Annotated in this window: 52 protein-coding genes (2 of these 52 only partly in view); 31 read left to right on the forward strand and 21 right to left on the reverse strand. The window is 72.2% G+C overall.

What is annotated here, in order from left to right:
* A protein-coding gene (gene trpA / locus ACA089_RS02150) for a tryptophan synthase subunit alpha (protein WP_372012954.1) crosses the window boundary here: on the forward strand, positions 1-317 show its 3' portion. 487 nt of this gene lie to the left of the window's left edge; the window shows 317 of its 804 coding nt (coding positions 488-804); its start codon lies off the left edge, out of view; its stop codon occupies positions 315-317.
* Between the two features lie 44 nt (positions 318-361).
* On the opposite strand, the gene ACA089_RS02155 is transcribed toward trpA, so the two are convergent.
* The 3 genes from ACA089_RS02155 to ACA089_RS02165 all read right to left on the reverse strand — a co-directional run bounded on the left by ACA089_RS02155 (position 362) and on the right by ACA089_RS02165 (position 3,751).
* Complete coding sequence (locus tag ACA089_RS02155; RefSeq protein WP_372012956.1) at positions 362-874, reverse strand: methylated-DNA--[protein]-cysteine S-methyltransferase; 513 nt, start codon at positions 872-874, stop codon at positions 362-364.
* Complete coding sequence (locus ACA089_RS02160; protein ID WP_372012958.1) at positions 874-2,397, reverse strand: AlkA N-terminal domain-containing protein; 1,524 nt, start codon at positions 2,395-2,397, stop codon at positions 874-876. Before ACA089_RS02160 ends, ACA089_RS02155 begins: the two co-directional genes overlap by 1 nt.
* An 88-nt stretch (positions 2,398-2,485) precedes the next feature.
* Positions 2,486-3,751, reverse strand: coding sequence for an alkaline phosphatase family protein (locus ACA089_RS02165; RefSeq protein WP_372012960.1), 1,266 nt, complete (start codon positions 3,749-3,751; stop codon positions 2,486-2,488).
* A gap of 128 nt (positions 3,752-3,879) precedes the next feature.
* Here ACA089_RS02165 and ACA089_RS02170 point away from each other — a divergent pair, with 128 nt between their 5' ends.
* The 4 genes from ACA089_RS02170 (at position 3,880) to ACA089_RS02185 (ending at position 7,258) form a co-directional block, all read left to right on the forward strand.
* Positions 3,880-4,431, forward strand: a complete 552-nt coding sequence (locus ACA089_RS02170) for a DUF4440 domain-containing protein (protein ID WP_372012962.1) — start codon at positions 3,880-3,882, stop codon at positions 4,429-4,431.
* A 64-nt stretch (positions 4,432-4,495) separates the two neighbouring features.
* A complete protein-coding gene (locus ACA089_RS02175; RefSeq protein WP_372012964.1) occupies positions 4,496-4,975 on the forward strand; it encodes a hypothetical protein in 480 nt (159 codons plus the stop codon).
* Between the two features lie 98 nt (positions 4,976-5,073).
* A complete protein-coding gene (gene hutU, locus ACA089_RS02180; protein ID WP_372012965.1) occupies positions 5,074-6,747 on the forward strand; it encodes a urocanate hydratase in 1,674 nt (557 codons plus the stop codon).
* A gap of 91 nt (positions 6,748-6,838) precedes the next feature.
* A complete protein-coding gene (locus ACA089_RS02185; protein WP_372012967.1) occupies positions 6,839-7,258 on the forward strand; it encodes an EF-hand domain-containing protein in 420 nt (139 codons plus the stop codon).
* An 8-nt stretch (positions 7,259-7,266) separates the two neighbouring features.
* On the opposite strand, the gene ACA089_RS02190 is transcribed toward ACA089_RS02185, so the two are convergent.
* Together ACA089_RS02190 and ACA089_RS02195 are read right to left on the reverse strand one after the other, a co-directional pair.
* A complete protein-coding gene (locus tag ACA089_RS02190) occupies positions 7,267-8,841 on the reverse strand; it encodes an EAL domain-containing protein (RefSeq protein ID WP_372012969.1) in 1,575 nt (524 codons plus the stop codon).
* A 69-nt stretch (positions 8,842-8,910) separates the two neighbouring features.
* On the reverse strand, positions 8,911-9,315 hold the full coding sequence (locus tag ACA089_RS02195) for a GFA family protein (RefSeq protein WP_372012971.1): 405 nt from the start codon (positions 9,313-9,315) through the stop codon (positions 8,911-8,913).
* Between the two features lie 125 nt (positions 9,316-9,440).
* On the opposite strand from ACA089_RS02195, the gene ACA089_RS02200 reads away from it, so the two are divergent.
* Positions 9,441-10,166: a hypothetical protein gene (locus tag ACA089_RS02200; protein WP_372012973.1), complete on the forward strand. Its 726-nt coding sequence runs from the start codon at positions 9,441-9,443 to the stop codon at positions 10,164-10,166.
* A 55-nt stretch (positions 10,167-10,221) separates the two neighbouring features.
* Here the strand turns inward: ACA089_RS02200 and ACA089_RS02205 are convergent, their stop codons facing one another.
* Positions 10,222-10,581, reverse strand: coding sequence for a DUF1428 domain-containing protein (locus ACA089_RS02205; RefSeq protein WP_372012974.1), 360 nt, complete (start codon positions 10,579-10,581; stop codon positions 10,222-10,224).
* Positions 10,582-10,765: 184 nt separating this feature from the next.
* Between ACA089_RS02205 and ACA089_RS02210 the strand changes: the two genes are divergently transcribed.
* Positions 10,766-11,158, forward strand: a complete 393-nt coding sequence (locus ACA089_RS02210; RefSeq protein WP_372012976.1) for a SpoIIAA family protein — start codon at positions 10,766-10,768, stop codon at positions 11,156-11,158.
* Here the strand turns inward: ACA089_RS02210 and ACA089_RS02215 are convergent.
* Positions 11,151-13,034 (reverse strand): FUSC family protein, encoded by a 1,884-nt coding sequence (locus ACA089_RS02215; RefSeq protein ID WP_372012977.1) that lies wholly within the window; start codon positions 13,032-13,034, stop codon positions 11,151-11,153. The two genes, ACA089_RS02210 and ACA089_RS02215, sit on opposite strands and share 8 nt — an antisense overlap.
* A 66-nt stretch (positions 13,035-13,100) precedes the next feature.
* On the opposite strand from ACA089_RS02215, the gene ACA089_RS02220 reads away from it, so the two are divergent.
* The 9 genes from ACA089_RS02220 (at position 13,101) to ACA089_RS02260 (ending at position 20,665) form a co-directional block, all read left to right on the forward strand.
* The gene (locus tag ACA089_RS02220; RefSeq protein ID WP_372012979.1) at positions 13,101-13,490 is read left to right on the forward strand and encodes an MAPEG family protein; all 390 of its coding nucleotides are present in this window, start codon (positions 13,101-13,103) and stop codon (positions 13,488-13,490) included.
* Positions 13,491-13,576: 86 nt separating this feature from the next.
* Positions 13,577-14,761 carry a COG3904 family protein gene (locus ACA089_RS02225; protein WP_372012981.1) on the forward strand — a complete coding sequence of 395 codons (1,185 nt, stop codon included), beginning with the start codon at positions 13,577-13,579 and terminating at the stop codon, positions 14,759-14,761.
* Positions 14,762-14,876: 115 nt separating this feature from the next.
* On the forward strand, positions 14,877-16,760 hold the full coding sequence (locus ACA089_RS02230; RefSeq protein WP_372012983.1) for a DEAD/DEAH box helicase: 1,884 nt from the start codon (positions 14,877-14,879) through the stop codon (positions 16,758-16,760).
* Positions 16,761-16,942: 182 nt separating this feature from the next.
* Entirely contained in the window at positions 16,943-17,359 is a 417-nt protein-coding gene (locus ACA089_RS02235) for a hypothetical protein (RefSeq protein WP_372012985.1), read from the forward strand.
* Positions 17,359-17,865: a hypothetical protein gene (locus tag ACA089_RS02240; RefSeq protein ID WP_372012987.1), complete on the forward strand. Its 507-nt coding sequence runs from the start codon at positions 17,359-17,361 to the stop codon at positions 17,863-17,865. Before ACA089_RS02235 ends, ACA089_RS02240 begins: the two co-directional genes overlap by 1 nt.
* Complete coding sequence (locus tag ACA089_RS02245) at positions 17,862-18,173, forward strand: ArsR/SmtB family transcription factor (RefSeq protein ID WP_372012989.1); 312 nt, start codon at positions 17,862-17,864, stop codon at positions 18,171-18,173. Before ACA089_RS02240 ends, ACA089_RS02245 begins: the two co-directional genes overlap by 4 nt.
* Positions 18,174-18,221: 48 nt before the next feature.
* The gene (locus ACA089_RS02250; protein WP_372012990.1) at positions 18,222-18,941 is read left to right on the forward strand and encodes a pseudouridine synthase; all 720 of its coding nucleotides are present in this window, start codon (positions 18,222-18,224) and stop codon (positions 18,939-18,941) included.
* Positions 18,942-19,020: 79 nt separating this feature from the next.
* The gene (locus ACA089_RS02255; RefSeq protein WP_372012991.1) at positions 19,021-19,443 is read left to right on the forward strand and encodes a universal stress protein; all 423 of its coding nucleotides are present in this window, start codon (positions 19,021-19,023) and stop codon (positions 19,441-19,443) included.
* Between the two features lie 145 nt (positions 19,444-19,588).
* Positions 19,589-20,665, forward strand: a complete 1,077-nt coding sequence (locus tag ACA089_RS02260; RefSeq protein WP_372012993.1) for a sensor domain-containing diguanylate cyclase — start codon at positions 19,589-19,591, stop codon at positions 20,663-20,665.
* A gap of 28 nt (positions 20,666-20,693) precedes the next feature.
* On the opposite strand, the gene ACA089_RS02265 is transcribed toward ACA089_RS02260, so the two are convergent.
* Positions 20,694-21,665 (reverse strand): DMT family transporter, encoded by a 972-nt coding sequence (locus tag ACA089_RS02265; RefSeq protein WP_372012995.1) that lies wholly within the window; start codon positions 21,663-21,665, stop codon positions 20,694-20,696.
* Positions 21,666-21,714: 49 nt separating this feature from the next.
* On the reverse strand, positions 21,715-22,542 hold the full coding sequence (locus tag ACA089_RS02270; RefSeq protein WP_372012997.1) for a DUF72 domain-containing protein: 828 nt from the start codon (positions 22,540-22,542) through the stop codon (positions 21,715-21,717).
* A 151-nt stretch (positions 22,543-22,693) separates the two neighbouring features.
* Between ACA089_RS02270 and ACA089_RS02275 the strand changes: the two genes are divergently transcribed.
* Entirely contained in the window at positions 22,694-24,337 is a 1,644-nt protein-coding gene (locus ACA089_RS02275; protein WP_372012999.1) for a serine hydrolase, read from the forward strand.
* A gap of 172 nt (positions 24,338-24,509) precedes the next feature.
* On the opposite strand, the gene ACA089_RS02280 is transcribed toward ACA089_RS02275, so the two are convergent.
* Positions 24,510-26,312 carry a DUF885 domain-containing protein gene (locus ACA089_RS02280; RefSeq protein WP_372013001.1) on the reverse strand — a complete coding sequence of 601 codons (1,803 nt, stop codon included), beginning with the start codon at positions 26,310-26,312 and terminating at the stop codon, positions 24,510-24,512.
* A gap of 135 nt (positions 26,313-26,447) precedes the next feature.
* Between ACA089_RS02280 and ACA089_RS02285 the strand changes: the two genes are divergently transcribed.
* Entirely contained in the window at positions 26,448-26,804 is a 357-nt protein-coding gene (locus tag ACA089_RS02285) for a GFA family protein (RefSeq protein WP_372013003.1), read from the forward strand.
* Complete coding sequence (locus ACA089_RS02290) at positions 26,801-27,577, forward strand: DUF4349 domain-containing protein (protein ID WP_372013005.1); 777 nt, start codon at positions 26,801-26,803, stop codon at positions 27,575-27,577. The genes ACA089_RS02285 and ACA089_RS02290 overlap by 4 nt, the downstream gene beginning before the upstream one ends.
* A 29-nt stretch (positions 27,578-27,606) precedes the next feature.
* Here ACA089_RS02290 and ACA089_RS02295 read toward each other — a convergent pair whose 3' ends face one another.
* Complete coding sequence (locus ACA089_RS02295; RefSeq protein WP_372013006.1) at positions 27,607-27,900, reverse strand: hypothetical protein; 294 nt, start codon at positions 27,898-27,900, stop codon at positions 27,607-27,609.
* Positions 27,901-27,971: 71 nt separating this feature from the next.
* Positions 27,972-28,934 (reverse strand): LysR substrate-binding domain-containing protein, encoded by a 963-nt coding sequence (locus ACA089_RS02300; protein ID WP_372013008.1) that lies wholly within the window; start codon positions 28,932-28,934, stop codon positions 27,972-27,974.
* Between the two features lie 114 nt (positions 28,935-29,048).
* Between ACA089_RS02300 and ACA089_RS02305 the strand changes: the two genes are divergently transcribed.
* Together ACA089_RS02305 and ACA089_RS02310 are read left to right on the forward strand one after the other, a co-directional pair.
* Entirely contained in the window at positions 29,049-29,282 is a 234-nt protein-coding gene (locus ACA089_RS02305; RefSeq protein WP_372013010.1) for a cyclase, read from the forward strand.
* A gap of 11 nt (positions 29,283-29,293) precedes the next feature.
* Positions 29,294-30,175, forward strand: coding sequence for a DMT family transporter (locus tag ACA089_RS02310; RefSeq protein WP_372017606.1), 882 nt, complete (start codon positions 29,294-29,296; stop codon positions 30,173-30,175).
* Between the two features lie 31 nt (positions 30,176-30,206).
* On the opposite strand, the gene ACA089_RS02315 is transcribed toward ACA089_RS02310, so the two are convergent.
* The 4 genes from ACA089_RS02315 to ACA089_RS02330 all read right to left on the reverse strand — a co-directional run bounded on the left by ACA089_RS02315 (position 30,207) and on the right by ACA089_RS02330 (position 35,509).
* On the reverse strand, positions 30,207-31,109 hold the full coding sequence (locus ACA089_RS02315; RefSeq protein WP_372013012.1) for a peptidylprolyl isomerase: 903 nt from the start codon (positions 31,107-31,109) through the stop codon (positions 30,207-30,209).
* A 67-nt stretch (positions 31,110-31,176) separates the two neighbouring features.
* Entirely contained in the window at positions 31,177-33,006 is a 1,830-nt protein-coding gene (locus tag ACA089_RS02320) for a putative bifunctional diguanylate cyclase/phosphodiesterase (protein WP_372013013.1), read from the reverse strand.
* Complete coding sequence (locus ACA089_RS02325) at positions 33,003-33,488, reverse strand: YfiR family protein (protein ID WP_372013015.1); 486 nt, start codon at positions 33,486-33,488, stop codon at positions 33,003-33,005. Before ACA089_RS02325 ends, ACA089_RS02320 begins: the two co-directional genes overlap by 4 nt.
* Positions 33,476-35,509, reverse strand: coding sequence for a TonB-dependent receptor plug domain-containing protein (locus ACA089_RS02330; RefSeq protein WP_372013017.1), 2,034 nt, complete (start codon positions 35,507-35,509; stop codon positions 33,476-33,478). The genes ACA089_RS02325 and ACA089_RS02330 overlap by 13 nt, the downstream gene beginning before the upstream one ends.
* A 252-nt stretch (positions 35,510-35,761) precedes the next feature.
* Here ACA089_RS02330 and ACA089_RS02335 point away from each other — a divergent pair, with 252 nt between their 5' ends.
* A complete protein-coding gene (locus ACA089_RS02335; protein ID WP_372013019.1) occupies positions 35,762-36,127 on the forward strand; it encodes a PadR family transcriptional regulator in 366 nt (121 codons plus the stop codon).
* Positions 36,124-37,059, forward strand: coding sequence for a sensor domain-containing protein (locus ACA089_RS02340; protein WP_372013021.1), 936 nt, complete (start codon positions 36,124-36,126; stop codon positions 37,057-37,059). Before ACA089_RS02335 ends, ACA089_RS02340 begins: the two co-directional genes overlap by 4 nt.
* Before the next feature lie 82 nt (positions 37,060-37,141).
* Here ACA089_RS02340 and ACA089_RS02345 read toward each other — a convergent pair whose 3' ends face one another.
* The 3 genes from ACA089_RS02345 to ACA089_RS02355 form a co-directional block, all read right to left on the reverse strand.
* Entirely contained in the window at positions 37,142-38,386 is a 1,245-nt protein-coding gene (locus ACA089_RS02345) for a polyhydroxyalkanoate depolymerase (RefSeq protein ID WP_372013023.1), read from the reverse strand.
* Positions 38,387-38,547: 161 nt separating this feature from the next.
* Positions 38,548-39,270, reverse strand: coding sequence for an aquaporin Z (gene aqpZ / locus ACA089_RS02350; protein WP_372013025.1), 723 nt, complete (start codon positions 39,268-39,270; stop codon positions 38,548-38,550).
* An 89-nt stretch (positions 39,271-39,359) separates the two neighbouring features.
* Entirely contained in the window at positions 39,360-40,223 is an 864-nt protein-coding gene (locus ACA089_RS02355; protein ID WP_372013027.1) for a pirin family protein, read from the reverse strand.
* A gap of 291 nt (positions 40,224-40,514) precedes the next feature.
* On the opposite strand from ACA089_RS02355, the gene gpmA reads away from it, so the two are divergent.
* From gpmA to ACA089_RS02380, 5 genes are all read left to right on the forward strand, one after another.
* Complete coding sequence (gene gpmA, locus ACA089_RS02360) at positions 40,515-41,264, forward strand: 2,3-diphosphoglycerate-dependent phosphoglycerate mutase (protein ID WP_372013029.1); 750 nt, start codon at positions 40,515-40,517, stop codon at positions 41,262-41,264.
* 338 nt (positions 41,265-41,602) lie between these two features.
* Positions 41,603-43,777 carry a TonB-dependent siderophore receptor gene (locus ACA089_RS02365; protein ID WP_372013031.1) on the forward strand — a complete coding sequence of 725 codons (2,175 nt, stop codon included), beginning with the start codon at positions 41,603-41,605 and terminating at the stop codon, positions 43,775-43,777.
* Positions 43,778-43,814: 37 nt separating this feature from the next.
* Positions 43,815-44,135, forward strand: a complete 321-nt coding sequence (locus ACA089_RS02370) for an iron uptake protein (RefSeq protein ID WP_372013033.1) — start codon at positions 43,815-43,817, stop codon at positions 44,133-44,135.
* An 8-nt stretch (positions 44,136-44,143) separates the two neighbouring features.
* Entirely contained in the window at positions 44,144-45,832 is a 1,689-nt protein-coding gene (locus tag ACA089_RS02375) for a PepSY-associated TM helix domain-containing protein (protein WP_372013034.1), read from the forward strand.
* A complete protein-coding gene (locus ACA089_RS02380; protein ID WP_372013036.1) occupies positions 45,825-46,169 on the forward strand; it encodes a DUF3325 domain-containing protein in 345 nt (114 codons plus the stop codon). Before ACA089_RS02375 ends, ACA089_RS02380 begins: the two co-directional genes overlap by 8 nt.
* On the opposite strand, the gene ACA089_RS02385 is transcribed toward ACA089_RS02380, so the two are convergent.
* The gene (locus tag ACA089_RS02385; RefSeq protein ID WP_372013038.1) at positions 46,166-47,218 is read right to left on the reverse strand and encodes an NAD(P)H-dependent flavin oxidoreductase; all 1,053 of its coding nucleotides are present in this window, start codon (positions 47,216-47,218) and stop codon (positions 46,166-46,168) included. The genes ACA089_RS02380 and ACA089_RS02385 overlap by 4 nt on opposite strands.
* 309 nt (positions 47,219-47,527) lie before the next feature.
* On the opposite strand from ACA089_RS02385, the gene ACA089_RS02390 reads away from it, so the two are divergent.
* The 3 genes from ACA089_RS02390 to ACA089_RS02400 all read left to right on the forward strand — a co-directional run bounded on the left by ACA089_RS02390 (position 47,528) and on the right by ACA089_RS02400 (position 52,096).
* Complete coding sequence (locus ACA089_RS02390; RefSeq protein WP_372013040.1) at positions 47,528-49,087, forward strand: phospholipase D family protein; 1,560 nt, start codon at positions 47,528-47,530, stop codon at positions 49,085-49,087.
* Positions 49,088-49,199: 112 nt separating this feature from the next.
* Positions 49,200-50,276, forward strand: a complete 1,077-nt coding sequence (locus tag ACA089_RS02395) for an Lnb N-terminal periplasmic domain-containing protein (protein ID WP_372013042.1) — start codon at positions 49,200-49,202, stop codon at positions 50,274-50,276.
* Positions 50,273-52,096, forward strand: coding sequence for an SLC13 family permease (locus tag ACA089_RS02400; protein ID WP_372013044.1), 1,824 nt, complete (start codon positions 50,273-50,275; stop codon positions 52,094-52,096). The genes ACA089_RS02395 and ACA089_RS02400 overlap by 4 nt, the downstream gene beginning before the upstream one ends.
* A 36-nt stretch (positions 52,097-52,132) precedes the next feature.
* Here ACA089_RS02400 and mfd read toward each other — a convergent pair whose 3' ends face one another.
* On the reverse strand, positions 52,133-55,390 hold the 3' portion of the coding sequence (gene mfd / locus ACA089_RS02405; RefSeq protein WP_372013046.1) for a transcription-repair coupling factor. The gene runs 240 nt beyond the window's last position; the window shows 3,258 of its 3,498 coding nt (coding positions 241-3,498); its start codon lies off the right edge, out of view; it ends in the stop codon at positions 52,133-52,135.

Raw genomic sequence — 55,390 nt, forward strand, 5'->3', positions numbered from 1 at the left:
CCGCGATGCTCAGCGCCAGCGCGCAGGGCTATCTCTATTACGTCAGCTACGCCGGCGTGACCGGCGCCGACCGCCTCGACACCGGCGCTGCGGGCCGACGGCTGCAGCAGTTGCGGACATCGGCAAAGGTGCCGGTCGTGGCCGGCTTCGGCATCAAGGACGCGACGAGCGCGGCGGTGATGGCGGCCGACGCCGACGGCGTGGTGGTCGGCAGCGCGCTGGTGTCGGCGCTGGCCGACGCCACCGGCGTGGAAGACGCCGCGGCGCGCGCGAAGGCGTTCCTGGTCCCGCTGCGCGAGGCGATCGACGCGGCGTAGCCGGGACGCTGCACGGCCCCGGGGACCGCAGGCCGCGGGGCATGTCAGGCGAACAGGCCGTGCGCCGGCTGCGCGCGCGCCAGCGCGCCCTCGAGTTCGAGCAGGAAGCGCTTGGTCGGCAGTCCGCCGCCGAAACCGGTGAGCGAGCCGTCGGCGCCGATCACCCGGTGGCAGGGCAGCACGATCGGCAACGGGTTGCGCCCGTTGGCGGCGCCGACCGCGCGCGTCGCCGCCGGGCGATCCACCCGCGCCGCCAGCTGCGCATAGCTGGCGGTCGTGCCATAGGGGATGGCGGCCAGCGCGAACCAGACCTCGCGCTGGAACGGCGTGCCCTGCGGTGCCAGCGGCAGGTCGAAGGCCTGGCGCGCGCCGGCGAAGTACTCGTCCAGCTGGGCCCTGGCCTGCCGCAGCAGCGGGTGGTCGCCCTCGTGCCAGCCTTCGCGCCGCTGGGGGTGGCGGTTGCTCGGGAATTCGATCGCATGCAGGCCGGCGTCGGAGGCGGCGAGGGTCAGCATGCCGACCGGGCTGTGGATGCGCTGGTAAAGGACGGTGTCCATCAGGATGTCTCCGCGGAAGCAGGCGCTGCCATCGCATCGCGCCACAGGTGGATCACGGCGTAGGCACGCCACGGACGCCAGGCTTCGGCGCGTTCGCGCAGCTGGCGCGCGGTGAGGCGGCTGCCATCGGCCGGCACGGCCTTCTGCAGCACCAGGTCCTCGGCGGGGAAGGCGTCCGGGTGGCCGAGCGCGCGCATCGCCAGGTAGTGCGCGGTCCATGGGCCGACGCCAGGCAGGGCGCTCCAGGCGGCGACGAACGCGTCGAGCGTCTGCTCCGCGTCGAATCCGACCCGGCCGTCGAGCAGCGCGGTGGCGATGCCGCGCACCGTGGCCGCGCGTGCGCGGGTGAGGCCGAGGCCGTCCAGGTCGCCCCCGGCCAGGGTGTCCGGCGCCGGGAACAGGTGGGTCAGGCCGGGCTGCAGCGGGCTCGCGAGCACGTGGCCGTGGCGCTGGGCGAGGCGCGCGGTGAGCGTGCGTGCGGCGGCGACGCTGACCTGCTGCCCGATCACCGCCCGTGTCGCGATCTCGAATCCGTCCCAGCCGCTGGGCAGGCGCAGGCCCGGCCGCCGGCGCAGCAGTGGCCGCAGGCGGGGATCGGCCGACAGCGCCAGCGCGATCGCGCCGGGGTCGGCGTCCAGGTCGAACATCCGGCGCACGCGCGCCACGATCCGGCCGAGGTCGGCCGGCGCCGCGCCGTGCAGTTCGAGCCGAAGCGCATGCGCGCGGCCGTCTCGCCCGCCCGGCCAGGCACCGACCCGCAGCCAGCCGGGCTGCTGCGGCGTTCCGATCACCCGCGCGTAGCCGGCGGCGTCGACCACTTCCACGCCGGGCAGCGCCCGGCCGCGCAGGAAGTCGAGCATCGCGGCGAAGTCGTAGGGCGGGCGGTAGCCCAGGCGCAGGACCAGCGGTTGCGCGCGGTCGGCGATCGGCACTTCCGCGGGCGCCCGCTTGCGCAGGTCGCGCGGGGCCATGCGGTAGGCCTCGAGGAACGCGGCATTGAAGCGGCGCAGGCTGGAGAATCCGGCGGCCAGCGCGACCTCGGTCACCGGCAGCGCGGTTTCGGTCAGCAGCTGCTTGGCGAACAGCAGCCGCCGCGTGCCGTGCACGCCCACCGGTGCCGCGCCGAGCCGCTCGACGAACAGGCGCCGCAGCTGGCGCTCCCCCAGGTGGACGCGCACGGCCAGTTCCGACAGCGGCCGGTCGGCGAGGAACCCCTGGTCGATCAGCTTGAGCGCGCGCGCGACCGCTTCGTCGCCGCGGCGCCATGCGCCCTCGCCGGGGGCCAGCTCCGGGCGGCAGCGCAGGCATGGCCGGAAACCGGCGGCCTCGGCCGCGGCGGCGGTGGGGTAGTAGTCGACGTTGGCGGCCTTCGGCGCCGGCGCGGGGCAGACCGGCCGGCAGTAGATGCCGGTGCTGCGCACGGCGGTGAAGAACAGGCCGTCGAAGCGCGCGTCGCGGCTGAGCCGGGCGCGTTCGCAGACGCGCGGCGGGGGGAGCGAAGCCGGGGCGGGCAGGGACGACATGCACGCAGGCTAGCACCGCGCCGGGACGGTGACTCGCCGTTTCCGGACATGGAAGGCGGCGCTGCCGTGCCCGTCCGGCGTGCCCGGCTCAGGGCGCGCGCAGCGCCGGCGCCAGGGTGGACGCCTCGCCGTCGTTCGGTTGCGGGGAGAGGCCGAGGAGACGCGCCAGCAGCGGATAGACGTCCACGTTGTCGAACGGCGGGAGCACGGCACCCTGGCGGAACGCAGGTCCATGCGCGATGAACACGGCCCGCATCGACGGCGCATCCGGGTCGTAACCATGCGCCCCGCGGTCGTGCGAGCCCTCCGCGGTCCGCTTCTGGACGGTGGTCCGGGGCAGTGCGTTCCAGCCCTCGTCCATCTGGCACACGATCGGCGGCACGCGCGGGTGGTCGCCGTAATGCAGCCGCGCCGGGATGTCCGCTTTCCGCCAGCACTGGTAATGCGCGTGCCGGCCGGCCAGGCGCGTGGCGACCGTGGCCTCGTGCCCGGCCCTGGGCACCAGGCCGATGACCTGGCCGATGCTCACCACTTCGGCCTCCTCCATCGATGCCATGTCCTCCACCGCCAGGTAGTGGGCTTCCGGCACGTCCGCCATGCCATGGTCGGAGACGACCACCACGTTGGTCGTTCCCCCCACGCCAGCCGCCTCGAGGCGTGACAGCAGGTCGCCTACCGCCGCGTCCGCCGCGCGGATCGCCGCGCGCGTTTCGGGTGCGCCGGGACCATGGTCGTGCCCGGCGCCGTCGACGTTCTCCAGGTACACCGCGAGCAGCCCGGGCCGCGGTCCGGACTGCAGCCATCCGGCCACGCGCGCCATGCGCGCCTCCAGCGGCATGCCCGGGTCGAATTCGTGCCAGTGGCGCGGCAGCGCGCCGCCCCTCGGCGCCGCCACCCCGGGCCATGCCCACACCCCGGTCGCGATGCCGGCCTGCTCGGCGCTGGCCCACAACGGCGTTCCCTGCCACCAGTCGGGCACGCGCGCGGCCTCGCGGTCGGCCACCACGAAGCGTCCCAGCCCGGCATCGTTCATCGAGTTGTGGACGATGCCGTGGTGGTCCGGGCGAAGGCCGGTCACCAGCGTGTAATGGTTCGGAAACGTCAGCACCGGGTAGGACGGACGCATCCATTGCGCGCGCACGCCCCCGGCGGCGAGCCGGTCGAGGGTCGGCGTATCGCCGCGCCCGAGCGCGTCGGCCCGCAGTCCGTCGATCGACACGAGCAAAAGCAGAGGGGGCGCGGCGGCAGCGGCAGGGGCGGGCGCCGGGGCACGCGGCGCGACCGCGCATGCGGACAAGGCGAATAGCAGGGCGAGGCACGCGGACCGGAGGGGGCGCTGCGGGAAAGCGGACATTGCACGAGCGGTGAGGATGTCCCGTACAGCTTGGCAGACTCGTGCGCACCGCGCATGACAGGGTCGCGTGCTTGACGCGGCGACGAGAGGGCAACGATGCTCGGCGCCGACCCCGATGAGGACCGCACATGAAGGTTGCCTTGCTTCAGCAAAGCACGCTCCTGCTGGCCCTGTTCACCAGCACGTCCGTGGCCCCGGCCGCCGCGCCGGCCCGTCCGGACGGTGACGGCGGGGCCGCCGCTACCGCGCGGTGCGAGGTATGGGCGCGCGAACTGTCGTTCGCCCAGTCGGTGGCCGACCACGACGCGGCCGCGTTCGCCGCGCACCTGCACCCGGCTGCGGTGTTTGGCGTCAGCCGGCCCAATCCCCAGCGCGGGCAGGCCGAGATCCTCGCGGCATGGGACGGCCTGATCGCCGGCGTGCAGACCCGGTTGTGGTGGTATCCCGACCACGTCCACGCGGGCGGGGACGGGAGCGTCGTCGCCTCCAGCGGGCCGGCCCTTTACCAGGACGTGGCCAGCGGGCAGTACCGGCTCGGTCGCTTCAGTTCGGTATGGCAGCGGGGCGGGGACGGGACGTGGCGCGTGGTGTTCGACGACGGCCTGGCGCCCAAGCCGGCCGATGCCGCGCAGGCCGAAGCGTTCCATCGCGGTCGCGCCCAGGCCTGTCCGCCGGCATGAGTGCGGGCTGAAGCGCCACGGCAGGTTCACCTGGGCGTGGGAAGCGCCGGCGTATAACCGGCCCATGGATACGTGCAAGGGCTGTTTTTCTTTTCCGGTCATGTCCGCCAGCCGCCCCGCCGGGCGCGCCCGTGGACCGGATGCGCGCACCCTGCTGCTGGCGGTCGCGATGGCGGTAGCACCGTGCATCGCGATGGCGCAATCGGTCGCGCCCAACCGCTACGCCACGCCGGCGCTGCCGCCCCCGACCTCCAGCTACGAGCGCCAGCGCCAGGCCACGGAGGACGTGCAGCGTCGCCAGGACGACGCATCCCGCAAGGCCGAGCAGGACCGGATCGGACTGGCGATCGACAGCAACCGGCGCAAGCTCGAGGTCGACCGCGCGCGCACCGAACGCGACCGCGCCGCCGCCCGCAACCCGGTCGAATCCGAACGCATGCGCCTGGACTACGAACAGCGTCGCCAGGCCTACGAACGCGAGCGCGAGGAACTCGAGCGCCAGCGCGCCGCGTCGGAGGCACGGCCGGTCCCGGTCGAACCCTGACCCGGCGCCACCACCGCCGGGCCTGCTTCCGCGCCGCGGCGTGGCCCGGCGACGGCCCCCTGCGATAATGCCGGCCTGTCCTTCGAGGTTGTTCCGGCATGTCCGACCCGCGCCACGATCCGTCCCGCGTCATCCGCGCCCCGCGCGGTGCCCAGCTCTCCTGCCGCAGCTGGCTCACCGAGGCCCCGTTCCGGATGCTGCAGAACAACCTCGACCCGGAAGTGGCCGAGCGTCCCGAGGACCTGGTCGTCTACGGCGGCATCGGCCGCGCCGCGCGCGACTGGGCCAGCTACGACGCGATCCTGGCCACGCTGAAGACGCTCGGCGACGACGAGACCCTGCTGGTGCAGTCGGGCAAGCCGGTCGGCGTGTTCCCCAGCCATGCCGATGCCCCGCGCGTGCTGATCGCCAACTCCAACCTGGTGCCGCACTGGGCCACCTGGGAGCACTTCAACGAGCTCGACCGCAAGGGCCTGATGATGTACGGGCAGATGACCGCCGGCTCGTGGATCTACATCGGCTCGCAGGGGATCGTGCAGGGCACCTACGAGACGTTCGTGGAGATGGGCCGCCAGCACTACGGCGGCAGCCTGGCCGGCAAGTGGATCCTCACCGCCGGCCTGGGCGGCATGGGCGGCGCGCAGCCGCTGGCCGCCTCGCTGGCCGGCGCCAGTTCGCTGACCATCGAATGCCAGCAGAGCCGGATCGACTTCCGCCTGCGCACGCGTTACGTGGACGAACAGGCGGCCGACCTCGACGACGCGCTGGCGCGGATCGCGACGTACACCGCCACGGGCGAGGCGCGGTCGATCGCGCTGCTGGGCAACGCGGCCGAGATCCTCCCGGAGCTGGTGCGCCGCGGCGTGCGCCCGGACTGCGTCACCGACCAGACCAGCGCGCACGATCCGGTGCACGGCTACCTGCCGGTCGGCTGGACGGTGGAGCAGTGGCTGGCCGCGCAGAAGAGCGAGCCGGACAAGGTCCGCGATGCGGCCAAGGCCTCCATGCGCGTCCACGTGGAAGCGATGCTGGCCTTTCACGCGCAGGGCATACCGACCGTGGACTACGGCAACAACATCCGGCAGATGGCGTTCGACGAGGGGCTGGAGAACGCGTTCGATTTCCCCGGCTTCGTGCCGGCGTACGTGCGTCCGCTGTTCTGCCGCGGTGTCGGCCCGTTCCGCTGGGTCGCCCTGAGCGGCGATCCGGAGGACATCTACAAGACCGATGCCAAGGTCAAGGAGCTGATTCCCGACGATCCGCACCTGCACCGCTGGCTGGACATGGCGCGCGAGCGGATCAGCTTCCAGGGCCTGCCGGCGAGGATCTGCTGGGTCGGCCTGGGCCTGCGCCACAAGCTGGGCCTGGCGTTCAACGAGATGGTGCGCAATGGCGAGCTCAAGGCACCGGTGGTGATCGGTCGCGATCACCTGGACAGCGGCAGCGTGGCCTCGCCCAACCGCGAGACCGAAGCGATGGCCGACGGCAGCGACGCGGTCTCCGACTGGCCGCTGCTCAATGCCATGCTCAACGTCGCCGGCGGTGCGACCTGGGTCTCGCTGCACCATGGCGGCGGCGTCGGCATGGGCTATTCGCAGCATTCGGGCGTGGTTATCGTCTGCGACGGCAGCGAGGCGGCCGATCGCCGCATCGCCCGGGTGCTGTGGAACGACCCCGGCACCGGCGTGATGCGCCATGCCGACGCCGGCTACGAGATCGCGCGCCAGTGCGCGCGCGAGCAGGGCCTGAAGCTGCCGATGCTCCCCGGGTGACTGCGCCATCGGCGGAATAGGTACAAGGTCCACCATCGTCCGCCATCGGTCTTGGCCATGCTGGCACCGTCCGTGACCATGGAGACTCCCGATGACCATTCCGACCCTTGCCGCCGCCGTGCTGGTGGCGGCCGTGCTGGCCGCCCCGGCGGCCGCGCAGCCGGCGCCGGCCGCCGCGTCCACCACCGGGTTCCAGCTGCTCGATGCCGATGGCGACGGCCTGCTGAGCCGCTACGAGTACGACGGTGACAACGCCTTCGCGGTGCTGGATGCGAATGGCGACCGGCGCCTGTCGGCGGACGAACTCGACGCGGTCCTGGGCCGGGTCGCCGCCGACGGGCCGACGGCCGCCGAGCGCATCGTCGTCGCCGACCTGGACCGCGACGGCCAGCTCGACGAGAACGAGCTGCGCGGCGCGGCCGAGATGCGCTTCACCTCGATGGACCGCAACGGCGACGGCAACGTGGACCCCACCGAGTTCGCGGCGGCCTTCGGCGTGCGCGCGCGCTGAAGCGCGGGTCAGGCGACCGACTGCACTGCCCGCGGCGAGGGGCGGTGCGCCCGGTAGTAGGCGATGAAGTCGTCGGCGGCCAGCGCCGGCGAGTACAGCCAGCCCTGCGCATACTGCACCCCCGCCTGGGCCAGGTAGGCGGCCTGTCCGGGCGCTTCCACGCCTTCGGCGACGATGTCCAGGCCCAGGCCGTGGGCGAGGTTGATCACGTGCGGGATGACCACGCCGGTGGCTGCGCCCCTGCCGATCGCGTCGATGAAGGACTTGTCGATCTTCAGCGCGTCCAGCGGCAGCGATTCGAGCATGGACAGGCTGGAGTAGCCGGTGCCGAAGTCGTCGATCGCCACGCGATGGCCCGCTGCGCGGGCGCGCGCCAGGTGCCCGCCGGCCGAGGCGGTGTCGATGAAGCCGCGTTCGGTCGCTTCCAGCCAGACCTGCGACGGGGCGACGCCATGCCTGGCCAGCGCCGCTTCCAGCACGGGGAGGAAGCGCCCGCTGTGCAGGTCGCCGGCGCACAGGTTGATCGACACGTGCATCGAAGGTTCGCCGGCGAACGCGCCCGCCAGGTCCTGGACGACGCGTTCGATCACCTGGTCGGTGAGGGCGGCGATGAGCCCGCTGCGTTCGGCCACCGGAATGAACAGGTTCGGGGGCACCCACGCCCCGTCCGGTCGCTGCCAGCGCACCAGCGCCTCGGCGCCGACGCAGCCGCCTCCGGCCAGTTCCACCACCGGCTGGTAGTGCACCACGAATTCGCCGCGGCGCAGCGCGATGTCCAGCTCGCGCTGGGGTGACAGGCGCTGCCGCGACAGCCAGACCACCAGGCCCACCAGCACCGCCGAGGCCAGCAGGCCGAGCGGGACCATCGCCCGGCGTTCGGCGGCCGTGGAAGCCTCGGCCTGGGCCCGGTCGGCGATGGCGAACGCGACCACGCCGCCTTCCACCCGCGAAGCGAACAGGTGGCGCTCATCCGCGCCGGTGGTCGCGGCGCGGCTCAGCCGCGCGACCAGCGCGGGATCGGCGCCGGGGGAGGCGACGATGGGGCGGCCGGTCCGGGTCGCCACGCCGAGCCAGATGCCCGGGTCGATGATCACGTCGACCAGCCGCTCCGGCTTGACCAGCACGTTGTGGCGATCGCGGCGCAGCGCGAGCATCGTCGCCGAGGGGCTGGCGGCGGGGTGCAGCTCAAGGTCGATTCCGAGGCCGTCCGGCAACTCGAGGTCGCTGGGCTGCGCCGGCACGTGCCCGTCGACCACGCCCCAGCTGGTGCAGGCCAGCCGGTCGCCCTCGAAGAAGCCGATCTCCTCGATCGCCGGCGCGTCGAGCGTCAGCGCGCGCATGCGGGCGACGTGGGCGTCGCTGCAGCCGCTCCACCCCTCGCGTTCGAGGGTCTCCAGCACGCGTCGCGCCTGGGCCACGGTCACCTGCACGCGCTGCAGCGCGCGCTCGGCCTCGTGCGCCAGCCGGGACTGCTCCGAGGCCAGGGCGCGCTGGCGCGAGATGTGGGAGAGCACGAACAGCGGCAGCACCGCCGCCAGCACCGCCAGCAGGATCGCCGTGACCACGATGGATCTGCGACTCATCTGTGCCCCCTCGGCCGTCGCGGATGCAGGCTAGCACGGGCCGGCGGGCGGGCCGGGGCGGCCGCCAGCTCAGCCGGGCTGGCGCGGAAAGGCCGCGAGCGCCGGGTCGAGGGTGGCCCATGCCGGCGCCGAATCGGTCCAGATCACCGCGGTCGGCACGATCCCGCCGGCGTCGTCCAGGGTGCCGACCCGGATGACCATGTTCTGCAGGTTGCCGCTGGATTCGCTGAACAGCTGGGTCCCGCACGTGCCGCAGAAGGAGCGGCGCATGCGGTTGCCGCTTTCGGCGGTGCTGTCGAAATGGCACGGGCTGCCGCGGGTCGCCACTGCCGCGCGCGGCACGACGATGTTCACCGCCGCGTTGCCCAGGGCCCAGTACTGGCAGTCGCGGCACCAGCACAGCCGGGTGGCCAGCGGCGGGGCGGAGAGGGTGTAGCGGATCGCGCCGCAGCGGCAACCGCCGGTCCTGGTCATGGCGTGCTCCTCGCGTCCGGGTCCGGGGACTCTAGCGCCAACCCGGCGCGCACGCCGCGGGCGCGCGTGGCCGGGTCAAGACGCGGCCGGCGTATTGGCAGCCATTGCCGATACCGAGGTGCACCATGGCGGTCCATTCCGAAGCTGCGTTCGTACGCCGTCCGCTCCCGTGGGGGACCGGGTCGGGCGTCTGGATCGCGGCATTGCTGTTGCTGGCGCTGGCCGGTTTCTGGCGTTCCTACGTCAGCCGGATCGGCGCGGCCGATGCGGTCACCCACCTGCATGCCGGGCTGATGCTGGCCTGGTTCGCGATGCTGTCCGTGCAGCCGTGGCTGGTGCGCACGCGCCGGCTCGAGCTGCACCGGCGGCTCGGCCGCGTGTCGTATGCGCTGGTGCCGGCGATCGTGGCCACCTGCCTGGGCCTGTCGCACCTGCGCATGTCCGCCGCCACCCCGGAGAGTTCCGGCTTCCAGGCCTTCATCCTGTACCTGGGCATGGCCGCATCGGTGATGTTCCTGCTGTTCTGGGGGCTGGCGATCGTGCATCGCCGCCAGCCTGGCCTGCATGCACGGTACATGGTGGCCACCGCGCTGGTGATGATCGATCCCGCGCTGGCGCGCCTGCTGATGCTGCTGCCGGTGCCCGGCCCGGCGATCTCGCTGGTCAGCTACGGCGCGGTCTTCGCCCTGCTGGGGGCGATGCTGTGGCTTGGACGCGGCCGGCCCGGCCAGCGCGCATTCGTGGTCGTCGGCGCGGTGTTCGCGCTGAACCTCGGGCTGCTGATGACCGTGCCACGCACCGCGACGTGGCTGGAGTTCGCGCGGCTCTGGGGCGGCCTGCCACCGGCCTGAGCGCGTCGGGAACAGGCGTGGCCGTCCCCGGCCACGCCATGCGTCCCGGGCCGGTTCAATCCCCCAGCACGAGGTCGGCGCTGAACCCGCCGAAGATCATGCGCTTGCCGTCGAACGGCATCGGATTGGCCGCCGGATCCATGCGCGGGTCATCCATCATCTTCTTCATGCCCGCATCGCGGGTGGCCTTGTCCGGCCACTCGACCCACGAGAACACCACGGTTTCGTCGTCCTTGGCGGCGACGGCGCGGTGGAAGTCGGTCACCTGGCCACGGGGCACGTCGTCGCCCCAGCATTCGTACACGCGGGTGGCGCCCAGCTCGAGGAACACCGGATCGAGTTCGCGGGCGTGGGCGAAGAACTTCTCCTTGTTGGCGGTCGGAACCGCGATCACGAAACCATCGACGTAGGACATGCGGGTCTCCTGTTGGAATGCGGGGCCGGTCGTGGCCCTCGTTGCAGCGACGGGTGGGCGACGGCGGAATCGACCGGACCGACAGGCTGCCGGCGGCCATGTTCAGGACGCGGCAAGGAACCGCTCACCCCGTGTTCGCCGCCGCGGCGTAGGCTTGGGCCACGCCGTCCTCCGGGAGTCCGCGATGTTCGAAGTGCTGCAGTCGCTTCCGCACCTGGCCGCCTACCGCTTCAGCGGCATCCTCACCGCCGACGACTACGACGCCTGCATCGCCGATATCGAGGCGCGCCTGGCGAGGCACCGGCGGATCGGCATCTACTGCGACATGCTCGACATCACCGGGATCACCCCGGCGGCGGTGGCGCGCGACCTGCGATACACGCTGGGCAGGATCGGCCAGTTCGAGCGGTTCGCGCGGGGTGCGATCGTGACCGACCAGCGCTGGCTGGCGGCCGTCACCGGGGTCGCGGCGCGCTTCTTCCCCGCGACCGAGATCCGCAGCTTCGAGCGCGACCAGGCGGGCGTGGCGATGGCCTGGGCGGGGGCGGTGGACCCCGACGCGGCGGCGGTCAGCTGAGCGCGGCGGGCCGCAGCTGGCGGTCCAGGAAGTCGCGCAGGTCGCCCAGCTCCGGCGACAGCAGGGCCACCTCCGCCTGCAGCGCCGGCGGCGGCCGCAGGTGCAGCCAGGCCTGCGCCTGCGCGTCCAGCAGCGGAGCCAGCCTCGAGGCATCGGCGTCGCCGGGTGGGATGGTGTCGGCCTCCGCGGGCGATCCGGGGTCGCGCTCGCGGTCCCAGCAGGCGGCCAGGAGCCGGTAACACAGCCGCTGGCAGGCGGCCACCGCCGGCCACCAGGTCGCGGCGTCGCGCCGCTCCGATTCCGAGCCGGCTACCGCCTCGTCCGTGGTCTGTTCCAGTACGAACGAACGGTGCTGTAGGGTGCGCCGCGCCTCGCGCGCCGCAGGCCCGGTGGTGTCGCCCGCCGCGAGGTGGACGCAGACCTCGGCGGCGGCCGCCAGGCACTTGCCGATGCCGCCGGCCACGGTGCGTGCGTCGGCGCGGGGCGGCAGCAGGCGGAACGCCGCCAGCGCGCAGGCGCAGCCGAGCACGGTGTCCAGGCCCCGCGCCAGCAGCAGCCCGCCGATGTCGTCCACGGGGTGGCCGCCGCTGGCGATGGTGAGCGCCACGCCGGTGATGAACACCACGGCCAGCGCGTAGTTGCGCACCACCGCGATCTCGATGGCGAACTGCAGCGCCATGACCACCAGCGCAAGCCAGGGGCCCGACGGGTGCAGCCACAGGATCGCGCCGGCGAGCAGCAGGCCGGCCCAGGTGCCCAGCGTGCGTTCCAGGCTGCGCTGCAGCGTGCGCGGCCAGTCGAAGCCCTGGTGCAGCATCAGCAGCGCCGCGGCGATGGCCCAGTACGCCCGCTCCAGGTCCAGCGCGCCGGCGACGGCGCCGGCCAGCAACGTGGCCACGCCGACCCGCAGCACGACCCGCAGCGCGTTCGTGCCGGGCGCGATGCCTTCGCGCAGCAGGGTCCATGAACGCGGGTAGCCCTGCGGCACCGACGCGGGCGGCAGCGACGCCGGTCGCCGGATCGCGGGCTGGCGCGCCTCCTCGGCCAGCGCCCGCGCGCGCTGCTGCAGCGCACTGCGCTGCAGCCCGGTGCCCGCGCCGCCCTGGGTCGAGGCGAACAGCAGGTGCAGCTCGCGGTTGAGCCCGCGCAGCCGCGCCAGTTCGCCGTTGGCCCGCGCCGGGACCGGCTGGAACCCGACCAGCATCTGCCAGCTGTCGTGCAGGGCCTGCGCCGCCTGCCGGCGTGCCTGGTGGTGCGCATGGGCTGGTGCATCGCGGTCGAGGCCGAGCCACGCCGCCACCGCCGTGCCCGCGGCGGCCACGGCCTTGCGCTCGGGCCCGCGCGGCGAGGCCAGGGCACCGGCCATGTGCAGCAGCCAGGCGAACGCCCCGCCGGCGAAAACCAGGCTGCCCGCATGCCAGGGCGACAGGTGCTGGGCCGGCATCGCCGTGCCGGCCGCGCAGGCGAGCACGAACATGTAGGCCCCGGGCGGCCCGATCCGTGTCGCCCGGCACAACCAGGTGGCGAGCATCGCCACCAGCGCCAGCACGGGGACGACCAGCCACGGCCAGTGCTCCAGCCACAGGCCGAACATCACCGCGGCGGCGAAGGCACCGGCGATCACCGCCAGGGCGATGCCCCGCGCGTAGTACGGACGGCCGCTGCAGTACAGCGCGGTGAAGGCCCCGATGGTCGCCATCATCCCCGCCGCCGGGTCGCCCGCCAGCCAGCCGGCGAGGATCGGCACCCCCATCGCCAGCGCCGCGCGCAGGGCGAACGCCCAGCGCTGGGGCGGCGAGGGCCGGATCCGGCGCATCTCGCCGAACAGGGCGCGCGCATCCGGTCGCGGCGCGGGAGGCGGGGCGGACGCGCTCATGCAGGCATGTTACCGGCCGCGGCGGGCGCCCCTGCTAGGCTGGCCGCACTTCCAGGGAGACGACGCATGGGTATCGAGCTGAAGTTCCTCGCGTGGGCCATCGTGCTGGGCTTCGTCCAGCTGCTGGTCGCCGACCTGCTGGTCACGCGCCAGCGCGGGCTGGCCTGGAACACCGGGCCGCGCGATTCCTCGCCGCCGGTGAGCGGCGTGGCCGGGCGCAGCGAACGGGCGTTCCGCAACTTCCTCGAGACGTTCCCGTTCTTCGCCGCCGCCGTACTGGCGGTGACCGTCGCCGGCCGCACCGGCGACCACAGCGCGCTGGGCGTGCAGCTGTATTTCTGGGCCCGCGTCGTCTACGTGCCGCTGTACATGGGTGCGGTGCGCTACCTGCGCTCGCTCGCGTGGGTGGTGGCGATGGCCGGCCTCGCGATGGTGCTCGTGCCGCTGCTGCGCTGAGGCCGCCGCGTTCATCGCGCGTTCGGCGCGCGCCGGTGCCCGCGCCTAGACTGGGAGCGGTTCCCACCCTGCGTGACGTGTCCCCGATGCCGAACCTGCGCGCCTGCCTGCTCCTGGCCAGCCTCGGGCTGCTGGCGGGCTGTGGCCGCGGACCGGCCCCGGCGCCGGTGGAGGCGGTGCAGACCCAGACGGTCGCCTCGCCCGAGGAAGGGGGCGCGGTCAGTCGCGCGCCCATGACCACGCCACCGGCCGCGCCGGCGCCGGTCCCGCTGCCGCCGACCGCGAAGGTGGCCGACTGGTCGCCGATCGAGCTGGCCTCCGGGCAGGCCTGGATCGACTGCCGGCTCGACTACCGGGAGGGCGACGGCGAGGCGGTCGAGGCCCCCAGCCGCGCCAACCTGCGGCACCTGCTGGAGCCGTGCCGCGACGGCGACGTCGTGCGCCTGCGCTACCGCGGCAAGATCGCCAGCGACTTCACCGCCCTGGTCGAGCGCGTCACCCGGGTCGCCGACAGCCTCGGCATCGACAGCCGGGTGCTGGACCTGGATTCCACCGGTGGCCAGGTCGAGGACGCGATCCGCGCCGGCGACTGGATCGGCGGCAACCGCTGGACGATCTGGGTGCGCGAGGATTCGGTGTGCCACAGCGCCTGCGTGTTCGTGCTGGCCGGGGGCGACAGCCGCCGGCTGGCCGGGCGGGTCGGCATCCACCGCATCATCCGGCTCAGTTCCACCGCCACCAGCCGCACCGAACTCAATACCGAACTGCAGGCGGTATACGGCACCGTGCGCGAGTACCTGGAGCGCAACGGCGCCTCGCCGCTGCTGGCCGACGTGATGAAGACCGTGCCCAACCGCAGCCTGCGGCTGCTCACCGGCGACGAACTGGCGCTGTACGGCCTGGACGGCAACAACGCCGCCCAGGACGACCTGGACCGGGTGCGCCTGCTGGACAAGTGCGGCGACGATTTCATGCGCCGGCGTGACGCGTGGGTGCGCGCGTTCGACGAGCGCTGCCGCGCGCAGCAGGGCGAGGTGCATGCGCTCAACGCGTGCGGGCTGCAGCTGCGGCGCGACTTCGGCTTCCCCGACGACGACTGCCCGGCCGAGAGCCCGCTGGCCGAGTTCAACGAACTGCCCGAGGTGCTCGAGTTGCCCCAGGCGGCCGAAGCCGCGGCCGGGGCGCAGGCCGCCGCGCGCGCGACGGGGCAGGGCGACGAAGCACAGTCCGCTGGCGAGCCGGCCGCGCCGCGGCCGCCGGAAGGCGGCTGAACGGGGCAGGACCCCGTATTCAGGCGCGGCGCGACAAGCCCCGGCCATCGGCGCACAATACCCGGCCTTCCCCGCACGTTCGCCGCGCCATCCCGCGCGCCGCCGGAGCCCTCGGATGTCCGCCCCCGAACAAGAATCCCCCGCCGCGCCGCGTTTCGGCGACCTCGGCCTGCCCGAACCGTTGCTGGCCGCGCTGGCCGCGGTCGGCTACGAATCGCCGTCGCCGATCCAGGCCGCCACCATCCCGGCGCTGCTGGCCGGCCGCGACGTGCTCGGTACCGCCCAGACCGGCACCGGCAAGACCGCCGCGTTCGCGCTGCCGGTGCTGGCCAACCTCGACCTGTCGCGGACCAAGCCGCAGGCCCTCGTGCTGGCGCCCACGCGCGAGCTGGCGATCCAGGTGGCCGAGGCGTTCCAGCGCTACGCCACGAAGATGCCCGGCTTCCACGTCCTGCCGATCTACGGCGGGCAGGGCTACGGCCCGCAGCTGGCGGCGCTGCGCCGCGGCGTGCACGTGGTCGTCGGTACCCCGGGCCGGGTGATCGACCACCTCAACCGCGGCTCGCTGGACCTTTCCGAACTGCGCTGCCTGGTCCTGGACGAAGCCGACGAGATGCTGCGGATGGGCTTCATCGACGACGTCGAGGCGGTGCTGCAGAAGACCCCGCCGACCCGCCAGGTGGCGCTGTTCTCTGCGACCATGCCGCCGCCGATCCGGCGCATCGCCCAGACCTACCTGAAGGATCCGGCCGAAGTCACCATCGCGGCCAAGACCACGACCTCGGCCAACATCCGGCAGCGCTACTGGTTCGTCAGCGGCATGCACAAGCTCGACGCGCTGACCCGGATCATCGAGGCCGAGCCGTTCGACGCGATGATCGTGTTCGCGCGGACCAAGGCCGGCACCGAGGAACTGGCGCAGAAGCTGCAGGCGCGCGGCCAGGCCGCGGCCGCGATCAACGGCGACCTGCAGCAGCAGCAGCGCGAGCGGATCATCCAGCAGCTCAAGGACGGCAAGCTCGACGTGCTGGTCGCCACCGACGTCGCCGCGCGCGGCCTGGACGTGGAACGGATCAGCCACGTGCTGAACTACGACATCCCGTACGACACCGAAAGCTACGTGCACCGGATCGGCCGCACCGGCCGCGCCGGCCGCAGCGGCGAGGCGATCCTGTTCGTCACCCCGCGCGAGAAGGGCATGCTGCGCGCGATCGAGCGCGCCACCCGGCAGCCGATCGAGGAAATGCGCCTGCCGAGCGTGGAGGCGGTCAACGACCGCCGCGTGGCGAAGTTCTTCGAGCGCATTTCCGGTGCGCTGGAAGCCGGCGGCCTGGAGCCGTACCGCGACCTGGTCGCGCGCTATGCCGGCGAACATGGCCTGCCCGAGTCCGAAGTCGCCGCGGCGCTGGCCAGGCTGCTGCAGGGCGACACGCCGCTGCTGCTGGAAGCCAACGATCCGCCGCCGCGCGCGCCGCGCTTCGAACGCGAGCCGCGCCAGGGCGACCACGACGACCGCCGCGGGCCGCGCCCGCCGCGCGAGCACGGCGACGGGTTCGCGCCGCGACCGCCACGCGCGGCCGAGGGCGAATACGGCGCGCGTCCGCCGCGGACGTCCAAGCCGCCGCGCGAAGCGCCGTCGGCGGGCATGGAGACCTACCGGGTCGAGGTCGGCCACGTGCACGGGGTCAAGCCGGGGAACATCGTCGGCGCGATCGCCAACGAGGCCGGGCTGGAAAGCCGCTTCATCGGCCGCATCGACATCCACGAGGACCACTCGATCCTCGACCTGCCCGAGGGCATGCCGGCGGAGATCATGTCGCACCTGCAGAAGGCCTGGGTGGTCGGCCAGCAGCTGCGGATCAGCCGCTGGGACGGCAGCCATGCGCCGTCCGGCCATGCGCCGACGGGTCGCTTCCGCCCGCAGGGGGCGCGCCCGGGGCGGCATGCCGCGGCTCCCGCGAAACCGCACCGCAAGGGCCCGCCCAAGCCGCGCGGCTGACCGGCACGGCCACAGCTGCAGCGACATCCGGAGGCCGGCCCGCAGGGGCCGGCCTTTTTGCTGGCCCGGCGACCGTCTGTCGGCGCGCCGCGCCGGGGGTCTTGACTTGCTTAATTAATCAATTAGCATTTTAGTTAAATAAGCAAATCAAGAATCCACCACCCGGAAGAAGGAGCGTCGCCATGGTCCTCGAACTCGGTTACCTGCTGTACCTGGGCATTTCCATCGCCATGACCATCTGGGTCGCGCGCACGCTGTCGAGGAACGGCGAGGTGTTCCTGGTGAAGTGCTTCGGCCAGGACGAGCAGCTGGCGAAGTCGACCAACCACCTGCTGGTGGTCGGCTTCTACCTGGTCAACATCGGCTTCATCGCCCTGCGCATGGACGGCTGGAACGTGGCCAGGGCCGAGGCCGCGATGATCCCGTACGTGGCCGCCAAGATCGGCCTGTCGGTGCTGGTGCTGGGCGCCATGCATTTCTTCAACATGGCGATGATCGCCCGCTACGGCCGCACGGTCGCCGGATGGGCGCACGGGCAGGAAGCGCTGCGCGCACCGCTGCCCACCCACCTGCCGCCGCTGCCGCCCGAGCGCCGCTGATGCGGGGTGACGCGGCGCGGATCGCGCTGGCGGCGCTGGCTTCCATGCTGGCGCCGCCCGTCCTCGTGGAGGCGGGGATGTGGCTGGCCACCGGCCGCTTCGAAGGCGAACCCGTGTTCGCGCTGGCGACGGTGGTGGTGGCTGCGCCGCACGTGCTGCTGCTGGGCGTGCCGGCCTTCCTGCTGTTGCGGCGCCGGGGCAGGCTCGGTGCGGTGAACCTGGCAATGGCCGGCTTCGCCTGCGGACTGCTGCCGATGGCGCTGGTGTCGTGGCCGTACTGGACCGCACCTCCCGGCCTGCTCGTCCAGGAAGACTGGCACGGGCACGTGGCCATCCTCGTCCGCGATGGCGCGCCGACCCTGGCCGGCGTGCTGCGCCACCTGGAACGCATGTTCATCTTCGGGGCGCTGGGTGCCGCCTGCGCGCTGGTATTCTGGTCGTGCTGGCGTTGCCTGCAGCATCGCGCCGGGTCGTTCCCGGCGCCGGAACCGTCCAACCCGCCATGAGCACCGACAAGATCTTCGAGGCACTCGCCTCCAGCCCGCGCCGCCAGATCCTCGCCTACCTGTCCGAGCAGGAGCTGCCGGCCGGCGACATCGCCGCGCGCTTCGAGATGAGCGCCCCGGCGGTGTCCCGCCACCTGGCGGTGCTCGAGAACGCCGGCCTGGTGGCTTCCGAACGCCGCGGCCAGTACGTGGTGTACCGGCTGGTGCCCGACAGCCTGGTCAACACGCTGACCCAGTTCGCGTTCGAGATCTGCCCGGTGGGCGGCCCGCTCAAGCGCGAGGCGCGGGCGAAGAAGGCCGCCCGCTGATCGGCCCGGCGGCGGCGCATCCGGCGCGGCATGGCCGATAATGGCGGCATGACCGTCCGCCTCAACAAGCACATCGCCGAAACCGGCTTCTGTTCCCGCCGCGAGGCCGACCGCCTGATCGCAGAGAAGCGCGTCACCGTCAACGGCCAGCCGGCCGGGACGGGCGCGGTGGTGGGCGAGGGCGACGCCGTGCTGGTCGACGGCCAGCCGCTCAAGGCGCGGACGGCGAAGGCCGGCAAGCGCAGGCACGTCTACATCGCGCTGAACAAGCCGGTCGGGATCACCTGCACCACCGAATCGGCGGTGAAGGGGAATATCGTGGAGTTCGTCGGCCACGAGCAGCGGATCTTCCCGATCGGCCGCCTGGACAAGGACTCAGAAGGCCTGATCCTGCTGACCAGCAACGGCGACATCGTCAACGACATCCTGCGCGCCGAGAACCGCCACCAGAAGGAATACCTGGTCGCGGTGAACAAGCCGGTTACCGACGAGTTCCTGCGTGGCATGTCGCGTGGGGTCCGGGTCCACGGGCAGACGACCCTCCCGTGCCGGACCGCGCGGATCGCCAAGTTCGGCTTCCGCATCGTGCTGGAGCAGGGCCTCAACCGGCAGATCCGGCTGATGGCCGCGGCATTCGACTACCGCGTCACCCAGCTGCGCCGCGTCCGCATCGACAACATCAGGCTCGGCGCGCTCAAGCCGGGGCAGTGGCGCAACCTGACCGACGCCGAGTTGCGCGGCCTGCTCCCCGGGCGCGAGGACCTGTGACGCCGGTTTGATCCGGATCAAACCGCTCCGCCGTGGCGGCGGTACCATCATCCCGACGATGCGACGAGGAGGCAGGACCATGAAGATCCTTCTGGCGGTGGACGACAGCGCGGTCGGCGTGGCCGCGGTGCGGCACGTGGCCAAACTGGCCAAGGCGTTGAAGACGGTGCCCCAGCTGCACGTGCTCAACGTGGTGCCGCGCCTGTCGGCCGCGGCGGAAAAGGAGTTCGGCAAGGCCGGCCCCGGGCGCTACTACGACGCCCAGTGGGAAGCCGCGCTGGGCAAGGTGCGCCCGGCGCTCAAGCGCACCCGGCTGCCCTTCCAGGAGCGGCGGGCGCTGGGCGAGATCGTGCCCAGCCTGCTGGCGGAGGCGAAGGCGGCGAAGGCCGACATGATCGTGATCGGCAGCCATGGCAAGGGCGCCCTCAAGAGCCTGCTGGTCGGGTCGGTCACGCAGAAGGTCGTCGCCCTCAGCCCGGTGCCCGTCCTGGTCGTCAACTGAGCGCAGGCACGCGTCCGGCCCGGCCACGGGTGCGGTCCACGGGTGCGGTACGGCGGCTGGCGCGCTGCTGCCATGGATGCGGGCGACGTCACGCTCCCGGCGGCGCGGGCTTGGCATACTCTGCCCGCCCGCCGAGGAGGACTGCATGCAGCGACCCGCCAAGCCCGCCAACGAGCGCGAGCGACTGCTCGCGCTGCAGGCGACCCGCCTGCTGGACACCCCGCCCGAACAGGCCTTCGACGACCTGGTGAGCGTCGCCACCACGATCTGCGGCACGCCCATGGGCGCGGTCACGCTGGTGGACGAGGACCGGCAGTGGTTCAAGGCGCGGCAGGGATTCGATTCCCGCGAAGGACCGCGCGGCGAGTCGTTCTGCTCCATGGCCATCCTCGAGCCGCGGCGGCTGATGCTGGTGGAAGACACCCACGGCGACGAACGCTTCGTCGACCATCCCGCGGTGACCGGCGGCCTGCGCGTGCGGTTCTATGCTGGCGTGCCGCTGCTGGACGGCGAGGGGCTGCCGCTCGGCACGCTGTGCGTGTTCAACGACCAGCCGGGGCGGCTCAGCGAGTCCCAGGCCGACGCCTTGCGGGCGCTGGCGCGGCAGGCCGCGCACCTGATCGAGCTGCGGCAGACCACGCGCGCGCTGAACGTCCAGATCCGCGAACGCGACTGGTACGAGCAGCAGCTCAACCAGTATTCGCAGCTGCTCGAGGCGCAGAACGCCGACCTCGCCGAGCAGACCCGCACCGACCCGCTGACCGGCCTGCCGAACCGGCGGGCGTTCACGGTGGCGCTCGGCGGGGCGATCGAGCGCGCCACGCGCCTGGGGTCGCCGCTGTCGGTCGCGCTGCTGGACCTGGACCACTTCAAGACCATCAACGACGTGAACGGGCATGCCGAGGGCGATCGCGTGCTGGCCGAAACGGGTTTGCTGCTGAAATCGCATTTCGCCGCGGCCGGCATGGCCGCGCGCTACGGTGGCGAGGAATTCGCGGTGCTGATGCCGGATACGGCGCTCGACCAGGCCCGGTTGCAGTGCGAGTTCCTGCGCCAGGGCATCGCCGCGTTGCCGGTGGGGCTGGTGGTCAGCGGCAGCATCGGCGTGGCGCAGTGGCGCGCCGGCGAGGATCCGGCGCAGACCATCGCCCGCGCCGACGAGGCGCTGTACCGCGCCAAGCGCGGCGGCCGCGACCGGGTCGAGGTCGACGAAAGCCACTGACGCCCGGGGCGCGGGGCCCCGGCGTCCTTCAGTCCACCAGCTGCTTCGCTTCGGAGGTGCCCAGCACTTCGGGGTGGTGGACGTGTTCCTCCGTCGCAGCCCCGCCGCGCCCGCGCCGGGCCAGCAGCGGGTCCAGGAACACCGCGCCGAGGATGATCGCCACGCCCAGGTAGAACAGCGGCGCCAGCTCGCGCTGCTCGCCCAGCAGCAGCGCCGCCAGCACGATCGCGTAGACCGGCTCCAGGTTGGTCGCCAGCTGCACGGTGTACGCACTGAGATGGCGCAACGCCACCAGCGACAGGGCGAACGGCAGCAGGGTGCAGCCCAGCGCCAGGACCAGCAGCAGCGCGCCGTCGCCGAGTCCCGGCAACACCAGCAGGTCGCCGGAGAAGGCCGGGAACAGCAGCGGCATGAGCGGCGCCAGCACGGTCAGGGCCAGCGTCCCGGCGCCCAGTTCGATGCCGGTCACCGTCAGCGGGTCGGCATGTTCGACCAGGCGCTTGTTGAACGAGCCGAACAGCGCGACCAGCAGCGCCGACATCGCGCCGACCGCCACCCCCAGGCGCATGCCGTCCGGCACCCCGCCGACGACCAGCGCGACGCCGGGCAGCACCGCCACGCCCAGCGCCAGCTCGCGCGGACGGAACGGCCGGCGCGCCACCCACGGTTCGATCACCGCGGTGAACACCGGTGCCAGTGCGATGCAGGTCGCGGCGACCGACGCGTTGGCCAGCTTGATCGCGCCGTAGAAGGTCAGCCAGTGCAGCGCGACCAGCACGCCGATGCCGGCATAGGCCAGCGCCAGCCGTGGCGGCAGGGCGCGCAGGCCGCGCCAGACCCGCGGCACCAGCGCCAGCGCCGCCACCACCAGCAGCATGCGCCACCACACCAGCGGCAGGGCGGGCAGGGTGATCAGCTTGCCGAGGATCGCGGTGAAGCCCCACAGCAGGACGCAGAAATGGATGTGCAGTTGCGCCCGGGCGCGGTCGGTCATCGGCATCCGCGCATTATCGCCCGGCCGCGCGCCGGAGCGGATGGCCGGGACGCGCTCACAGCCGGGCGAGCAGCGCCTGCGCGGCGGCCGGATTGCGCTCCTTGGCGCTGGCGATGAAGAACACGAACGCCTCTCGCGCCGTGCTGCCGGGCTTCGGCGGCTCCAGGTGCGGCAGGTCGTCCGGGTCGCCGCCCTCGGCCCAGGCGCGCGCACGCCGCGCCCAGGCCTCCAGCTCGGCGGCCGGGTAGCCCTGCGCCAGCCCGGCCCGCGACTGCATCAGGCGGGCGTAGGTGAAGTCGGCGGTGGTGTCGGCGAAGGACGGGTGTTCGTCCGAGCCGGCGAACACCAGGGCCACGTTGCGGGCGCGCAGCAGCGCCAGCAGCGCCGGGGTGAACAGCCTGGAATCGCGCAGTTCCAGCGCATGGCGGAGGTGGCGGCCACCGGCCTGCGCCGGCAGCAGGTCGAGGAAGGCCGCCAGCTCCTCCGGCGATGGCGCCTGGCCACGGTCGAACTGCCACAGCAGCGCCCCCAGCCGGTCGCCGAGTTCGACGATGCCGCCGACGAAATCCTCGACCTGGGCGCCGGTGCCGGCCAGCCGCCGGCTGGCCATGATCCGCTTCGGCGCCTTGGCGCTGAACAGGAAGCCCGGCGGGGTTTCGTCGCGCCATCTGGCGTAGGTGGCCGGCTTCTGCGTGCCGTAGTAGGTGCCGTTGATCTCGATGGCGGTGAGCTGGCGGCTGGCGTACTCCAGCTCGCGCCGCTGCACCAGCCCCTCGGGATAGAACATGCCGCCGCGCCACGGCGCGTAGGTCCAGCCGCCGATGCCGACGTGGATCCCGGGATGCCGGGTGCCGGCCCCGGCGGAGGCGAAGAGGTCGGGCATCGGCGTCACCGCGTCTGTGTCGAGCCGCCGATGATAGACGCGTGCTTCGGGAGCCCGTGTCGACGCGGCGCGGTCGCGCCCGTCGTCCTGCACTGACGTCGTGGCCGCGTGCGTGCCTAGAATCGAGGCTTCACTGCCTGGAACCCGACGCATGCGCCTGCCTTGCCCGTCCGACCGGACAACCCTGTCCCTGTTGCTGTCGTTCTGCCTGCTCGTCCCGCTCGCCGCCGCCGCCGACGGGGTGGCGTCGCCGGGCCCGGCCGTCGCGGCGACCGCCGAAGGCCGGCTCGATCCGGCGGCCCTGGATGCGTGGGTCGAACAGGTCCGCGAACGCTTCGAGGTGCCCGGCATCGCCGTGGCGGTGGTGAAGGACGGACGGGTGGTGCTGGAACGCGGCTGGGGCCTGCGCGAAACGGGGCGGCCGGACCCGGTGGACGAGCACACGTTGTTCGCGATCGCGTCCAACACCAAGGCCTTCACCGCCGCCTCGCTGGCGATGCTGGCCGAGGACGGGAAGCTGTCGCTGGACGACCGCGTGCTCGACCACCTGCCGGACTTCCGCATGTCCGACCCGTACGTGACCGCCAACATGCGGGTCCGCGACCTGCTGACCCACCGCAGCGGCCTCGGGCTGGGGGCCGGCGACCTGCTGTTCTGGCCGGGCAGCGGCTACAGCAACGAGGAGGTCGTGCGGCGGCTGAAGGACGTACCGCTGAAGACCGGGTTCCGCGAGCGCTACGCCTACGACAACATCCTGTACGCGGTCGCCACCCGCCTGATCGAGCAGGTGTCGGGCCAGACATACGCGCAGTTCCTGCAGCAGCGCTTCTTCACCCCGCTGGGCATGGCGCGCACCCGCTACAACGCCGATGCGCTGCGGCCCGGCGACCGCGCCGCCACCGGCCACGCCAAGGCCGACTTCACCACGCTGCAGCCGACGTTCCCGCTGACCTGGCACAACGCCGCCGGCGCCGGCGGCATCTATTCCAGCGTGCACGACATGGCCCGCTGGATGACCGCGCAGCTGGCCGGCGGCCGCTTCACCGATGCGCAGGGACGCGAACAGCGCCTGTTCCCCGAGAAGCGGCAGAAGGAGATGTGGTCGCTGCTCTCGCCGATGCCGATCGCCGAACCCGCGGTGCCGGAACTGGCGGCCGCGCGACCGGAGTTCCTCGGCTACGGCGAAGGCTGGATCACCTCGTCCTACCGTGGCGAGAAGCTGGTCTGGCACACCGGCGGCTGGCCGGGCATGGTCTCGCGGGTGACCCTGGTGCCGGGCCGCGACCTGGGCATCGTGGTGCTGACCAACCAGGAAGCCGGAGGCGCGTTCAATGCGCTGACCATGCAGGTCCTGGACGCCTTCCTGCAGCCGGCGCAGCGCACCGACTGGATCGCCGCCTATGCCGCCGCCGCCGACAAGGCGCGGGCGAAGGCCGACGAGGCGTGGCGCACGCGCGTGGCCGCGCGCGACGCGCGCTCGGAACCCTCGCTGCCGCTGTCCGGCTATGCCGGCCTCTACCGCGATCCGTGGTACGGCGACGTGGAGATCGCGCAGGAGGGTGGCACGCTGCGGATGCGCTTCAAGCCCAGCCCGCTGCTCACCGGCACCCTGCAGCACTGGCAGCACGACACGTTCCTGGTGAAGTGGGACGACCGCACGCTCAACGGCGACGCCTTCGTGAGCTTCGCCCTCGACCCGGACGGCCGGGTGCGCGAGGCGCGGATGGAAGCGGCCTCCGACCTCACCGACTTCAGCTTCGACTTCCATGACCTGGCGCTGACGCCGGTGCCTTGAACCGGCGTCGCATCGTCCCGGCGTCCGCCGGGACGGCCGGGTGTTGCTGGACCGCGGTGTGCGTCCGACGGGTGGTGGATGCAAGGCGGCGACGGCCAGAAAAAAGGCCCGGCGCAAGCCGGGCCTTCCTGTATCGGTGCGAGCGCCACGACGGCCGCCCGCGGGGAGCGTCTCACTCGATCGGCTGCTCCAGCATCAGCTGGCGCACGAAGCGCACCGGCGGGGCGCCGTAGGACAGGACCTGGTCGTGGTAGGCCTTCAGGTCGAACTGGTCGCCCTGCTTCTGCTCCACCGCCTTGCGCGTGTCGAAGTGCTCCTGCACGCCGACGAAGTAGGTCGGCAGCTGGGCGGAGGTAAGCTGCGCGCGCACCCACTTGCCGGCGGCCTCGCGCTCCTGCTGGAAGGTCTGGTTCACCATCAGGTCCATCGCCTGCTCGCGGGTCCATCCGTCCACGTGCACGCCCTGGTCGAGGATCGCATTGGCAATGGTGCGCAGGTAGAACTTGAGCTGGACCAGGCGGAACAGCGGGTCGTTGTCGAGGTAGCCGGCGTCGGCCATCATCTTCTCGGTGTAGACCGCCCAGCCTTCGGCGAACATGCCCGAGCGCAGCACGGCGCGCAGGGTCGAGGGGAACTTCGCAGAGTGCCAGCCCTCGAGGTAATGGCCCGGCGTGCCCTCGTGGATGCTCAGCAGCTCGATCATGCGCGAGTTGTATTCGCGCAGGAACGAGTCGACCTGCTCCTGCGACCAGTCCTCCGGGATCGGCGAGACCGCGTAGAAGGTCTTCAGGTTCTTGTCGAGCGGGCCGGGCGAGTCGGCGTAGGCGACCGCCACGCCGCGCTGGAACTCGGGCATCTCGATGATCTCGACCGGCGCGTCCGGCAGGGTCACCAGGTCCTTGGCGCGGACGAACTCGGTGGCGCGGGCCAGCGCCGCCTCGGCATCGGCCACCACCTTGTCGCGCGCGGGGCGCTCGGCGTAGGCCAGTTCGAGCGCCGCCTCGATCGCCTTCTGCTGCTGTTCGGGCGTCGGGTTCTCCGGCAGCGCGGGCGCGCCGGGCTTGCCGGCCAGCACCTGGCGCGCGATGCCGTACATCTCGCCGCGCACGCGCACCAGTTCGGCCTCGGCGCGCTGCTTGATGTCGGCGCGCGACAGCGAGGACAGCAGCGCGAACTGCAGCTTCTGGTCGTACTTCTCCGCGCCGATCCGGAACTCGCCCTTCGCGTTCGGCACCAGGGTCTTGTCCAGCCACTCCTGGTGCTCGGCCACGGCCGCCTTCAGGCCGGCGATGGCCTTCTCCGCGCGTTCGCGCTCGGGATTGGGCAGCTGGCCCAGGTTCGGCGCGATGAACGTGTCGACGATGCTCAGGATGCCCGCGTTCTGGCGGGCCACGGTCTCGGCATGGACTTTCGGCACGCGCGCCGGGTCGAGGTTCGCGCGCGCCTGCGCCAGCAGGCCCGGGATCTTCTCCATGCGCGCGGTGGCCGAGGCCATCCGCTCCGGCACCGGCGCGAACTCGCGCGCCATCAACCCGTAGAGGGCGCCCCCGGCCAGGCTGCTGTAGACCTGCGGATCCCACGCCCAGCCCTGCAGGACTTCGGCGTTCCAGATGTCGTACCTGAGCTGGTTGCGCAGGATCGCGGCATCGACCTGGTTCTCGCGCGAGAGCGCGGCCACGTCCATCGCCTCGAGCTCGGCGAGGAGCTTCCTGGCCAGATCGAGCGACTTCTGCCGGCCTTCGGCGCTGAGGTCGTCCAGCTCGGCGTCGTAGCGGTGGTCGCCGACCTGGGTGGCGCCGACCGGCGACAGCTGCAGCCAGCCATCGAGGGCGCGCCTGGAGAGGTCGGCGAAGGCCGCGTCCGGCTGCGAGGCGGCCGCGGTGGCGCCGGGGGCGGCGGGAGCTTCGGGCGTCTCGGCCTTGTGGCAGGCGGCCAGGCTGGCGAGGAGGGCGAGGGCGAGCAGGGAATGGCGCATCGGTGGTTCCGGCGTGACGTGAAGCGCCAAGCATAGGCTTCCACCGCCCGGCGGTGCACGTGCCCCGCGGCCGCCCGGGCGTGCACGGGGCCGGGCGGGGGGGCTACCCTGTAGCCCCCATCACGGAGCACGCCCATGAAGCTCGCCGGTGGCTGCCACTGCGGCCGGATCGCCTACGAAGTCGAGGTCGGGGACGGCATCGCCGAGGTCTACGACTGCAACTGCTCGATGTGCCGCCGGCGCGGCGGCCTGCTCTGGTTCGCGCCCCGCGACGCCCTGCAGCTGACGACGCCCGAGTCGGACCTGGCCACCTACCGCTTCAACAAGCAGCACCTGGCCCACCATCACTGCACGGTCTGCGGCATCGCGCCGTTCAGCGAGGGCAGCGACCGCAAGACCGGCGCGGCGATGGTCGCGGTCAACGTGCGCTGCCTGCCGGACGTGGACCTGGCGGCGCTGAAGATCCAGGCCTTCGACGGCGCCAGCCTTTGAGCCCGGGCAGCGGTACCGCCGCGGCCGCGCTGGCCTGCCTCGCCCTGCTGGCCGGCGGATGTTCGAAGGAGGCTGCCGGCCTGCCCTCGGGGGCCGCGGGCGGCGACGCGCCCCGTGGCGGGTTCCTGGCCTACGAGCACGACGTGCGCATCGACCTGGAACCGGACGGGCTGGCCGCGCGCCTGGCGGGCGCACAGGCGGCCTGCCAGCAGGCCACCTTCGGGGCGTGCGACGTGCTGGAGGTCGGGCACGAGGGCGGCGACTGGCCGTCGGCACGGCTGGTGGTGAGGATCGTGCCCGCCGGCGTGGAGCCGATGATCGCCGCGGCGAGTCGTGGTGCCGCGATCGGGAGCCGCAGTACCCATGCCGAAGACCTGGCCCGGGCCGTGCAGGACAACGAGCGGCTGCAGCAGCGGCTGCGGGGCGAGCAGGCGCGCCTGCTGGAGTTTCAGCAGCGACGCGACCTGGCGGTGGCCGACATGATCGCCCTGTCCCGGCAGCTGGCCGAAGTGGACGCGCAGCTGCAGGCGGCCGCGCAGGAGTCCGCGCAGCAGCAGCGGCGCCTGGACACGCAGAAGCTGACCTTGCGCTTCCAGCCGGCGGGCGGCCGCGGCGGGCGCGGCGAGATCGTCCAGGCGATGCGTGATTTCACCGCGACGCTGGCCACCGGCACGGCGTGGACCATTCGCGCGGTCGCGTTCCTGATACCGGTGGCGCTGGCGGCGGGCGTGCTGCTGGCGCTGTGGCGGCGGCTGCGCAGGCGGCGCAGCTGAGCGCGGCCCCGGACGTGCCCGGCCCGGGCCTATTCGTCGGCCGCCTCGAATTCCACCACCAGCCCGAGGCGGATCGCGAGCTCCTCGACCGCCTCGCGCACGCGGCCGGCGGTGTAGTCGTTGGGTGCTTCCACTTCCAGCGAATGGGTGCCGGGCCCCATGTCGTCGGACAGGCCGGCCGAGCTTGAGTCGTCGTCGTCCATGTGCGGCATCAGGTCGTCCACTTCCTCGACGTGCTCGATGCCTTCCACGCTCTGCAGCAGGTCGGCCACGGCACGCAGGTCGTCGTCGCTGCCGGTGATGCGGATGCGGAGCTGGGGCATGGCGTCGGTTCCTCGCGTGGTGCGATTCCAGACTGCCGCCGGCATCATCAACGGCGGGTGATGAAGGCGCGTCAGGCGGCGGCGCGCGGCCGCTTCCGCGTCGCCGCGCGGCGCATCGCCGGAGCGTCGGGTCCGCCCGCCATGCGCCGGCCGTCGTCCTGCGCCTGGCGCTTGAGCCAGTCAAGGAACAGCGCCGCCGCCGGCGCGGGCAAGCGGTGTGCCGGATACACCGCGTGGTAGGCGAAACGCGCCTTCAGCGCCGGTCCGGGCAGTCGCACCAGGTCGCCACGGTCGAGGTAGGGCCGTGCGATGTGGGTGCGCGCCAGCGCGGCGCCCAGGCCGTGCACCGCCGCGGCCATCGCGTCGGTGCTGTCGCAGAAGGTGTGCATCGGTGGCAGCGCGTGGCCGCGCACGCCGGCGGCATGGAACCATTCGCGCCAGCCCTGCAGGGCCATGTCCGACACCAGCGGCAGCGCGGCGATGTCGCGCGCCGCCATGTCCGGCGCCAGTCCGGGCAGCGACGGCGAGGCGACCGGAAAGAGTTCGTCGTCCATCAGGTGGTGGGCGGCCAGCCCCGGCCAGTGGCCGGGCCCGTAACGGATGGCCAGGTCGGGTCCTCCCTCCTCGAAGCGCGCGAGCGCGGTGCTGGTGTCCACCTCCAGGCGGACGTGCCGGTGCGCTGCGCAGAACGAGGGCAGCCGCGGCAGCAGCCAGCAGTGGGCGAACGAGTGCAGCGTGCTGATCCGCAGCACGGCGATCCCGGCCGCCGGCTGCAGGTTGCCCGCCACCGCCTCGACGTCGGCCAGCGCGGCGCTGGCGGCGTCCGCCAGCTGGCGCCCCTCGGGGGTGAGCACGACGCCGCGCGCGTGGCGCTGGAACAGCCGTGCGCCGAGCAGCGCTTCCAGCTTGCGCACGTGGTGGCTGACCGCGCTCGGGGTCAGGTGCAGTTCTTCGGCGGCATGGGCGAAGTTCTGGTGGCGCGCGGCGGCGGCGAACACGCCGAGCGCGGGCAGCAGGGTGGGGCGCAGGTTCATGGTCGAGGCATGAGTGAGATTTGTGGCTCGGTTCGATACTACGCGCTTGTGGGGCGGTGCCGGCAGGCGGAAGCTGGCGTTCCCCCGCGGCGTGGTCCCAGAAGGAGCGAAGACGTGCAACACCGGGTGCTGTTCGATTTCGAGATCGCGTTCGCCAACGGCGGCGGCCTGCGCGGCTGGGACTTCCGCCTGGACATCCCGGGCCGGGCCATCGACGAGGCGGCGCTGGCGCGCCAGGTCGTCGACGACATGCGGCTGTTGATGGTCGATACGGTGCGGATCTCCAATGCGCGGGTGATCGCCGAGGCGCACAAGCGCAGCCCCGCGTCCGCCGGGTCGGCGCCGTGAGCGGGCCGACCATTCCGGCCGGGACGGCCCCGGCCGCGGTCGCGCGGGACTGGCGCACGCCGGTCGAAATCCTTGCGCTGGGCGCGGTCTGGGGAGGCTCGTTCCTGTTCATGCGGGTCGCCGCGCCGGCGTTCGGCCCCTATGCGCTGGTCGAGCTGCGCCTGGCGCTGGGCGCGCTGGTGCTGCTGCCGTTCCTGTGGCTGGCGCGTGCGCAGTTCCCGCTGCGGCTGTGGCCACGACTGGCGGCGATCGGGATCATCAATTCGGCCATTCCGTTCCTGCTGTTCGCCTGGGCGGCGCAGCGCGCACCGGCCGCGATCGGCGCGATCTGCAATGCGATGACGGTGCTGTTCGCCGCGCTGGTGGCCTTCCTCGCCTTCGGCGAGAAGATCGGCCTGCGGCGCGCAGTGGCGCTGGTCACCGGATTCGCCGGCGTGGTGGTGCTGGCCACGGCCAAGGTGTCCGGGCTCACGCTCGGTCCGGCCGTGCTCGCCGGTGCGACCGCCTCGCTGCTGTACGGGGTGGGCCTGAACCTGGTGAAGCGCTACATGGTGGGGCTGCCGCCGGCCGCATCGGCGGCGGTGACCCTGGGCTGCTCGGCGCTGCTGCTGCTGCCGCTGGCCGTCACCCACTGGCCCACCGGCCCGGTGCCGGCGGTGGCCTGGGCGTCGGCGGTCGGGCTGGGCGTGCTGTGCACCGGACTGGCCTTCATCTATTTCTACGGGCTGATCCACCGCATCGGCGCCGCGCGCACGTCCACCGTGACCTACCTGGTGCCGCTGTTCGGCGCCCTGTTCGCCTGGTTGCTGCTGGGCGAGGCGGTGACGCTCAAGATGGTCCTGGCCGGCGCGCTGATCCTCGGCAGCGTGGCGATCAGCCAGCGGGCGCGTTGACCGGGCCCGGCCATCGCCGGGCGGTCGCGCTTCAGTCCTTCGCCGCGCGCACGGGCAGCGGCACGTTGCACAGGTCGATGTGCCCGGCCGGGCGCTTGTAGAACTCGTCGCGGCGGTTGCGCCGCGCTTCGACCACGTCGCGGAAGGTCCGGGTACCGGTCCGCAGCAGCTGCAGGTGCGTGCGCTCGGCTTCGGGCACCTCGCTGGCCAGCCGGACCGCGCGAATCGGCGTGCGCTGCGCCGCCTCGGCGTAGAAGCCCATCGGCTCGGGCCCGCGCGGCAGCGCACTGAGCAGTTCGATGCCCTGGATCACGCGGCCCACCTGGGTGATGTTGCGGTCGAGCTGGCGTGGCGACTGGCCGATCACCACGTAGAGTTCGGCGCCCAGGCTGCTGTCGGCCTCCAGGTTGCGGCCGGCGCCGACCACGCCGTAGCAGTGCGCCATCCAAGCCTTGCCGGACTGCGGGTCGCGTCCGGCGGCGAAGCCATCGGCGAACCCGACCTGCGGCGCCCAGCCATCGGCATCGGGGAGGACGTCGAAGGCGATGCCTTCCGCATCGCGCTCGAATTCGGCCGGCAGCTTGCGCCGCGCCGTGCCCAGGTCCCGCGCCCTGGCCGGGTCGTCGGCGTCGGCGTCGCCGAACTGGGCGACGAAGTTGTCCTGCACCCGGTAGATGCTGGTGCCGTTCCAGAATCCGCCGCGGGCCAGCGTGCGGATGTTGTCCACGTGCCGGGGTGCGAAGCCCGGCGCCAGCTCGATCACCACGCGCCCGGCATCCAGTTCCAGGTACAGCGTGTCCGCGGCCGCCGGCACCCGCCAGTCGGCGGCCGGCGAGGCATCCAGGATCTGCTGCATGCTGCGGTAGGGCGTTTGCGCGGCGGCCGGCATGGCCAGGGCCAGCAGCAGGCAGGCGGAGAGGGCAACGGTGCGCATGGGCGGGACGACTCCGGCGGAAGAAGCCCGATTCTAGGGCCTCGCCCGCGCCGCGCGGCGGGGCGGCTCAGCCCGCGCGCTGCGCGCGTCCCAGCCAGCGCTCGGCGAATGCCTGCGCGTCGAGGGCACGGCCGATGCGGAATCCCTGGATCTGGTCGCAGCCGGCCACGCGCAGGAACTCCTGTTGCCGTTCCGTTTCCACGCCTTCGGCCACCACCTGCAGTCCCAGCTGCCGGGCCATCGCCAGGATGGCCGTGGTAATGGCCTCGCCGTCGCCGGGAATGGCCTGCACGAAGGTCATGTCGATCTTCAGCTTGTCGATCGGCAGGCGCTTGAGGTAGGCCATGGAGGAGTAGCCGGTGCCGAAGTCGTCGATCGCCAGGTGCAGGCCCCGCGCGCGCAGCCGTGCGAGCTGCGAGATCGCGTGGTCGGCGTCCTCGAGCAGCACGCTCTCGGTGATCTCCAGCTCGAGGAAGTTGGCCGGCATCCCGTGGCGCGCCAGCACCTCGTCGATGAACGCCGGCAGCTCGTCGTCGCGGGTCTGGCGGACGGACAGGTTGACCGCGATCCGCAGCCGGCCCAACCCCTGCCGCCGCCACGCCGCCGCCTGCCCGCAGGCCTCGCGTATGACCCAGCGGCCGATGTCCACGATCAGGCCGCTGTCCTCGGCGATCGGGATGAAGCGCGAGGGCGGGATCGCCCCGCGCAGCGGGTGGTCCCAGCGCAGCAGCGCCTCGGCCCCGAGCAGGGCGCCGTCGCGCGCATCGACCTGCGGCTGGTAGTGCAGGCGCAGTTCGCCGGCGTCCAGCGCCCGGCGGAGGTCGGCCTGCAGGCTCAGCTTCTCGGCCTGCTCCTCGCGCAGGCGTGGTTCGTACAGGGCCACCCGCCGGCGGCCCTCGCGCTTGGCCGCGTACATCGCAGCGTCCGCGTTGCCGGCCAGGTCGGCGAAACCGGCGGCGTCGTCCGGCCACAGGCTGACGCCGACGCTCGCCGTGACCTGCAGCTGCTGCCCGCCCACCCCGAACGGCGGGTCGAACTGGTCCAGGATGGCGTCGGCGAACTGGCGCGCCTCCCGCGCCGAACCGACATTGGCGACCAGAACGGCGAACTCGTCGCCGCCGAGGCGGAACAGGCGGTCGCCGTCGCGCAGCGTGGTGGCGATGCGCTCGCCGACCTGCCGGAGCAGCTCGTCGCCGCCGACATGGCCGAGGGTGTCGTTGACCTCCTTGAACCGGTCCAGGTCGAGCTGCATCAGCGCGTGCTGCTTGCCTTCGGCCAGCCGCGGCGGGTGGCCCAGGCAGGCGTTGAAGGCGTTGCGGTTCTGCTGGCCGGTCACCGCGTCGTAGTGGGCGAGGCGGTCCAGGCGGGCCTCGGCCGCGCGGACGCGCGCGCGCATCCGCCGCATCAGTGGCAGGGTGAGCGCGAAGGCGCCGAACGCGGCGACCACGAAGGCGCCGGCGAGGCCGAACAGCCGCGCATGCACGCGGCGCAGGTCCAGGCGCATCTGCACCGCGCCCACGCGCTCGCCGCGCAACAGGACCGGCGCCTCCACCGCCGGGCAGTCCAGATGGCAGGGCTCGGCCGCGTGCCCGGGCCCGGGGTAGGTGGCCACGACCTCGCCCGCGGCATTGGTGATGCTCGCGCTGCGGATCGAGGCGACCGGGCCCAGCGTCGCGAGCGTGGCCTGCGCGCTATCGCGGTCGTGGAACACCACCGCCGCCGCGCTGGTGGAGGCCACCAGCTGGGCCTGCGCCGACGCGTCGGCCAGCGCCTCGCGCCGCAGGCTCACGTACTGGAGCAGCAGCAGCAATCCGCCTGCCAGGGCCAGGGCCAGGGCCGCGCCGGTGGCATTCGACCGGAGATTGCCCGCGCCGGTGGCGCCGAACGGCCGGGTCACAGCACCCGCCTCGCCAGCTGCATCAGCTGGCTGCTGAAGGTGAGCCCGGCGCGGCCGGCCGCGACGGTCGCGATCTCGAACCTCACCCGGCTCTCGACGCGCACCAGCGAGACCGCCGTCACTTCGTCGGGAAGTTCGCACCCGTCGCATATCACCAGCACGCCGGGCGCCGCAGCGGCCGGACGCTCGCGGCCGCGCACGAGCACGTCGCATGCCACGCCGGCCGCCCGCGGGTGCACGGCGATCGTGCGGGTGCCGAGGGCGCGTCCGTCCAGCGCCTGCAGTGCGCCATCCAGCGAGGGCCCGGCATCGGCGCACACGCTCACCACCTGCGCATCGCGTGGCGTGTTCCACTGCGAGAACGCCACGATGTTGTAGACGAAGGCGGCCTTCAGGGCCGATTCGTCGACCTGTGCGCGCGCCGGCGCTGCCGCGGCGAGCACCGACAGCAGCAGCCAGCGCCAGCGGTTCAGAAGCGCCATGCCCACTCGATCCGGTACTCGCGCCCGCGCTGCGGTATCGCCTGCTGGGTGAACTCCGGTCCGGCCGGATCGGCGTAGTCCTCGTCCAGCAGGTTGCGCACGCCGGCCGACACGGTGAAGGGTGCCGGCGGTTCCCACAGCAGGTTGGCGTCCAGTCGGGTGTAGGCCGCGACCCAGCCGTCGCGGGTGGCGCGGCGGTCGACATGGATCGCGCTCGCCGCGCCGGTCAGGTGATCCGCCAGCGGCAGCAAGGCGGAGACGCGGGCGATGCCGCGCGGCGCGTTGAGTGGCGTGGCCTGCTCGGAGTCGTCGACGCGCGCGTAGGAATAGCTGGCGCGCAGCACCGATCCGTTGTCCCAGTGGCGCAGGAACGACAGCTCCGCGCCGGTGGACGAGGCGCTCGCGGCGTTCCGCAGGGTCAGCGTGTCCTCGCCGCTGCCGACCAGGGTGATCAGGTGGCGCAGGCGATAGCGGTAGAGCGAAAGCTCCAGCCGGTGGTGCTCGTCCAGGTTGCGGCCGGCGAAGAGCTCGGTGGCGACGATGCTCTCGGCACCCAGCGACGGGTTGGCGAGCTGGGAGGATCCGTCCCCGTCGACGTGGTAGAAGCGCTCGTACGCGTTCGGCGAGCGGTAGGCCTTGCCGACGATCGCCTTGAAGGTCGTGCCGCCGGGCGGCGTCGATACCAGCGCCAGGCGCGGGCTCAGGCGCAGCGCGCCGATGTCGCTCCGGTCCAGGCGCAGGCCGCCGTTGAGCCGCCAGCTGCCGCCGAGGACCATCTCGTCGTTGACGAAGACCCCGAACGTATCGATGTCGTTGCGGGTGCGCAGGTAGGACGCATACGGGTCGAGGTCGTAGTTGACCTGTTCCACGGCGCGGTCCAGCTGCGCCTCGAAGCCGGCCACCAGCGTATGGCGCGCGAACGCGGTGCTCACCAGGCGGCTGCCCAGCACCAGCGACAGGCCGCTGGCGACGTCGCGGTTGACCAGCACGCCACCGTCGCCGTCGTCGTACAGGTAGTCGCCGAGATAGCGGTAGTCGATCACGTCCAGCTGCGACTGCCAGGCGAGTGTGTCGTCCACGCTGCGCCCGTATTGCACGCCCAGTTCGATCCAGCGGTCCTGGATGCCGGCACCGGGGGCGCCGTGGAGCTGCCCGTAGGGCGCCACCGGATCCTGCTTGTCGCGCTGGCCGGCGAGCAGCAGCAGCGACAGGCCGCCGGACTGGTGGCGCAGCATCAGCTGGCGCACGTCCTCCTCGTCCATGCCACGCGCCCAGCCCGCACCGGCGCCGTCGGCGAACTCGGGGAAGAAGTAGTCCTGTCCGGTCGAGTGCGACCTCGTCACCGACAGCAGGGTCTGCCCCAGCATGTTCCCGCCGCCCAGCGACGCCTGCGCGCCGCGGTACCCGAGGCCGCCGGCGGACAGCGCCAGCCGGCCGCCGTCCATGTCCGCCGGTGCCCGGGTCAGGACGTTGATCACCCCGAAGAACGCGTTGGAGCCGTAGACCGCCGAGCCCGGGCCGGGCACGTACTCGATGCGCTCCACCAGCGACATGTCCAGCGGTACTTCATGGCCGACCGGACTCTGGCTGTAGACCGGATCGTTGATGCGATGGCCGTCGACCAGCAGCAGGAAGCGGGTGTCGTAGTCGCCGGCACGCAGCTGGCCGCGTGCACCCAGGTACGCGTACAGCCCGGTATGGCTGACGTACAGCCCCGGCAGCGATTCCAGCGCCTCACCCAGGGTGCGCCAGCCGTGCGCCCGGATCTCGCGGGCGGTGATCACCTGGACCGCAGACGGCGCGTGCTCGATCTTCTGGTCGAACCGCGAAGCGGTGCCGACCTCCAGCTCCAGCAGCTGCTCGAGCGACAGGTTGGACAGGTCGGTCACCGGCGCGGCGGGAGTCGCCGGCGCGACGCCGGCGAGCAGCACGGCCGCCGCCAGCGCGGCCGGGGAACGCCTTCTCGGGTCCGGCGCATTCCGGCGCGGCGCGGGCTGCGCCAGGGAGGATTCGGATTGCATGTTCGCATCGGGTGCCGGGGCGAGCCGCCCCGCCACCGTTAGCGGCTTCCCCGGAATGCGCTGTAGCCGGCAAGTGCCCGATGTCGTTCATGTTTCTGGCTGGCACGCCGGGGAGACCGCCGGCGCTGCGGAGAGGCGGCACCGGGGCAGGCGGGGCGAAGGGTGGCCTGACTAATGGCACATGAGCTATAGCGAAGTTGAGAATAGATTGCTCTCCAACGTAGCGAACCTGCACCTAGTGGAGCGACGGACATGGGCGAAAGCGAAGCGCAACTGAAGAAGTTCCAGAAGGAACTCAGCGCCGGCACCGTTTCGCTGGCGCTGCTGGCCGTGCTGGCGCAGGCGGCCGAGCCCCTCTACGGCTACCTCATCGCCAAGCGGCTGGAGCAGGTCGGCGAGGGCGTGCTCAGCGGCAAGCAGAGCGCGCTGTACCCGGTCCTGCGCAACCTGGAGGGTGCGGGCCTGCTGGAGAGCCATGTCGAGCCGTCGGTGGCGGGGCCACCGCGGCGCTACTACCGCATCACCGGCGAAGGGCGCGAAGCCCTCGCCCAGTGGGCCGCCGCCTGGCGCGCCACCCGCGATTCCGTCGATTCCGTGCTGGAGGGAGTATCCGCATGAACGCAACCAACCCCTACGTGCCGCTGCAACACGCACGTCCGCTGCCGACCACCATCCCCGAGTACCTGGAACAGCTGCGGGCGGCGCTGAAGGGCGCCGACCCGGCCATGGTCCAGGACGCGCTCTACGACGCCGAGGAATACCTGCGTTCGGAAATGGCCGAACAGGCGGGCAGGAGCGAGGCGGAGGTGATCGCCTCGGTGGCGGGCAGCTACGGCGCCCCGGAGGAAGTGGCCGACATCTATCGCGAGACGGAAGTCACCGTGAACCGCGCGCTGCGCCCGCCGCGTCCGCCCAAGCGGCGCTCGCTGGCGGGCCGCTTCTTCGGCGTGGTCGCCGATCCGTACACCTACGGCTCGCTGTTCTACATGCTGCTGGCGCTGGCCACCGGGACGTTCTATTTCAGCTGGGTGGTCACCGGCGCCAGCCTCTCGGCCGGCCTGCTGATCCTGATCGTCGGCATCCCGCTGCTGCTGCTGTTCCTGATGTCGGTCCGGCTGCTGTCGCTGGTGGAAGGGCGCGTCGTCGAGGTGCTGCTGGGCGTGCGCATGCCGCGCCGGCCGCTGTACACGCAGCGCGACAAGCCGTGGCTGACCCGCCTGGGCGAGCTGTTCACCGACTGGCGCACGTGGACGGCGATGGGCTACCTGTTGCTGATGCTGCCGCTGGGCACGGCCTATTTCAGCGTCGCCGTGACCCTGCTGGCGCTGTCCCTGGCGCTGATCGCCGCCCCGGCGGCGCTGATGCTGGGCCATGCCGGTGCGTTCTCGCTGGACGGCATCGACGTGGTCCCGTCCTCGCCCTGGCTGTGGCCGGTCTGCCTGCTGGTCGGCGTGCTGCTGCTGTTCGCCACGCTGCACCTGGCGCGTTTCGTCGGCCATTTCCATGGCTGGCTGGCCAAGCAGCTGCTGGTCCGCGACCCGGTGGTCTGAGGCGCGGCCGGCCGGCGCAGGAAAAACGAAAGCCCCGCGGATGCGGGGCTTTCGTCGTATGGCCCGGGGCTGCGCGGCGGGGTCAGCCGGCGTGCCGGGCGATGAAGTCCCGCACCTGCGGATAGACCTTCTCGCGCCAGCGGCGGCCGCTGAAGATGCCGTAGTGGCCCGCGCCCTCGACGGTCAGGTGCTTCTGCCTCGCCTTCGGGATGCCGGTGCACAGGTCGTGCGCGGCCTGGGTCTGGCCGACGCCGGAGATGTCGTCCAGCTCGCCCTCGATGGTCATCAGCGCGGTGCCCTTGATCGCCGAAGGCTTGACCCGCTCGCCATTGACCTCCCACTCGCCGCGCGGCAGCAGGAATTCCTGGAACACGGTGCGGATGGTGTCGAGGTAGTACTCGGCCGGCATGTCGAGCACCGCGTTGTACTCGTCGTAGAAGCGGCGGTGCGAATCGGCGTCCTGCAGGTCGCCCTTGACCAGGTCCGAATAGAAATCCCAGTGCGACATGAAATGGCGGCTGGGGTTCATGGCGATGAACCCGGCATGCTGCAGGAAGCCCGGATACACGTCGCGCCCTTCGCCCGGATACGGCTGGGGCACGCTGTGGATCACGTTGTTCTCGAACCACGACAGCGGGTTGCGGGTGGCCAGACTGTTGACCGCGGTCGGGCTGCGGCGCGCGTCGATCGGACCGCCCATCATCACCAGCGAACGCGGCAGCGGCTCGCCGCGCGCGGCCATCAGCGAGACCGCGGCCAGCACCGGCACGGTGGGCTGGCAGACGCTGATCACGCTCAGGTTGGCCGCGCCGATCTGGCGGATGAAGTCCTCGACGTAGGCGACGTAGTCGTCCAGGCCGAACGCGCCCTCGGTCACGGGCACCATGCGCGCGTCGATCCAGTCGGTCACGTAGACCTTGTGGTCGCGCAGCAGGGTGCTTACCGTGTCGCGCAGCAGGGTGGCGTGGTGGCCGGACAGCGGCGCCACGACCAGCACGACCGGATCGTCCTTGAGCGCGCCGATGGTCGCCGCGTCGTCGCTGTAGCGCTTGAAGCGGACGAGGCGGCAGAACGGCTTGCGCAGCACTTCCTGTTCCAGCACCGGAACCTTGTGTCCCTCGACCTCGACCTCGTGGATGTTCCACGGCGGCTTCTCGTAGTCCTTGCCGAGCCGGTGGACCAGTTCGTTGCCGGCGGCGATGCGCTCGGCGCCGGGCAGGGACGAGGCCCAGCTGGACGGGTTGGAGAAGATCCGCGAATTGGCCTCGGCCAGGTGGACCCAGGGGGCCATCATCGCGCGATTGAGTTCGTGGAGTTGGTAGAGCATGGATTGGCCACGCTTCCGGTCGGAGTGCTGCATCGCACAATGCTACCCCGATTCACGGAGCCCGGGGCAGGGGCCTGCCGCCGTCCCGGTGGCACGCCGTTCAACGGCGTGAACCGGACCGGCGGTCGCGGCCTGAAGCCCCGTCCGATCAGCAGGTTACGTCACTCGTTTGCCGGCCTCAGCCAGGCATAGGTGATCCCACCCAGGGCCCCGCCCACCAGCGGCGCGACCCAGAACAGCCACAGCTGGCCCATCGCGCCAGCCCCGGCGAACAGCGCCACGCCGGTCGAACGGGCCGGGTTCACCGAGGTGTTGGTGACCGGGATGCTGATCAGGTGGATCAGGGTCAGGGCCAGGCCGATGGCGATGGGCGCGAAGCCGGCCGGCGCGCGGCCATGGGTCGCGCCCATGATCACGACCAGGAAGAACGCGGTCAGGAGGACCTCGGTGATGAACGCGGCCGCCAGGGTGTAGCCCCCCGGCGAACGCACGCCATAGCCGTTGCTGGCGAACGCGCCCGGCGCGGAGGGATCGATCGCGAAGCCGCCGCCGCCCTTGGCGATCTGCAGCAGCAGGAAGCCGGCGACGATCGCGCCGGCCACCTGCACCAGGATGTACGGCAGCAGGTCGCTGGCGGGGAAGCGTCCGCCCGCCCACAGGCCCAGGCTGACGGCCGGATTGAAATGCCCACCGGAAATATGGCCGAACGCGAACGCACCGGTCAGCACGGTCAGGCCGAAGGCGAGCGACACGCCCAGCAGGCCGATGCCGAGCGGATTGCCGTCGCCACCGAAGTTCGCCGCCAGCACCGCGCTGCCACAACCACCCAGCACCAGCCACAACGTGCCGAGGAACTCGGCCGCCAATCGCTTCGTCAGAGTCATTGCCATCCCCACAGATGAGCCCGGTCCGGGCAGGCGGAGCGTACGCCCGGGCCAGCGGGGAGGCGTTGCCGATTCGTTAAAGGGGAGGCTCAGCGCTGGGGCAGGGGAATGAACTCGTCGTCGCCCTCGATCCTGCCGAAGCGCCCCTCCAGCCAGTCCTGCTTGGCCTGCTCGATGCGGTCCTTGGAACTGGAGACGAAGTTCCACCACAGGTGCCGGTGGCCATCGAGCGGTTCGCCGCCCAGCAGCATCGCCTTCACCGGTGACCTGGCGCGCAGTTTCGGCCGCGTGCCGCGGTCGGGCACGATCAGGTGGCGGGCCGGCACGTCCGCGCCGTCGAGCTGCGCTTCGCCCTCGAGGATGTAGAGCGCGCGTTCGACGTGGTGGTCATCGAGGGCGAGCTCGGCGCCGGGGGCGAGGTCGATGGCGACGTTGAGCGTGTCGGCGAACACCTTCACCGGCGATTCCTCGCCATAGCTGCGTCCGGCGATCACGCGCAGCCAGACGCCCTCCCGCTGCTGCTGGGGCAGCGTCGCGGCGGGATGGTGGAAGAAGGCCGGGTCGGTTTCCTCGTGCGCCTTCGGCAGGGCGACCCAGGTCTGCATCCCGTGGGCCTCGTGTCCGGCGGCGCGTTCGGCGGCCGGCGTGCGTTCGGAATGGGCGATGCCGCGGCCTGCGGTCATCCAGTTGACGTCGCCGGGCCGGATCACCTGCTCGAAGCCGAGCGTGTCGCGGTGGTTGATCGCACCGGACCACAGGAAGGTGACCGTGGCCAGGCCGATGTGCGGGTGTGGCCGCACGTCCATGCCGCGGCCGCCCTCGAACACCACCGGCCCCATGTGGTCGACGAACACGAACGGGCCGACGCTACGCGCCTGGATCGAGGGCACCGCGCGCCGCACCAGGAAGCCGTCGCCGAGGTCGTGCACGCGCGGTTCGATGATCGTGGTCACGGCGACTCCTTCGGAATGGGGTGCGGCGAGGATGGCACGGATCGACGCGGATGGCCGGTACGTGCGTGCGACGATGCTTCCCGGTCCCGCAATGCCGGCCGCGTGCATCGCGGGGGGCGTGCGGGGCGTGCGTGACGCGCACTCCGCGTTTCCGGTTTTTTCATGCGGACGATCCGCCGCCTTGGTTGCAGCCAAAACCGTGGCGGTCCGGGATGCATCGCGCCGGCATGCCGCCGGACAAGCCGCTAGAATCGGCCTCCCGCTTTTCCCGATCGCATGGAGATTCCCCCAGTGACCCGCAAGCTCGTCCTGCTCCGCCACGGCCAGAGCCAGTGGAACCTCGAGAACCGCTTCACCGGCTGGGTCGACGTCGACCTGACCGAGCAGGGTCGCGCCGAGGCCGCTGCCGGCGGGCGGCTGATGCGCGAAGAGGGCTTGCGCTTCGACGTGGCCTACACGTCCACGCTCAAGCGCGCGATCCGCACCCTCAACCTGGCGCTGGGCGAGCTGGACCAGGACTGGCTGCCGGTGCACAAGAGCTGGCGCCTCAACGAGCGCCACTACGGCGCGCTGCAAGGCCTGGACAAGGCCGAGACCGCGGCCAAGCACGGCGAGGAGCAGGTCAAGATCTGGCGCCGTTCCTACGACATCCCGCCGCCGCCGATGCCGCTGGACGATCCGGGCCATCCGGCCAACGACCCGCGCTACGCCGGCCTGGACCGCAACGCGCTGCCGTCGACCGAGTCGCTGGCCACCACGCTGGAGCGGGTGCTGCCCTACTGGCACGACGCCATCGCCCCGTCGCTGAAATCCGGCAAGACCGTGCTGGTGGCCGCGCACGGCAATTCGCTGCGCGCGCTGTACAAGCACCTCAACGACGTGTCGCGGGAGGAGATCCTCGAGCTCAACATCCCCACCGGCATCCCGCTGCTGTTCGAGCTGGACGACGAGCTGCGGGTGAGGTCGCACCGCTACCTGGGCGATCCGGAGGCGGCACGTCGCGCCGCCGAGGCCGTGGCGAACCAGGGCAAGGCGAAGTAGCAGCCCTCCGTTCCGAGGCAGGACATGACACCCGGCTCCGGCCGGGTGTTTTCGTTCGCGTGCCTGCCTGGCGCGTCCGGGTGGCGATGGGGACAGGGCGGAAACGAGCCGCGGCGCCGGGCGGGGTGTCCTGCTTCTTGTAAAATGAGAGTGATTCGCATTAAATATCGCGCACTCCGTCGGGTGGCGCTGGTCAGGGCTCCCGCAGGCGCGGCCCGGCCGCAGCGCCGCTGGCGCTGCCCGGGGCCGCCGTTGCCGGGCCGCGCCGTCGAAACGAACCGGTGCGGATTTCCCGGTCCCCTCCGATTCGACAAAGGCCCGTTTCCCCGATGCATCCGATGTCCCGTTTCCGCCCGTCCGCCGCGCGTACCCTTCCGCCGACCCAGAGCGGCCTGACCTTCGCGATCGGACTGGTCCTGGCCGGCGCCTCGGCCATGGCCACCGCGGCACCGCAGTCCGCCACCGGCGCGGCGCAGGCCGCCGCCGACGCCACCACCACCGAACTGGACGCGGTGCTGGTCGTCGCCCAGCGTGCCAACCGGGTCAGCAACGGCGCCACCAACCTGGACCTGGACATCAAGGACACCCCGCAGTCGATCAGCGTGGTGGGCAGCGAGCTGATGAGCCAGTTCAACGCCAACAGCGTCAACGAGGCGCTGCGGCTGGCGACCGGCGTGCGCGTGGACGAGTGGGAAACCAACCGCACCAGCTACAGTGCGCGCGGCTTCGACATCCTCAATACCCAGATCGACGGCGTCGGCATGCCCAACAGCTGGGGCATCGCCACCGGTGCGATGGACACCTTCGGTTACGAGAAGGTCGAGGTGATCCGCGGCGCCAACGGCCTGCTCACCGGCGTCGGCAACGCCGCCGGCACGATCAACTACGTGCGCAAGCGTCCGACCAACGAGGCCCAGGGCATGCTCGGCCTCAGCTACGGCTCGTGGGACACGCTGCGCGCCGAAGCCGACTATTCGACCCCGTTCACCGTCGACGGCACCTGGGCGGGGCGGGTGGTCGCCGCGCACGAGGACGGCGAGTCCTGGCTGCAGGCCAACGAGAACAGCCGCACCTACCTGTACGGCGTGGTCGATGGCCAGGTCGGCGAGAACGGCACGCTGGCCTTCGGCTACTCGTACCAGCGGGCCAAGTCCGACGGGATCATGTGGGGCGCGCTGGTGTTCATGAACAGCGATGGCACCCAGAACGAATGGCCGCGCGATGCGACGACGACGCAGGACTGGACTTACTGGAACACCACCGAGCAGACGGCGTTCGTCGAGTACACCCACCAGCTCGGCGCGGACTGGCAGCTGAGGGCCTCCTATAACTACCGCCGGGGCGAAGGCGACGACCGCATGTTCTATGCCTACGACGGCCTCGCCACCGGGCTGGACCCGGACACCGGGCTGGGGCTGGTCGGCTACCCGTGGGGCGGCCGTGACGAGTCGGACGCGCACCTGGGCGCGGTGACCCTGGACGGCCGCTTCGAGCTGTTCGGCCGCGAGCAGCAGGCCATGCTGGGGGCCAGCATTTCCCGCGCCGAATCGAACGGCTGGGAACTGTCGGCCGACTTCTCCTCGCCGGCCTGGGGCCCGCTGCCGCCGTTCCCGTACCCGACCGATGCCATCCCGGAGCCGGCGTGGAGCGATCCTTCGCTCTATTCGGTGCTCAACCAGCGCCTCAAGCGCGTGTTCGGCGCGACCCGCATCTCGCTCACCGACCGCTTCAACGCGATCGTCGGCGCCAACTACGCCCAGTACCGCCGCGACGGCATCTCCTACGCGCTGACGTTCGACCAGACCACCAGCCACACCAGCCCCTACGCCGGGCTGACCTTCGACTTCACCGACAAGGTGCTGGGCTACGTCAGCTATTCCGACATCTACCAGCCGCAGGACCAGGTCGATGCCAACGACCGCTACCTGGACCCGAGCAAGGGCGTGAACTACGAGGCCGGGCTCAAGGCCGAGTGGCTGGACCAGCGCCTGCTGACTACCCTGGCGGTGTTCAAGGCCGACCAGCAGGGATTGGCCACGCCGACCGGGCAGTACAACGAGTTCGGCCAGACCATCTACGCGCCGGTGGACGTGGAATCGACCGGCATCGAGCTGGAAGCGGTCGGCAGGCTGACCGAGAACCTGGACCTGGTGGCCGGCTACACCGCGATGAAGCTCGACGGCCTCAACGGCGACGACACCTATCCGTGGGTGCCGCGGCGTTCGGCCAACCTGGTCCTGAGCGCGCGCGCGCCCGGCTATGCCGCGCTGTCGTACGGCATCGGCGGCCGCTGGCAGAGCGGCATCTCCAACACCGAGAGCAGCGGCTTCAAGGTCCGCCAGGACAGCTACGCGGTGGTCAACGGCTTCATGGCGTGGGACTTCGTCGAAAACGCGAGCCTGCGCCTGAACGTCAACAACGTGTTCAACGAGAAGTACATCAACACCCTGCGTTACAGTGGTTACTACGGCGCGCCGAGCAACTACACCGTCACCCTGAACTGGCGGTTCTGACCAGGCCGCGCCCACGCCACGACACCAGCCGCCCGCCATGTCCAGCATCCGTGTAACTCCCATTCCCTCCGGCGGCCCGCGCCTGCAGCTCGCTGCGCGGGTCGCGGCCGGGGTATTCGGCGGCTACGCCTTCAGCTGGGGCTTCATCGCCCTGGCCACGGCGGCGCTGTTCAGGGCGGGGATGGGATTCCATGACGCCGAGTTCCTCTCCAGCGCGCTCGGGCTGCTGGTGTTCCTGTCGCTGTTCCTGTGGGCCGTGGCCAGCCGGCGCAGCCTGCTGCGGGTATGGCTGACGCTGGCCGGCGGCGGCGCGGCGATGGCCGCGGCCGGTTCGCTGCTCCAGGCGGGCATCACCTGAGGCCGGGCATGAAGCAGGAAAACCCACCGCTGTTCCAGAGCTTCCGCCAGGCCATGGCCTGGATCCACACATGGTTCGGCCTGGTGCTGGGCTTCGTGCTGATGGCGGCGTTCTTCTTCGGCGCGCTGTCGGTGTTCGACCGCGAGATCGACCGCTGGTCGATCCCGGCCACGCGCATCGAGCCGCAACCGATGCCGTCGTACGAGCGGGTCCTGCGGCCTGCCTTCGAGCGGATGCAGCCCACGCCCGAGGCGGTCGACGCGGTACGCCCGCGCGTGGACGGCGAACTGCCGGCACGCTTCGAGACCGTGGCCAGCTGGAGCGCCTACACCACCCACCGCGACCCGGTGCTGGCGCTGTTCGCCGGCTACCCCGTGCCCAATGCCAGGGACCCCGACGAGACCATCTGGGCCGAGGCCACCATCGATCCGCGCGACGGCAGCCTGTTGCCCGACGACCGGCTCAAGCTGGGCAGCGGCTTCTTCTATCCGATGCACTACAGCCTGACCCTGGACTGGAAGAACCTGGGCATCTGGATCGTCGGCTTTTCGGCGCTGATGATGCTGGTCGCGCTGGTAAGCGGCGTGGTCATGCACCGCAAGATTTTCCGCGAGATCTTCACCTTCCGCCCGGGCAAGGGCGGGCTGCGCAGCGTGCTGGACCTGCACAACCTCACCGGCGTGGTGGCGCTGCCGTTCCATTTCTTCTTCGCCTTCACCGGGCTGGTGATCTTCTCGGCCACCTACTTCTTCCCGGTCGGCCACACCCAGCTGCACGACCTGCACGACCTGCACGCGCAGGTCGAGGCCACCCAGACCGGCCTGCCGCACGCGCGCGCCGGGGTGCCGGGCGGGCTCGCCAACGTCGACGCGATGGTCGCCGAGGCCCAGCGCCGCTGGCAGGCGAACGGCAAGGCCGGCGATGTCGGCTTCCTGGTCCTGCAGCACGTCGGCGACGCCAACGGCTACGTCAGCGTGTACCGCGCCGGCACCGACCGCATCGCCCTGGTGGGCGACGGCATCCACTTCAAGGCCGCCACCGGCGAGCTGATCCGCGAGGACCCGGCCGCGACCCCGGTCGGCCGCGTCGCCGAGTTCCTCACCGGCCTGCACCTGCAGCATTTCCGCCACTGGCTGCTGCGCTGGCTGTACGTGCTCGGCGGGCTGGCCGGCGCGGTGTGCATCACCACCGGGTTCGTGTTCTTCGTCGAGAAGCGCAAGCGCCAGCACGCGGCGCGCGGCAGCCAGGGCGCCCGCGTGGTCGATGCGCTGGCGGTGGCCACGGTCACCGGCATGGTGCTGGCCGCGCTCGGCATCCTGGTCGCCAACCGGCTGCTGCCGGAGGGGCTGCCGGCACGCGGCGACTGGGAGCGTTACGCGTTCTGGGGCACCTGGCTGCTGGCGCTGCTGCACGCGGCCTGGCGCAGCGCGCCGGTGGCGCAGAGCCGGGCCAACCCGGCCTGGCGCGAACAGTGCTGGGCGATCGCCGCGATGGCGGTGGCCGCGGTGCTGCTGAACTGGATCACCACCGGCGACCACCTGCTGCGCACGCTCGCGGCCGGGTACTGGCCCGTGGCCGGGGTCGACCTGGCGCTGCTGGCCAGCGCGGCGATCGCCGCGTCGACCGCTCGCGCCCTGGGGCGCCGCGCGGCGGTCGCGGCGCCGCTCGCCTCGACGGAGCATCCCGTCCATGCCTGACGCCAGCCACGCCGGGATGCTGCTGGCCGCGGCGCTTGCCGCCTGCGTCGCGGGGATGGGATGGCTCGCGCTGGCCATGCCGGTCCACGCGCAGCAGGTCTGGGGCAGGGCGCCGACGCCTTCGACGGCGCGGGCCCTGCGCCTGCTCGGCGGCAGCGGCCTGGTACTGGGACTGGCGTTGTGCCTGGCGGCCGACCACGCCTCGATGGCGGTGCTGGTCTGGGTCATGGCCGTCGCCGGGTCGGCGCTGGCGGTCGCGTTCACCCTGGCCTGGCGCGCGCGCTGGCTCGGCGTCCTGGCCCCCTGGGTGCGCGCCTCCGCGCCGCGCCAGGCCTAGTCCGCGCCGGCGATCGCGCGGGCGATCGTGGCGGCCGGATCGGGCCTGGACTCACCGGCCGCCTCGCCGGCCCACATCGGCGAGTAGTCGCCGCGTCCCTGTCGCCGGTCGAGCTCGTGCAGCGCGGCGAGCGACGAGCCTGCATACGGAAACGGCAGCGCGTCCGGCGACATCGGGCCGAGCTCCTCCACCAGGGCGTTGACCAGCCCGCGCGCGGGCCGGCCAGTGAACACGTTGGTCACGCAGGTGCCGCGCGCGGCGGCTTCGGCCAGGGCGCGGCGGTGGAACGGCGGCGTCGCCGCCTCCGGGCTGCGCAGGAACGCCGTGCCGGCCTGGACCGCGGCCGCTCCCGACGCTAGCGCCGCGCGCATGCCTTGCGCATCGGCGATGCCGCCGGCGGCGATCACCGGCAGGTCGACGGCCTGGACCACCGCCGGCAACAGCGCGGCCAGGCCTGGCTGGGCCGCCACGTCCGTCTCGAGGAACATGCCACGGTGCCCGCCGGCCTCGCTGCCCTGGGCGATGACCGCATCGACGCCGCGTCCGGCCAGCCAGCGCGCCTCGGCGACCGTGGTGGCACTGGACAGCACCAGCGCCCCGGTGGCGCGCACCCGGTCCAGCAACGCGGCCCCGGGCAGGCCGAAGTGGAAGCTGACGACGGCCGGCCGCAGCGCCTCGATCAGCGCGGCGGTCGCCTCGTCGAACGGACGGCGTCCGGCGCCGACGCCGGCCGGAACCTCCAGGCCCAGCCGTGCATGCAGCGGCTGCAGCGCCGCGCGCCAGCGCGCCACCGCCGCGGCGGTGGGCGCGACGTCGCGGTGGGCGAAGAAGTTGAGGTTCAGCGGTGCGTCGATCGCGCCGCGGAACCGGGCGACCTCCTCGCGCAGCTGCGACGGCGTGAGCGTGGCCGCGGCGATCGCGCCCAGGCCGCCGGCGCGCGCGATGGCGATCGCGAGGTCCGCACCGGCCACGCCCGCCATCGGCGCGAGCAGCAACGGGATCGACAGGCCCAGCTGCCGGGCCAGCGGGGACAGCGCGGGAGATGGCATGGCCGGCCGGTCGCGACGTTGGGGGGACCAGTATGCGCGGTGGTCCCGGGCTGCGGTGGCGGCCGCGCCGGCCGCGACTTCCGGCCTGCCTGGCGGTGGGTCCGCTCGCCTGGTCCGGGGATGTCCGGCTGCGCGTGTCGATGCCGGGCGGGCTGCAGCCGAAGGGGGCGTTCGGGCAGCGGCCGGCGGGCTGGCGCTTCGCCGGCGTCGCCCGCGCCGGCTCCGGGCCGGCCGGCGTCCACACGACGCCATCGCGGTCGTTGCCTACAATCGCCGCGTCTTTCGCCGCAGCGGCCGCGCCCACGGGACATGAAGAAGAAGACGCTCAAGTGGATCGGGATCGCGCTGGTGGCGTTCGTGGCCGCCTCGCTGCTGTCGCTCTACGCCTACGGGCGCTTCGCCGAAAGCGCCCGCGGGCCGGCTTCGCATGCGCTGGACGTGCAGCCGGCCGGCACCCCGCTGGACCGGGCGATCTCGCCGCTGACGTCGGCGCGGCCGGACGAGGCGGGCATCGTCATCCTCGCCGACAACCTCGACGCGTTCGCCGTGCGCGCGGCCACCGCGCGCGCGGCCGGCCGCAGCCTGGACCTGCAGTACTACATCTGGCACGCCGACTTCACCGGCAACCTGATCTACCACGAACTGCTGGCGGCGGCCGACCGCGGGGTGCGGGTGCGGCTGCTGCTCGACGACATGAACGTGCACGGCAGCAACTCGGTGCTGGCCGCGCTCGACAGCCACCCGCAGATCGAGGTGCGCCTGTTCAACCCCACCCGCGCGCGCGAAGGCACGATCGCCCGCGGCGTGGAGCTGCTGCTGCGCTTCTTCAGCCTCAACCGGCGGATGCACAACAAGACCTGGATCGCCGACGGGCGGGTGGCGATCGTCGGCGGCCGCAACATCGGCGACGAGTACTTCGACGCGGCGGCCGACATCAACTTCATGGACACCGACGCGGCGGTGATCGGGCCGCCGGTGAAGCAGGCCGAGGCGATCTTCGACGCGTACTGGAACAGCGCCTCGGCGATCCCGCTGTCGGCGCTGGTGGACCCGGGACCGGGCGCGCTCGACCGGGTACGGGCGAGCATCGATGCCGGGCTGGGCTCGCCGCGCGCGCTGCCCTACCTGCAGCGGCTGGAGCGATCGCCGCGCGTGCGCGACCTCATGCAGGGCAGGGCGCGCATGCACTGGACCGCCGATGCGGCGATCGTGTCCGATCCCCCGGAAAAGGCCGAGGGCGCGACCCCGCAACCGGACTGGATGACGCCGGTGCTGGTGGAGCACATCTCCTCGGTCAGGCGCGACCTCAAGCTGATCTCGCCGTACTTCGTGCCCGGCACCGAGGGCGTGAACTGGTTCGACGGCATCCGCCGGCGCGGCGTGGACGTCGGCATCCTGACCAACTCGCTCGCGGCCAACGACGTGATGGCGGTGCATGGCGGCTACGCCGGCTACCGCATCCCCCTGCTCGAGCGCGGGATCTCGCTGTACGAGCTCAAGCCGCACGGCAGTCCCGGCGCCAGCCTGTTCGGCTCGAGCGGGGCCAGCCTGCACACCAAGGCCTACGTGCTCGACGGGCGACGCGGCTTCATCGGCTCGTTCAACCTGGACCCGCGCTCGATGAACCTCAACACCGAGATGGGGCTGCTGTTCGAGAACGCGGATGCGGCGGCGGAACTGGACGCGCTGTACGCGCGCAAGACCGGCGCGGCGATCAGCTACCGGGTCGAACTGGTCGACGGTGCGCTGCGCTGGCACGACGACGCGGCCCAGCCGCCGAAGGCATGGGACCGCGAGCCGGAAGCCAGCCTCTGGCGGCGCGGTGCGGCGCGGTTCATCGGCTGGCTGCCGGTCGAGTCGCAGCTCTAGCCGCGGCGTTCCGCTTCGCGCTGGCCACCGCTCCGGCGGCCGGCCGCAGGGGCTGTGCTAACGTGCGGCCGCATCGCCCGGGCCGCTGCCGCGCCCGCAACGGAAGCCGCGAATGGCCGCGCCGGTGGAAGCCCCGATCTCCCGATTCCGCCTGCTGCCCTGGCTGGGAACGGGGACCCCGCGGGCGCTGCGGTGGGCGGTCGGGCTGGTGCTGGTGCTGCCCCTGGCCTGGGCCGGGCTGCTGATCGGTGCCGGTCCGCCGCCGTTGCCGGGCCACTGGGTGCCGGCCTGCATCTACGCCGGCATCGCCGGCTGGTCGCTGTGGCATGCGCGGCGGGCCTGGCCGCTGCTGGCCTGCCTGGCGGTCGCGGCGGTCGTGCTGGTGGCCTGGTGGGGCATCCGTCCTTCGAACGAGCGTCCGTGGCGGCCCGAAGTGGCGGTGATGCCGCGCATCCACCTCGACGGTGATCGCGTGCGCATCACCGGCTACCGCAATTTCCGCTACCGCAGCCGCGAGGACTTCGATGAGCGCTGGGAGCAGCGCGAGCTGCGCCTGTCCGACCTGCGCGGCGTGGACTTCTTCGTGTCCTACTGGCAGCCGGACGGGATCATTGCGCATACCTTCCTGAGCTTCCAGGTGGCCGGCGCCGATCCGGTCGCCATCTCGATCGAGATCCGGCCCGAGCAGGGCGAGAGCTTCGACGCGCTGCCGGGCCTGCTGCGGCACTTCGAGCTGGTCTACGTGGTCGGCGACGAGCGCGACCTCGTCGGCGTGCGCAGCAACCACCGCGACGAAGAGGTGTTCCTGTACCGCACCACCGCCTCGGCCGGGGCGGCGCGGCGGCTGTTCCTGGTCTACGCCGCGCGCATCAACGCGGTGGCGGCCAGGCCGGAGTTCTACAACCTGCTCAGCAACAACTGCACGGTGAACATCGTCCGCTACGCCAACCAGGCCGGGCGGGACGCCGGCTGGGACGTCCGCCACCTGCTCAATGGCTGGAGCGACCGCTATCTCCATGACGCCGGGCTGGTCGACACCTCGATCCCGTTCGCCCGCTTGCGTGCGCTGTCGCGGATCAACGAGGCGGCCCGGGCCGCGGACCGGGATCCGGCGTTCTCGCGCCTGATCCGCCAGGGGCGGCCGGTGCCGCGGGCCCTCCCCGCCGCCCGCGCGGAGGCGCGGCCGTGAGCCAGGACCTGCTCCTCGTGCTGTGCCTGCTCGGCGTGGCCATCGTCCTGTTCTCCCTCGGTCGCCCGCGGGCCGACGTGGTGGCCCTGCTGATGGTGGCCGCGCTGCCGTTCACCGGGGTCATCGACGCGGGCGAGGCAATCGCCGGCTTCGCCGACCCGAGCATCGTGCTGATCGCGCTGCTGTTCGTGATCGGCGAGGGCCTGGTCCGCACCGGCCTCGCGCAGCGGATCAGCACCTTCATCCTGCGCGTGGCGCGCGGCGACGAAACCGTGCTGGTCGTGGCGCTGATGGCCGCGGTGGGCGCGATGGGCTCGGTGATGAGCTCCACCGGGGTGGTCGCGATCTTCATCCCGATCGTGCTGCGGATCGCGCGTGGCAGCCGGATCGCGCCGGGCCGGCTGATGATGCCGCTCAGCGTGGCCGCGCTGTGCAGCGGGATGATGACCCTGGTGGCCACCGCGCCCAACCTGGTGGTGCACGGCGAGCTGCTGCGCGAGGGCCATGCCGGCTTCGGCTTCTTCGACTTCCTGCCGTTCGGCATGGTGGTGCTGGCGCTGTCGACCGGCTGGATGCTGTTCGCGCGCCGCTGGCTGGGTCGCGGCGCGCCGGTGGTGTCCGCGCGCGGCCCGCGCCTGGAGGACTGGATCGGCGAATACCGGCTGCAGGGCAGCGCGTTCCGCGTGCAGCTGCGCGGCGGGTCGCCGCTGGCGGGGCGCATCGCCTCGGCACTGGAAGGCCGCGAACTGGCCGGCATGACCGTGCTGGCGGTCGAGCAGAACGGCCGTTTCGGCCAGCGCCAGCTGCTGTCGGCCGATGGCCGCCGGCTGGCGCCCGGCGACATCCTGCTCCTGCACCTGCGGGATCCGGCGGTCGACGCGATCGGCCGCTTCGAGTCCCTTGACCTGCAGCCGCTCGCGCTGGAGGGCGGGGGCTTCGGCGGTTATGCCAACGACATCGGCATGGCCGAGATGATGGTGGCCGCCAACTCGCCACTGCTGGGGGTGAGCGCGAAGCGGGCGCGGCTGCAGGACCGGCACGAACTGGTCGTGGTCGGACTCAAGCACGGACGCACCGCCGAAGTGCGCGACCTCGCCGACGAGCCGCTGGAGCTGGGCGATACCCTGCTGGTGGCCGGGCCATGGCCCGCGATCCGGGCGCTCGGCACGGGTGCCGACGGCCTGATCCTGCTGGGCCTGCCGCTGGAATCGGAGGACGTCGCACCCGCCGCCGCGCGCGCGCCGTTCGCCCTGGCCTGCCTGGTGCTGACCATCGGCCTGATGGTCGGCGGCGTCGTGCCGAACGTGCACGCCGCGCTGATCGGCTGCCTGCTGATGGGACTGACCGGCTGCGTGGACCTGCGCAGCGCCTACCGCTCCATCCACTGGCCCAGCCTGGTGCTGATCGTCGGCATGCTGCCGTTCTCGCTGGCGCTGCAGCGCACCGGCGGCGTGGACCTGGCCGCCGACCTGCTGCTGCGCGCGGTCGGCGAGGCGGGGCCGCGGGTGGTGCTGGCCGCGATCTTCCTGGTCACCGCGGTGTTCGGCATGTTCATCTCCAACACCGCGATCGCGGTGCTGATGGCCCCGGTGGCGCTGGCGATCGCCGACCACCTGGGCATGTCGCCGTATCCGTTCGCGATGACGGTGGCCCTGGCCGCCTCGGCGGCCTTCATGACCCCGGTGTCCTCGCCGGTCAACGCACTGGTGGTGGGACCGGGCGGCTACAGCTTCGGCGACTTCGTCAGGATCGGCACCCCGCTGGGGCTGATGTCGCTGCTGGTGGTCGTGCTGATGGTGCCGTGGTTGTTCGGCATGTAGGCCCGCGACGGCGGGCGTCGCCGCCCGGCCGCCCGGTCAGCCCGGTGCCAGCGTGGCCAGCAGGGCGCGGGCGGCGTTGAAGCGGTCGGGGGCTTCCGGCAGCGGCACGCGGATACGCAGCTTGTCCGGGCCCTCCATCGCGTACAGCTTGGGTTGCTGCTGGATCATCCGGATCACCGACATCGGGTCGACCTGGGGCTTGGCCTCGAACACGATGCGGCCGCCGTTCTCGCCCAGCTCCAGCTTGCGGATGCCCAGCGCCTGCGCCTGCAGCTTCAGCTCGGCGATGGCGAACAGGTGCTTGACGGGATCCGGCAGCAGGCCGAAGCGGTCGATCATCTCCACCTGCAGCTCGCGCAGCGCCTCGGCGTCGCGGGCGCTGGAGATGCGCTTGTACAGGGTCAGGCGGGTGTGCACGTCCGGCAGATAGTCCTCCGGGATCAGTGCCGGCACGTTGAGCACGACCTCCGCGCCGCGCGCTTCCTCGCCCGCGTCCAGGTCCGGCAGCTTGCCCTGGCGGATGCTGCGCACCGCGCGCTCGAGCAGCTCGGTGTACAGGCTGAAGCCGACCTCGGCCATCTGCCCGCTCTGGTCCTCGCCCAGCAGCTCGCCGGCGCCGCGGATCTCGAGGTCGTGGGTGGCCAGGGTGAAGCCGGCGCCGAGCTCGTCCATCGAGGCGATCGCCTCCAGCCGCTTCTCCGCGTCCGGAGTCATCGAGCGCTTGTCGGGGACCAGCAGGTAGGCGTAGGCGCGGTGGTGCGAGCGGCCGACGCGCCCGCGCAGCTGGTGCAGCTGGGCCAGGCCGAAGCGGTCGGCGCGGTTGATGACGATGGTGTTGGCGTTGGGGATGTCGATGCCCGACTCGATGATCGTGGTCGACAGCAGCACGTTGAAGCGCTGCTTCTGGAAGTCGAGCATCACCCGTTCCAGTTCGCGCTCGGGCATCTGCCCGTGGGCGATGCCGATGCGCGCCTCCGGCACCAGCTCGGCCAGCTGCTTCTGCATGCGGCCGATGCTTTCCACGTCGTTGTGCAGGAAGTACAGCTGGCCGCCGCGGGCCAGCTCGCGCTGGAACGCCTCGCGCAGCTGGGCGTCGTCCCAGGGCACGACGAAGGTCTGCACCGCCAGCCGGTTCGGCGGCGGGGTGGCGATGATCGACAGGTCGCGCAGCCCGGCCATGGCCATGTTGAGCGTGCGCGGGATCGGCGTGGCGGTGAGGGTCAGCAGGTGGACATTCGCGCGAAGGGCTTTCAGCGCCTCCTTCTGGCGCACGCCGAAGCGCTGTTCCTCGTCGACGATGACCAGGCCCAGGTCCTTGAACTTCACGTCCGGCTGCAGCAGGCGGTGGGTGCCGACGATCACGTCGATCCCGCCCTCGGTCACCTTCTGCAGTTCGGCCTCGATCTCTTTCTTGGTCTTGAAGCGCGACAGCACCTCGACCTTCAGCGGCCAGTCGGCGAAGCGGTCGCGGAAATTGCGGTAATGCTGCTCGGCCAGCAGGGTGGTCGGCACCAGCACCGCGACCTGGCGGCCGCCGCTGGCGGCGGCGAACGCCGCGCGCACCGCGACTTCGGTCTTGCCGAAGCCGACGTCGCCGCAGACCACCCGGTCCATCGGCTGGCTGGACTGCAGGTCGCGCAGCACCGCCTCGATCGCGGCGTGCTGGTCCGGCGTTTCCTCGAACGGGAAGCCGGCGGCGAAGCTCTCGTACATGGCGCGGTCCACGTCCAGCGCCAGCCCGGCGCGCGCCTGGCGCCGCGCCTGGATCTCCAGCAGCTCGGCGGCCACGTCGCGGACCTTCTCCTGCGCCTTGCGCTTGGCCTTGGTCCACTGCTCGCCGCCGAGCGAATGCAGCGGCGCGGTTTCCGGCGAGGCGCCGGAATAGCGGCTGACCAGGTGCAGCTGCGCCACCGGCACGTACAGGCGGTCGCCCTTGGCGTATTCGATGTCGAGGAACTCGCCGGGCATGCCGCCGATGTCCATCGCGACCAGGCCGCGGTAACGGCCGACGCCGTGGTCCTCGTGCACGATCGGCGCGCCTTCGGTCAGCTCGCCCAGGTCGCGGATGATCGCTTCCGGTTCGCGCCCGGCGCGGCGTGCGCGGCGCGGCTGGGTCGCGCGCTCGGGGAACAGCTGGCGTTCGGTGAGCACCGCCAGCCGCGGTTCGTCCAGCGCGAAGCCGTCTTCGAGCGGCGCCACCGCCAGCGCGAAGCGCTCGCCGCCGGCGAGGAACGCCGGGAAGTCCGCGACCACCTTCGGCTGCAGGCTGGCCGCCTGCAGCACTTCCAGCAGCGCCTCGCGCCGGCCCGGCGAGTCGGCCGCGACCAGCACCCGGCCCGGATAGCTGCCGAGGAAGGCCCGCAGCGCCTCGCCGGCGACGTGGTGGTCGCGGCCGGCGACCGGCAGCGACGGCGCCGGCTGGTCGCCCAGCGGCGCGGCTTCGTCGCGGCGCGCGTGCTCGGTCCCGCAGACCTCGATGCGGATGCCCTGGTTGAGCCGCTCCCTCAGGGTGTCCGGCGGCAGGTACAGCTCCTCCGGCGGCAGCAGCGGATGCTCGACGTCGTGGCGGCGCTGCTCGTAGCGGTTGCGGGTCTGCTGCCAGAACGCGGTGGCCGCCGCGTTGCTGCCGTCGGCCAGCACCGGCAGCACGCTCACCGGCAGGTAGTCGAGCAGGGTGGCGGTCGCATCGTGGCCATCGCGGCCGGAGGCGAAGAACAGCGGCAGGTAGTACTCGATGCCGGCCGGCGCCAGCCCGGCCTTCAGGTCCTGGTACAGCGCGCTGCGCCGGGTGTCCACGTCGAAGCGCTCGCGCAGGGTGTCGAGCACGCGGGCGATGCTGGCCTCGTCCATCGGCAGCTCGCGGCCGGGGAGCATGCGCACCGCGTCGATCCGGTCGAGCGAGCGCTGGCTTTCAGGGTCGAAGCTGCGGATCGAATCGATCTCGTCGTCCAGCAGCTCGATCCGCAGCGGGGCGTCGGCGCCCATCGGGTATACGTCGAGCAGGCCGCCGCGCACGGCGAAGTCGCCCGGGTCCAGCACCTGGGGCACGTTGCGGTAGCCGGCGCTTTCCAGGCGCCGCTTCTCGGCGTCCAGGTCCAGGCGCTGGCCGCTGGCGAGGTCGAAGCTGCCACCGGCGATGTAGCGCAGCGGGGGCAGGCGCTGCAGCAGGGTCTGCACCGGCACCACCACGATCCCGCGCTCCAGCTGCGGCAGGCGCTGCAGCGCAGCCAGGCGCTGGCTGACGATGTCCGGATGCGGACTGAAGCGGTCGTAGGGCAGCGTCTCCCAGTCGGG

This window comes from Pseudoxanthomonas fibrivorans (assembly GCF_041464125.1).
Classification (GTDB): Bacteria; Pseudomonadota; Gammaproteobacteria; order Xanthomonadales; family Xanthomonadaceae; genus Pseudoxanthomonas.

Bases quoted from the DNA above. Each gene is read 5' to 3' on its own strand.
- ACA089_RS02295 (WP_372013006.1), bottom strand. From the start codon at position 27,900: ATGCCCCAGCTCCGCATCCGCATCACCGGCAGCGACGACGACCTGCGT.
- ACA089_RS02250 (WP_372012990.1), top strand. From the start codon at position 18,222: ATGACCGTCCGCCTCAACAAGCACATCGCCGAAACCGGCTTCTGTTCC.
- ACA089_RS02255 (WP_372012991.1), top strand. From the start codon at position 19,021: ATGAAGATCCTTCTGGCGGTGGACGACAGCGCGGTCGGCGTGGCCGCG.
- ACA089_RS02375 (WP_372013034.1), top strand. From the start codon at position 44,144: ATGAAGCAGGAAAACCCACCGCTGTTCCAGAGCTTCCGCCAGGCCATG.
- ACA089_RS02325 (WP_372013015.1), bottom strand. From the start codon at position 33,488: ATGGCGCTTCTGAACCGCTGGCGCTGGCTGCTGCTGTCGGTGCTCGCC.
- ACA089_RS02230 (WP_372012983.1), top strand. From the start codon at position 14,877: ATGTCCGCCCCCGAACAAGAATCCCCCGCCGCGCCGCGTTTCGGCGAC.
- ACA089_RS02195 (WP_372012971.1), bottom strand. From the start codon at position 9,315: ATGACCAGGACCGGCGGTTGCCGCTGCGGCGCGATCCGCTACACCCTC.
- ACA089_RS02215 (WP_372012977.1), bottom strand. From the start codon at position 13,034: ATGAGCGCGTCCGCCCCGCCTCCCGCGCCGCGACCGGATGCGCGCGCC.
- ACA089_RS02340 (WP_372013021.1), top strand. From the start codon at position 36,124: ATGAACGCAACCAACCCCTACGTGCCGCTGCAACACGCACGTCCGCTG.
- ACA089_RS02210 (WP_372012976.1), top strand. From the start codon at position 10,766: ATGTTCGAAGTGCTGCAGTCGCTTCCGCACCTGGCCGCCTACCGCTTC.
- ACA089_RS02275 (WP_372012999.1), top strand. From the start codon at position 22,694: ATGCGCCTGCCTTGCCCGTCCGACCGGACAACCCTGTCCCTGTTGCTG.
- ACA089_RS02205 (WP_372012974.1), bottom strand. From the start codon at position 10,581: ATGTCCTACGTCGATGGTTTCGTGATCGCGGTTCCGACCGCCAACAAG.
- ACA089_RS02285 (WP_372013003.1), top strand. From the start codon at position 26,448: ATGAAGCTCGCCGGTGGCTGCCACTGCGGCCGGATCGCCTACGAAGTC.
- ACA089_RS02335 (WP_372013019.1), top strand. From the start codon at position 35,762: ATGGGCGAAAGCGAAGCGCAACTGAAGAAGTTCCAGAAGGAACTCAGC.
- ACA089_RS02165 (WP_372012960.1), bottom strand. From the start codon at position 3,751: ATGTCCGCTTTCCCGCAGCGCCCCCTCCGGTCCGCGTGCCTCGCCCTG.
- ACA089_RS02385 (WP_372013038.1), bottom strand. From the start codon at position 47,218: ATGCCATCTCCCGCGCTGTCCCCGCTGGCCCGGCAGCTGGGCCTGTCG.
- ACA089_RS02200 (WP_372012973.1), top strand. From the start codon at position 9,441: ATGGCGGTCCATTCCGAAGCTGCGTTCGTACGCCGTCCGCTCCCGTGG.
- ACA089_RS02300 (WP_372013008.1), bottom strand. From the start codon at position 28,934: ATGAACCTGCGCCCCACCCTGCTGCCCGCGCTCGGCGTGTTCGCCGCC.
- ACA089_RS02225 (WP_372012981.1), top strand. From the start codon at position 13,577: ATGCCGAACCTGCGCGCCTGCCTGCTCCTGGCCAGCCTCGGGCTGCTG.
- ACA089_RS02395 (WP_372013042.1), top strand. From the start codon at position 49,200: ATGGCCGCGCCGGTGGAAGCCCCGATCTCCCGATTCCGCCTGCTGCCC.
- ACA089_RS02190 (WP_372012969.1), bottom strand. From the start codon at position 8,841: ATGAGTCGCAGATCCATCGTGGTCACGGCGATCCTGCTGGCGGTGCTG.
- ACA089_RS02245 (WP_372012989.1), top strand. From the start codon at position 17,862: ATGAGCACCGACAAGATCTTCGAGGCACTCGCCTCCAGCCCGCGCCGC.
- ACA089_RS02315 (WP_372013012.1), bottom strand. From the start codon at position 31,109: ATGCGCACCGTTGCCCTCTCCGCCTGCCTGCTGCTGGCCCTGGCCATG.
- ACA089_RS02365 (WP_372013031.1), top strand. From the start codon at position 41,603: ATGTCCCGTTTCCGCCCGTCCGCCGCGCGTACCCTTCCGCCGACCCAG.
- aqpZ (WP_372013025.1), bottom strand. From the start codon at position 39,270: ATGACTCTGACGAAGCGATTGGCGGCCGAGTTCCTCGGCACGTTGTGG.
- ACA089_RS02185 (WP_372012967.1), top strand. From the start codon at position 6,839: ATGACCATTCCGACCCTTGCCGCCGCCGTGCTGGTGGCGGCCGTGCTG.
- ACA089_RS02390 (WP_372013040.1), top strand. From the start codon at position 47,528: ATGAAGAAGAAGACGCTCAAGTGGATCGGGATCGCGCTGGTGGCGTTC.
- ACA089_RS02155 (WP_372012956.1), bottom strand. From the start codon at position 874: ATGGACACCGTCCTTTACCAGCGCATCCACAGCCCGGTCGGCATGCTG.
- ACA089_RS02170 (WP_372012962.1), top strand. From the start codon at position 3,880: ATGAAGGTTGCCTTGCTTCAGCAAAGCACGCTCCTGCTGGCCCTGTTC.
- ACA089_RS02240 (WP_372012987.1), top strand. From the start codon at position 17,359: ATGCGGGGTGACGCGGCGCGGATCGCGCTGGCGGCGCTGGCTTCCATG.
- ACA089_RS02380 (WP_372013036.1), top strand. From the start codon at position 45,825: ATGCCTGACGCCAGCCACGCCGGGATGCTGCTGGCCGCGGCGCTTGCC.
- ACA089_RS02235 (WP_372012985.1), top strand. From the start codon at position 16,943: ATGGTCCTCGAACTCGGTTACCTGCTGTACCTGGGCATTTCCATCGCC.
- ACA089_RS02280 (WP_372013001.1), bottom strand. From the start codon at position 26,312: ATGCGCCATTCCCTGCTCGCCCTCGCCCTCCTCGCCAGCCTGGCCGCC.
- ACA089_RS02175 (WP_372012964.1), top strand. From the start codon at position 4,496: ATGGATACGTGCAAGGGCTGTTTTTCTTTTCCGGTCATGTCCGCCAGC.
- ACA089_RS02370 (WP_372013033.1), top strand. From the start codon at position 43,815: ATGTCCAGCATCCGTGTAACTCCCATTCCCTCCGGCGGCCCGCGCCTG.
- ACA089_RS02260 (WP_372012993.1), top strand. From the start codon at position 19,589: ATGCAGCGACCCGCCAAGCCCGCCAACGAGCGCGAGCGACTGCTCGCG.
- ACA089_RS02330 (WP_372013017.1), bottom strand. From the start codon at position 35,509: ATGCAATCCGAATCCTCCCTGGCGCAGCCCGCGCCGCGCCGGAATGCG.
- hutU (WP_372012965.1), top strand. From the start codon at position 5,074: ATGTCCGACCCGCGCCACGATCCGTCCCGCGTCATCCGCGCCCCGCGC.
- ACA089_RS02160 (WP_372012958.1), bottom strand. From the start codon at position 2,397: ATGTCGTCCCTGCCCGCCCCGGCTTCGCTCCCCCCGCCGCGCGTCTGC.
- ACA089_RS02345 (WP_372013023.1), bottom strand. From the start codon at position 38,386: ATGCTCTACCAACTCCACGAACTCAATCGCGCGATGATGGCCCCCTGG.
- ACA089_RS02220 (WP_372012979.1), top strand. From the start codon at position 13,101: ATGGGTATCGAGCTGAAGTTCCTCGCGTGGGCCATCGTGCTGGGCTTC.
- ACA089_RS02265 (WP_372012995.1), bottom strand. From the start codon at position 21,665: ATGCCGATGACCGACCGCGCCCGGGCGCAACTGCACATCCATTTCTGC.
- ACA089_RS02270 (WP_372012997.1), bottom strand. From the start codon at position 22,542: ATGCCCGACCTCTTCGCCTCCGCCGGGGCCGGCACCCGGCATCCCGGG.